Origin of the sequence: Nemorincola caseinilytica, assembly GCF_039540515.1 — a bacterium.
In the GTDB taxonomy this organism is placed as follows: Bacteria; Bacteroidota; Bacteroidia; order Chitinophagales; family Chitinophagaceae; genus Nemorincola; species Nemorincola caseinilytica.
Window position 1 is genome coordinate 1 of the sequence record NZ_BAABFA010000001.1, and the last position, 56,649, is coordinate 56,649.

At 50.8% G+C, this 56,649-nt stretch carries 57 protein-coding genes and 1 tRNA gene (1 of these 58 only partly in view); 20 read left to right on the plus strand and 38 right to left on the minus strand.

Features of this window, described 5'->3' with window-relative positions:
• The 5 genes from ABD843_RS00005 to ABD843_RS00025 all read right to left on the minus strand — a co-directional run.
• Positions 1-208 (minus strand): hypothetical protein (locus tag ABD843_RS00005; RefSeq protein ID WP_345076576.1); only part of this gene is annotated, 208 nt, incomplete at its 3' end.
• A gap of 2 nt (positions 209-210) precedes the next feature.
• The gene (rlmD, locus tag ABD843_RS00010; protein ID WP_345076579.1) at positions 211-1,632 is read right to left on the minus strand and encodes a 23S rRNA (uracil(1939)-C(5))-methyltransferase RlmD; all 1,422 of its coding nucleotides are present in this window, start codon (positions 1,630-1,632) and stop codon (positions 211-213) included.
• Between the two features lie 173 nt (positions 1,633-1,805).
• Complete coding sequence (locus ABD843_RS00015) at positions 1,806-2,516, minus strand: YebC/PmpR family DNA-binding transcriptional regulator (RefSeq protein ID WP_345076582.1); 711 nt, start codon at positions 2,514-2,516, stop codon at positions 1,806-1,808.
• A gap of 118 nt (positions 2,517-2,634) precedes the next feature.
• Positions 2,635-3,294 (minus strand): 16S rRNA (guanine(527)-N(7))-methyltransferase RsmG, encoded by a 660-nt coding sequence (gene rsmG / locus ABD843_RS00020; protein ID WP_345076586.1) that lies wholly within the window; start codon positions 3,292-3,294, stop codon positions 2,635-2,637.
• A complete protein-coding gene (locus tag ABD843_RS00025) occupies positions 3,267-4,379 on the minus strand; it encodes a glycosyltransferase (RefSeq protein ID WP_345076589.1) in 1,113 nt (370 codons plus the stop codon). Before ABD843_RS00025 ends, rsmG begins: the two co-directional genes overlap by 28 nt.
• A gap of 117 nt (positions 4,380-4,496) precedes the next feature.
• Here ABD843_RS00025 and ABD843_RS00030 point away from each other — a divergent pair, with 117 nt between their 5' ends.
• From ABD843_RS00030 to ABD843_RS00040, 3 genes are all read left to right on the plus strand, one after another.
• Positions 4,497-4,826 carry a GlsB/YeaQ/YmgE family stress response membrane protein gene (locus tag ABD843_RS00030; RefSeq protein ID WP_345076592.1) on the plus strand — a complete coding sequence of 110 codons (330 nt, stop codon included), beginning with the start codon at positions 4,497-4,499 and terminating at the stop codon, positions 4,824-4,826.
• 165 nt (positions 4,827-4,991) lie between these two features.
• Complete coding sequence (locus ABD843_RS00035; protein ID WP_345076595.1) at positions 4,992-5,882, plus strand: hypothetical protein; 891 nt, start codon at positions 4,992-4,994, stop codon at positions 5,880-5,882.
• A 145-nt stretch (positions 5,883-6,027) separates the two neighbouring features.
• A tRNA-Arg gene (locus tag ABD843_RS00040) sits at positions 6,028-6,101 on the plus strand.
• 89 nt (positions 6,102-6,190) lie between these two features.
• On the opposite strand, the gene ABD843_RS00045 is transcribed toward ABD843_RS00040, so the two are convergent.
• Both ABD843_RS00045 and ABD843_RS00050 read right to left on the minus strand, forming a co-directional pair.
• Positions 6,191-7,945 carry a hypothetical protein gene (locus ABD843_RS00045; RefSeq protein ID WP_345076598.1) on the minus strand — a complete coding sequence of 585 codons (1,755 nt, stop codon included), beginning with the start codon at positions 7,943-7,945 and terminating at the stop codon, positions 6,191-6,193.
• A gap of 289 nt (positions 7,946-8,234) precedes the next feature.
• Positions 8,235-8,996 (minus strand): LuxR C-terminal-related transcriptional regulator, encoded by a 762-nt coding sequence (locus tag ABD843_RS00050; RefSeq protein WP_345076601.1) that lies wholly within the window; start codon positions 8,994-8,996, stop codon positions 8,235-8,237.
• A gap of 124 nt (positions 8,997-9,120) precedes the next feature.
• Between ABD843_RS00050 and ABD843_RS00055 the strand changes: the two genes are divergently transcribed.
• Both ABD843_RS00055 and ABD843_RS00060 read left to right on the plus strand, forming a co-directional pair.
• Positions 9,121-9,966 carry a hypothetical protein gene (locus ABD843_RS00055; RefSeq protein WP_345076604.1) on the plus strand — a complete coding sequence of 282 codons (846 nt, stop codon included), beginning with the start codon at positions 9,121-9,123 and terminating at the stop codon, positions 9,964-9,966.
• 116 nt (positions 9,967-10,082) lie between these two features.
• Positions 10,083-10,844 carry a LuxR C-terminal-related transcriptional regulator gene (locus ABD843_RS00060; protein ID WP_345076607.1) on the plus strand — a complete coding sequence of 254 codons (762 nt, stop codon included), beginning with the start codon at positions 10,083-10,085 and terminating at the stop codon, positions 10,842-10,844.
• 130 nt (positions 10,845-10,974) lie between these two features.
• Here the strand turns inward: ABD843_RS00060 and ABD843_RS00065 are convergent, their stop codons facing one another.
• Together ABD843_RS00065 and ABD843_RS00070 are read right to left on the minus strand one after the other, a co-directional pair.
• Entirely contained in the window at positions 10,975-11,184 is a 210-nt protein-coding gene (locus ABD843_RS00065) for a hypothetical protein (RefSeq protein ID WP_345076610.1), read from the minus strand.
• A 370-nt stretch (positions 11,185-11,554) separates the two neighbouring features.
• The gene (locus ABD843_RS00070) at positions 11,555-11,965 is read right to left on the minus strand and encodes a hypothetical protein (protein ID WP_345076613.1); all 411 of its coding nucleotides are present in this window, start codon (positions 11,963-11,965) and stop codon (positions 11,555-11,557) included.
• Positions 11,966-12,122: 157 nt separating this feature from the next.
• Here ABD843_RS00070 and ABD843_RS00075 point away from each other — a divergent pair, with 157 nt between their 5' ends.
• Entirely contained in the window at positions 12,123-13,058 is a 936-nt protein-coding gene (locus tag ABD843_RS00075; RefSeq protein ID WP_345076616.1) for a LuxE/PaaK family acyltransferase, read from the plus strand.
• A gap of 65 nt (positions 13,059-13,123) precedes the next feature.
• Here the strand turns inward: ABD843_RS00075 and ABD843_RS00080 are convergent, their stop codons facing one another.
• Entirely contained in the window at positions 13,124-14,203 is a 1,080-nt protein-coding gene (locus ABD843_RS00080) for a DegT/DnrJ/EryC1/StrS family aminotransferase (protein ID WP_345076619.1), read from the minus strand.
• A gap of 168 nt (positions 14,204-14,371) precedes the next feature.
• Between ABD843_RS00080 and hxpB the strand changes: the two genes are divergently transcribed.
• A complete protein-coding gene (gene hxpB, locus ABD843_RS00085; protein ID WP_345076622.1) occupies positions 14,372-15,019 on the plus strand; it encodes a hexitol phosphatase HxpB in 648 nt (215 codons plus the stop codon).
• A 22-nt stretch (positions 15,020-15,041) separates the two neighbouring features.
• Here hxpB and ABD843_RS00090 read toward each other — a convergent pair whose 3' ends face one another.
• The gene (locus ABD843_RS00090; protein ID WP_345076625.1) at positions 15,042-15,392 is read right to left on the minus strand and encodes a hypothetical protein; all 351 of its coding nucleotides are present in this window, start codon (positions 15,390-15,392) and stop codon (positions 15,042-15,044) included.
• A gap of 27 nt (positions 15,393-15,419) precedes the next feature.
• Positions 15,420-16,787: a pyridoxal-phosphate dependent enzyme gene (locus ABD843_RS00095; RefSeq protein ID WP_345076628.1), complete on the minus strand. Its 1,368-nt coding sequence runs from the start codon at positions 16,785-16,787 to the stop codon at positions 15,420-15,422.
• 137 nt (positions 16,788-16,924) lie between these two features.
• Between ABD843_RS00095 and htpG the strand changes: the two genes are divergently transcribed.
• Positions 16,925-18,808 carry a molecular chaperone HtpG gene (gene htpG, locus ABD843_RS00100; protein WP_345076631.1) on the plus strand — a complete coding sequence of 628 codons (1,884 nt, stop codon included), beginning with the start codon at positions 16,925-16,927 and terminating at the stop codon, positions 18,806-18,808.
• Positions 18,809-18,947: 139 nt separating this feature from the next.
• Here htpG and ABD843_RS00105 read toward each other — a convergent pair whose 3' ends face one another.
• From ABD843_RS00105 to ABD843_RS00125, 5 genes are all read right to left on the minus strand, one after another.
• Positions 18,948-21,056, minus strand: a complete 2,109-nt coding sequence (locus ABD843_RS00105) for a M16 family metallopeptidase (protein WP_345076634.1) — start codon at positions 21,054-21,056, stop codon at positions 18,948-18,950.
• 32 nt (positions 21,057-21,088) lie between these two features.
• On the minus strand, positions 21,089-22,453 hold the full coding sequence (locus ABD843_RS00110; RefSeq protein ID WP_345076637.1) for a M16 family metallopeptidase: 1,365 nt from the start codon (positions 22,451-22,453) through the stop codon (positions 21,089-21,091).
• Between the two features lie 106 nt (positions 22,454-22,559).
• Positions 22,560-22,883 (minus strand): type II toxin-antitoxin system RelE/ParE family toxin, encoded by a 324-nt coding sequence (locus tag ABD843_RS00115; RefSeq protein WP_345076639.1) that lies wholly within the window; start codon positions 22,881-22,883, stop codon positions 22,560-22,562.
• Positions 22,873-23,100 (minus strand): hypothetical protein, encoded by a 228-nt coding sequence (locus tag ABD843_RS00120; protein ID WP_345076642.1) that lies wholly within the window; start codon positions 23,098-23,100, stop codon positions 22,873-22,875. Before ABD843_RS00120 ends, ABD843_RS00115 begins: the two co-directional genes overlap by 11 nt.
• A 43-nt stretch (positions 23,101-23,143) precedes the next feature.
• Complete coding sequence (locus tag ABD843_RS00125) at positions 23,144-23,788, minus strand: NADPH-dependent F420 reductase (protein ID WP_345076645.1); 645 nt, start codon at positions 23,786-23,788, stop codon at positions 23,144-23,146.
• A gap of 181 nt (positions 23,789-23,969) precedes the next feature.
• On the opposite strand from ABD843_RS00125, the gene ahcY reads away from it, so the two are divergent.
• Positions 23,970-25,298 carry an adenosylhomocysteinase gene (gene ahcY, locus ABD843_RS00130; protein WP_425575624.1) on the plus strand — a complete coding sequence of 443 codons (1,329 nt, stop codon included), beginning with the start codon at positions 23,970-23,972 and terminating at the stop codon, positions 25,296-25,298.
• Between the two features lie 101 nt (positions 25,299-25,399).
• Positions 25,400-25,648 (plus strand): hypothetical protein, encoded by a 249-nt coding sequence (locus tag ABD843_RS00135; protein ID WP_345076648.1) that lies wholly within the window; start codon positions 25,400-25,402, stop codon positions 25,646-25,648.
• On the opposite strand, the gene ABD843_RS00140 is transcribed toward ABD843_RS00135, so the two are convergent.
• The 3 genes from ABD843_RS00140 to tsaB all read right to left on the minus strand — a co-directional run bounded on the left by ABD843_RS00140 (position 25,622) and on the right by tsaB (position 28,614).
• Entirely contained in the window at positions 25,622-27,205 is a 1,584-nt protein-coding gene (locus tag ABD843_RS00140) for a rhomboid family intramembrane serine protease (protein ID WP_345076651.1), read from the minus strand. The genes ABD843_RS00135 and ABD843_RS00140 overlap by 27 nt on opposite strands.
• A gap of 184 nt (positions 27,206-27,389) precedes the next feature.
• Positions 27,390-27,689 carry an ArsR/SmtB family transcription factor gene (locus ABD843_RS00145; protein ID WP_345076654.1) on the minus strand — a complete coding sequence of 100 codons (300 nt, stop codon included), beginning with the start codon at positions 27,687-27,689 and terminating at the stop codon, positions 27,390-27,392.
• 259 nt (positions 27,690-27,948) lie between these two features.
• Entirely contained in the window at positions 27,949-28,614 is a 666-nt protein-coding gene (gene tsaB / locus ABD843_RS00150; protein WP_345076657.1) for a tRNA (adenosine(37)-N6)-threonylcarbamoyltransferase complex dimerization subunit type 1 TsaB, read from the minus strand.
• 42 nt (positions 28,615-28,656) lie between these two features.
• On the opposite strand from tsaB, the gene ABD843_RS00155 reads away from it, so the two are divergent.
• From ABD843_RS00155 to ABD843_RS00175, 5 genes are all read left to right on the plus strand, one after another.
• On the plus strand, positions 28,657-29,040 hold the full coding sequence (locus ABD843_RS00155; protein WP_345076660.1) for a RidA family protein: 384 nt from the start codon (positions 28,657-28,659) through the stop codon (positions 29,038-29,040).
• Between the two features lie 266 nt (positions 29,041-29,306).
• Positions 29,307-30,008 (plus strand): hypothetical protein, encoded by a 702-nt coding sequence (locus ABD843_RS00160; RefSeq protein WP_345076663.1) that lies wholly within the window; start codon positions 29,307-29,309, stop codon positions 30,006-30,008.
• Between the two features lie 166 nt (positions 30,009-30,174).
• Positions 30,175-31,404, plus strand: coding sequence for a DUF922 domain-containing protein (locus ABD843_RS00165; RefSeq protein ID WP_345076665.1), 1,230 nt, complete (start codon positions 30,175-30,177; stop codon positions 31,402-31,404).
• A gap of 5 nt (positions 31,405-31,409) precedes the next feature.
• Entirely contained in the window at positions 31,410-31,958 is a 549-nt protein-coding gene (locus ABD843_RS00170; protein ID WP_345076668.1) for a hypothetical protein, read from the plus strand.
• 60 nt (positions 31,959-32,018) lie between these two features.
• A complete protein-coding gene (locus ABD843_RS00175; protein ID WP_345076671.1) occupies positions 32,019-34,634 on the plus strand; it encodes a transglutaminase domain-containing protein in 2,616 nt (871 codons plus the stop codon).
• A 130-nt stretch (positions 34,635-34,764) separates the two neighbouring features.
• Here the strand turns inward: ABD843_RS00175 and ABD843_RS00180 are convergent, their stop codons facing one another.
• From ABD843_RS00180 to ABD843_RS00220, 9 genes are all read right to left on the minus strand, one after another.
• Entirely contained in the window at positions 34,765-35,040 is a 276-nt protein-coding gene (locus tag ABD843_RS00180; protein ID WP_345076674.1) for a hypothetical protein, read from the minus strand.
• Positions 35,041-35,104: 64 nt separating this feature from the next.
• On the minus strand, positions 35,105-35,692 hold the full coding sequence (locus ABD843_RS00185) for a Crp/Fnr family transcriptional regulator (RefSeq protein ID WP_345076676.1): 588 nt from the start codon (positions 35,690-35,692) through the stop codon (positions 35,105-35,107).
• A 168-nt stretch (positions 35,693-35,860) separates the two neighbouring features.
• Positions 35,861-36,340 (minus strand): heme-binding domain-containing protein, encoded by a 480-nt coding sequence (locus tag ABD843_RS00190; protein ID WP_345076679.1) that lies wholly within the window; start codon positions 36,338-36,340, stop codon positions 35,861-35,863.
• Positions 36,341-36,416: 76 nt separating this feature from the next.
• On the minus strand, positions 36,417-37,001 hold the full coding sequence (lptC, locus tag ABD843_RS00195) for an LPS export ABC transporter periplasmic protein LptC (RefSeq protein ID WP_345076682.1): 585 nt from the start codon (positions 36,999-37,001) through the stop codon (positions 36,417-36,419).
• A 34-nt stretch (positions 37,002-37,035) separates the two neighbouring features.
• Complete coding sequence (gene bamG, locus ABD843_RS00200; RefSeq protein ID WP_345076683.1) at positions 37,036-38,394, minus strand: BamG family beta-barrel-assembly machinery protein; 1,359 nt, start codon at positions 38,392-38,394, stop codon at positions 37,036-37,038.
• Positions 38,375-39,124 (minus strand): type III pantothenate kinase, encoded by a 750-nt coding sequence (locus ABD843_RS00205; RefSeq protein ID WP_345076686.1) that lies wholly within the window; start codon positions 39,122-39,124, stop codon positions 38,375-38,377. Before ABD843_RS00205 ends, bamG begins: the two co-directional genes overlap by 20 nt.
• 89 nt (positions 39,125-39,213) lie before the next feature.
• A complete protein-coding gene (locus ABD843_RS00210; RefSeq protein WP_345076689.1) occupies positions 39,214-40,395 on the minus strand; it encodes an aspartate aminotransferase family protein in 1,182 nt (393 codons plus the stop codon).
• 5 nt (positions 40,396-40,400) lie between these two features.
• A complete protein-coding gene (locus ABD843_RS00215; protein ID WP_345076692.1) occupies positions 40,401-40,910 on the minus strand; it encodes an O-acetyl-ADP-ribose deacetylase in 510 nt (169 codons plus the stop codon).
• Positions 40,907-42,328, minus strand: a complete 1,422-nt coding sequence (locus ABD843_RS00220) for a CCA tRNA nucleotidyltransferase (RefSeq protein ID WP_345076695.1) — start codon at positions 42,326-42,328, stop codon at positions 40,907-40,909. The genes ABD843_RS00215 and ABD843_RS00220 overlap by 4 nt, the downstream gene beginning before the upstream one ends.
• 429 nt (positions 42,329-42,757) lie before the next feature.
• On the opposite strand from ABD843_RS00220, the gene ABD843_RS00225 reads away from it, so the two are divergent.
• Both ABD843_RS00225 and ABD843_RS00230 read left to right on the plus strand, forming a co-directional pair.
• On the plus strand, positions 42,758-43,111 hold the full coding sequence (locus ABD843_RS00225) for a PadR family transcriptional regulator (protein WP_345076698.1): 354 nt from the start codon (positions 42,758-42,760) through the stop codon (positions 43,109-43,111).
• Complete coding sequence (locus tag ABD843_RS00230) at positions 43,095-43,706, plus strand: hypothetical protein (RefSeq protein ID WP_345076701.1); 612 nt, start codon at positions 43,095-43,097, stop codon at positions 43,704-43,706. The genes ABD843_RS00225 and ABD843_RS00230 overlap by 17 nt, the downstream gene beginning before the upstream one ends.
• 72 nt (positions 43,707-43,778) lie before the next feature.
• Here the strand turns inward: ABD843_RS00230 and ABD843_RS00235 are convergent, their stop codons facing one another.
• Positions 43,779-46,157: a T9SS-dependent choice-of-anchor J family protein gene (locus ABD843_RS00235; RefSeq protein WP_345076704.1), complete on the minus strand. Its 2,379-nt coding sequence runs from the start codon at positions 46,155-46,157 to the stop codon at positions 43,779-43,781.
• 257 nt (positions 46,158-46,414) lie between these two features.
• Here ABD843_RS00235 and ABD843_RS00240 point away from each other — a divergent pair, with 257 nt between their 5' ends.
• Together ABD843_RS00240 and ABD843_RS00245 are read left to right on the plus strand one after the other, a co-directional pair.
• The gene (locus ABD843_RS00240; protein ID WP_345076707.1) at positions 46,415-47,008 is read left to right on the plus strand and encodes an N-acetylmuramoyl-L-alanine amidase family protein; all 594 of its coding nucleotides are present in this window, start codon (positions 46,415-46,417) and stop codon (positions 47,006-47,008) included.
• Between the two features lie 37 nt (positions 47,009-47,045).
• Positions 47,046-47,609, plus strand: a complete 564-nt coding sequence (locus tag ABD843_RS00245; RefSeq protein WP_345076710.1) for a 2'-5' RNA ligase family protein — start codon at positions 47,046-47,048, stop codon at positions 47,607-47,609.
• Positions 47,610-47,681: 72 nt separating this feature from the next.
• On the opposite strand, the gene ABD843_RS00250 is transcribed toward ABD843_RS00245, so the two are convergent.
• The 3 genes from ABD843_RS00250 to ABD843_RS00260 form a co-directional block, all read right to left on the minus strand.
• Positions 47,682-48,356 (minus strand): YciE/YciF ferroxidase family protein, encoded by a 675-nt coding sequence (locus tag ABD843_RS00250; RefSeq protein ID WP_345076713.1) that lies wholly within the window; start codon positions 48,354-48,356, stop codon positions 47,682-47,684.
• A 102-nt stretch (positions 48,357-48,458) separates the two neighbouring features.
• Positions 48,459-49,361: a hypothetical protein gene (locus ABD843_RS00255; protein ID WP_345076716.1), complete on the minus strand. Its 903-nt coding sequence runs from the start codon at positions 49,359-49,361 to the stop codon at positions 48,459-48,461.
• 60 nt (positions 49,362-49,421) lie between these two features.
• Positions 49,422-49,631: a hypothetical protein gene (locus ABD843_RS00260; protein ID WP_345076719.1), complete on the minus strand. Its 210-nt coding sequence runs from the start codon at positions 49,629-49,631 to the stop codon at positions 49,422-49,424.
• A 394-nt stretch (positions 49,632-50,025) separates the two neighbouring features.
• Between ABD843_RS00260 and lpdA the strand changes: the two genes are divergently transcribed.
• Positions 50,026-51,432: a dihydrolipoyl dehydrogenase gene (gene lpdA, locus ABD843_RS00265; RefSeq protein ID WP_345076722.1), complete on the plus strand. Its 1,407-nt coding sequence runs from the start codon at positions 50,026-50,028 to the stop codon at positions 51,430-51,432.
• Positions 51,433-51,590: 158 nt separating this feature from the next.
• On the opposite strand, the gene ABD843_RS00270 is transcribed toward lpdA, so the two are convergent.
• From ABD843_RS00270 to ABD843_RS00290, 5 genes are all read right to left on the minus strand, one after another.
• Complete coding sequence (locus ABD843_RS00270; protein ID WP_345076725.1) at positions 51,591-52,196, minus strand: sugar transferase; 606 nt, start codon at positions 52,194-52,196, stop codon at positions 51,591-51,593.
• An 11-nt stretch (positions 52,197-52,207) separates the two neighbouring features.
• On the minus strand, positions 52,208-53,044 hold the full coding sequence (locus ABD843_RS00275; protein ID WP_345076728.1) for a CvfB family protein: 837 nt from the start codon (positions 53,042-53,044) through the stop codon (positions 52,208-52,210).
• A 50-nt stretch (positions 53,045-53,094) separates the two neighbouring features.
• Positions 53,095-53,871 (minus strand): Rossmann-like and DUF2520 domain-containing protein, encoded by a 777-nt coding sequence (locus ABD843_RS00280; RefSeq protein WP_345076731.1) that lies wholly within the window; start codon positions 53,869-53,871, stop codon positions 53,095-53,097.
• Positions 53,868-54,623 carry a lysophospholipid acyltransferase family protein gene (locus ABD843_RS00285; protein WP_345076734.1) on the minus strand — a complete coding sequence of 252 codons (756 nt, stop codon included), beginning with the start codon at positions 54,621-54,623 and terminating at the stop codon, positions 53,868-53,870. The genes ABD843_RS00280 and ABD843_RS00285 overlap by 4 nt, the downstream gene beginning before the upstream one ends.
• A 127-nt stretch (positions 54,624-54,750) precedes the next feature.
• Positions 54,751-56,649, minus strand: the 3' portion of a protein-coding gene (locus ABD843_RS00290; RefSeq protein ID WP_345076737.1) for a M12 family metallo-peptidase. It continues 402 nt past the right edge of the window; 1,899 of the gene's 2,301 nt are visible here — the last part of the coding sequence; its start codon lies off the right edge, out of view; its stop codon occupies positions 54,751-54,753.

Consider the following 56,649-nt stretch of genomic DNA (forward strand, 5'->3'; position numbering starts at 1 on the left):
ATGTGAGGCTCTTTGCTTTTATATATCTACCAGGCGCATGTACACAGGCATCATTGCTTATCTTTGAGCTGATCTGGGCCTTGACGTGTGTGAAGGCAAATATTGCCCTCATTTTGGGCATATGGAATATGCTGGGAACTTCCATGTTATAGGGGTTCCTTGTCGAGATGGTATCTAATGGGGAGAAAAATTCTTTTTTCTTCAGCAATATCAGTTATTCCTTAGTTCCAGCAGGGCCACATTCTCTATGTGGTGCGTATGGGGGAACATATCTACCGGTTGCAGGCGCACTATACGGTAGGCCTCATCCAGCAGTTGCAGGTCGCGGGCCTGTGTGGCCGGGTTACAGCTCACATATACCACGCGTGGCGCACGCATCTTTAGCAATTGCTGCACCAGCTTCTCGGTCATGCCGGCGCGTGGCGGATCGGTGATGATCACATCGGGCCTGCCATGCTCTGCAAAGAAAGCATCGGTGCATATCTTCTCGACATCGCCGGCATAGAACTGGCAGTGCGAGAGCCCGTTCATTGCGGCATTCTCATAAGCATCCTTCACGGCATCGGCCACTACTTCTATACCTATCACCTTTTTGGCCCCGGCCGAACAGAATATACCTATACTACCTGTACCGCAATACAGATCGTAGAGGGTCTCGGTACCTGTAAGCCCGGCAAATTCACGCGCTACACGGTACAGTGCCTCGGCCTGCCTAGTATTGGTCTGGAAGAACGATTTCGGTGATATTTTGAAGCTATAGTTCTCCAGTTTCTCCACTATATGGTTCTTGCCATACCAGCATATCACATCCTGGTCGTGAATGGTGTCGTTCATTTTGCCATTCAGCGTATAGTGCAGCGAGGTGATGCCCGGAATATTGTCCTTCATATGCTGCAGCAGGGCCTCGCGCTCCTCCTTGTCCTCGTGGTGCATCACCAGGTTTACCAGTACCTCGCCGGTAGTGGCCACCCGTATTATCACATTGCGCAGCCAGCCATACTGTGCCCTGAAGTCGTAATAGGGCAGGTTGCGTTCCTTGGTATAATTGCGCAGTACGGTAAGCAGGGTATCGGTGGGTTCGGGTTGCAGGTAGCACTGGTGTATCTCTACCACCTTATCGAACAATCCGGGTGCATGAAAGCCCAGTGCAGGCTCCTGCTCGAATTTCTCGCTGCGTGCCTCTATCTCTTCAAAAGTGCGGTAGCGCGCGATAGAGAAGGTGAATTCCAACTTGTTGCGATAGTAGCGGTCCTGCGCACTGCCTATTATGGGTTCTATGGCAGGCAATTCTACATTGCCAATGCGCGATAGCTGGTCTACTACCTGCTGCTGTTTGTATACCAGTTGCTGGGAGTAGGGTAACATCTGCCATTTACAGCCGCCGCATACGCCGAAGTGAGCGCAGAAAGCCTCTATCCGCTGTGGCGAGGGCTGTACCAGGCGTGTGGTGCGTGCCTGGGCCCAGCTTTTCTTGTCTTTTATTATCACGGCATCTATCACATCGCCGGGTATGGCATTATCTACAAAAAGTACCTTGCCGTCCTCCAGACGGGCTATGCTTTTACCCTCGGCCGCATATGCTTCTATGGTTATGCCCTGTAGCGGCGCGCTTTTTTTCTTTCTCTTTCCCAAACCTGTGATATTATAGTGCGCGAAGGTAGGCAAAAGGTATAAGATCTAAATGCCGGTGAGAGATAGTGATCTCATCACAAGCCTTGTATCCTTTGTGGTCAAAGAAGATATGCAAATAAAGAACGGCCGTACCTACCAGGTACGGCCGCATCTGAAATATGTAGTGTCCTATATTATGCCATGTTGTGGAACACATGCTGCACGTCATCGTCCTGCTCCAGTCGTTCTATCAGCTTAAAGACATCCTCGCACTGTGCTTCCGATATCTCTACTGTGTTCAGGGGTATCCACTCCAGCTCCGATGATATGGGAGTGATGCCCTTTTCTTCCAGCGCCTTCTGCATGTTGCCGAAGTCGGTGAAGCCGCAGCGGATGATGATGTTGCCCTCGCTGTCCTCGCCCACTTCTTCCAGGCCGAAGTCTATCAGTTCCAGCTCCATATCGTCCATGTTCACACCCTCGGGCTTCAGCTTGAAGACACCGCAATGCTTGAACAGGAAACCCACCGATCCGCTATTGCCCAGCGCACCGCCGCCCTTGTTGAAGTGCGAGCGTACATTGGCCACGGTACGGGTGGTGTTATCTGTAGCCGTTACTACCAGTAGGGCTATACCATGTGGCGCATAGCCTTCGTACAGCACCTCCTCATAGTTGCTCGTATCCTTGCCCAGTGCGTTCTTAATGGCAGCTTCCACCCTGTCCTTCGGCATGTTCACCGATTTGGCGTTCTGCATCACACGGCGCAGCATGGGGTTGTTATTGGCATCAGGGCCGCCCTTTTTCACTGCAATGGCTATTTCCTTGCCTATACGGCTGAACTGCTTCGCCATACGGTCGTATCGCGCGAACATGGCCGACTTACGAACTTCAAATATCCTACCCATAGTAGTTCTAGTATTGTATCAGTATGAATTGGCCGCAAAAGTAAGGAATGATGGTAAAATAATATCCATCAATTTGACCGTTCTTTTCCGTTTCTGCGATGTTGTAAGATCCCTTTCTTTAGGTGAGCTTCGGTACATACACAACGTATTTTTCTTCAAAGGACGGCTCGGGAAAGATATCATGCACGCTCCACGCCTGCACTATGCGTTTCATACCTGTATGTTCTATCTCCTCGCGCAGGTCGCCGCCTTTCAGGCACACCAGCCCATTGGGCAGCTCTTCGCCTTTCTGACCCTTGTTGATGAGCGGGGCACCCCAGCGCCAGAGGTCGGCCAGCGGTGCCACTGCACGCGATACTGCATAGTCGAAGGTGTAGCGCCCCTTCAGGTCTTCGGCGCGGGTGTGTATGGCCGTCACATTCTTCAGCCCTATGGCAGCGGCCACTTCCTGTACTACCTTTATCTTTTTGCCTATACTGTCGGCCAGCACCCATTCGCATTCGGGGTAGAAGATGGCCAGAGGTATACCGGGAAAACCACCACCTGTGCCTATGTCCAGTATACGCGCGCCCTTATCGAACGGGCATATCACCGATATGGCCAGCGAGTGCAGCACATGTTTTTCGTAGAGCGCCTCAATATCCTTGCGCGATATCACGTTTATCTTCTGGTTCCAGTCGTTATACAGCTCGTCCAGCATACCCAGCTGTTGCAGTTGTGTTTCCGAAAGGTCGTCGAAGTACTTATGTATTATTTCCAGCTTGTCTTGTTTTTCCATGTTATGTACGGCAGCAGCGCAAAGTTATACATCATCCACCCAATATCGCCCACCAGCCATGTCACGAAGTTCACATTCTGTCCCAGCCTCTTGTTCGTTCTGTCCCAGGCCGTATATGCCATCAGCATTCGCACTGTTATTACCGGCACGGCATATCCCCACCATCCTGCAACGAACAGCCATACAGCCCCCAGCCACATACCGGCATGAGTGGCCGCATAGCTGCCCAGCAGTAGTTTTATGTACCACTTATAGTACTTGCCTGTAGACATATGCCTTTGTTTCTGCCTTGCCCATTCGCCCCATGTGTTCTTTGCCGGTGTGTAGGTAAATGCATCGCGCTCGCATACCACGGCGGTATTGGTAGGCGTACCTGCCACGCGTACCAGCATATCATCATCGCCCGATGGCAGCCTCTGCCATATAGGGTGCTGCATGGCAGCCAGCAGTACCTGCCGCGTGCAGGCGAGGTTCCTGCCCACGCCCATATACGGCATACCTGCAGCCGCATATGCGGCATACTGCATATAGGTATGCGCGGTCTCCCACTGCACAAAGCTATTCAGTGCATTGTCCGTTGTCCTTTCGTATGCGCCATATCCTAGTGCTAACTCCCTGCCTGCGGCCAGTGGTGCTACCATCAGTGCCAGCCACTGCGGGCTTGCAGGCCTGCAGTCGGCATCTGTCAGCAGCAGCATATCATGTTGCGCAGCCGTTACGCCCATGCGTAGTGCATTTTTCTTGCCCCTTGCCTCATGCACGGGTATTGCCACATATTTCAGATGTGCATACTGTTCTCTCAGCTCTGCCAGCACACTTGCTGTATCATCGGTAGACCCATCATCTACCACCACCACTTCATAGTTGGGCCTGCCACTGGCATCGGTATATGCCTGTTGCAGTATGGCGGGCAGATAGGCCCTGAGCAGTGAGGCCTCATTGCGCGCACATATCACTACCGATACCGGCTGAGTAGGGTAGGCTACTGGCTCCCACCGGCGCAGGCTACCTATGCGGCCTGCAAAGAAGACCGCAAAACCGCATTGCACCGCTATGCATACAACAAAGAGAGCCACTATAGCCACGGGGTAAAGTTAGCGGTAAAGCCGTGCCTTTTATAGGTTGCGTTATTGGTTTGTAAATGGCCGCCTAAAGTTTTGCCTGCTTGTGGGGCTTCTATACTTTTATACAAACTACTTCTCATGCATACTACAATGTTCCTCCTCTTCTCCCTTCAGCAAGAACTGCACGACTGGCGCGGCCTGCTCATCACCCTTTTCATAGGCGCTATAGCGGGCTTCCTGGCACAGGTGCTCACACCCGGCAAGGGCTATGGTACTATCTTCACCGTTATCATAGGCATCATAGGCGGCTGGCTGGGCAAGATACTTTTCCGCAACTATCTTTCCTTTACCGGCAATGCCCTTATCAATACTATCATATGCGCTACGGCGGGTGCGTTCATATTGTCGCTCGTGCTCAACCTCATCATAGGTGGCACCGATGGCGATCGCACCAACTACCGCGCCTGATCTGTTCATGTATCATACTGTTCACTTCCCTCTCCAAAGGAGAGGCCTGCCTGCCGGTAGGCAGGGTCGGGGGAGAGGTTGCTCCGGCATTGCATTTTACTGTCATTCAACGTATCTTTAACAACTATTTTTGTACGTTAGGGCCAGCAAAATATCATCACTGAAATGAGCAGGATAAAATTCTTAGTACTATTCGTGTTCATGCTATGCATGGCTGCGCCAGCCGTGCATGCGCAGATAACCCCGCAGGATATGGAGCGCCTCAAAAAAATGGAGGACTCCCTGGTAGTGACCGTAGACTCTATGTACGAGGCCCTCATACCCGATACCCGCCTCGGCTATACCGAGCGTTTTGTGCGCCAACTGGTACGCACCCTGAGGATACCCAACTCATACCACTACGGTTTCGATACGCTGAAGAAGGTCATCAACATCATCTATGCTGAAGATGGAGCCTTCCGCATGTTCAACTGGGCCATAGAGCCCGGCAACCCTGTGCCCAAGCGCTACTATGCCGCCATACAGCTGCCCACGCCCGAGCTAAAACTGATAGGCCTGAACGACTATACCGACAAGCTGGACCAGGGGCTGGAAGATAGTGTGCTTACGGGTGGCAAATGGTTCGGCGCTATATACTACCGCATAATGCCGCAGGTGGTGGGCGGTAAGAAGATATATACTATGTTCGGGCTGAACAATGCCAGCCTGCTGACCAACCGCAAAGTGCTGGACCCTATGTACTTCAACGACAAGGGCGGCGTCACCTTTGGTGCGCAGATATTTGGCGTGGGCTCGCGCGCCAACCCCAAGGTAAAGGTGCAGCGCTTTGTGCTGGAATACAAGAAGAGCGTTGCCGCTACCATGAACTGGGACCCCGAACGGCAGATGATAGTGTATGACAAGCTGGAATCGATGTCGAACGATCCATCGCGCCGGTATACTCTTGTGCCCAGCGGCCAGTACGATGGCCTGGTATGGGCCGATGACCTCTGGCATGTACGCCACGGCATAATGCAGGTACAGATACTGCAGGACGGCCAGGCCCCTGATGAATAATGCCCATTGTTTTAGCTATTGCTCATTTCATCTTGTTCCCGATCTGGGAGAAGGAGGCTTTACGCTGTATTGTTATGAATGCTGAATGGTATAATGCTCATGCGAACATTTTTTGAACTATTTTTGCAGCCGCTTATCCAACACTGGTCCGGTAGCTCAGTTGGATAGAGCATCAGCCTTCTAAGCTGAGGGTCATTGGTTCGAATCCAATCCGGATCACACATACTATTAGTTACCAAAGGATGCTTCCCGTTACTAATAGTAGCTAAATGTCAAAAGGGCCGATTCATAGAATCGGCCCTTTTGACTTAGAATATGTTTCTAATCATCTGCTTAATTGTTCCGTTTTCTAGCTTTAATCCGAGTGGCTTCGAGATGTCTTGCCCTTCGGACAAGTGCAAAGATGTATTGTAGATTATCCCTAACAGAAAGTATGTCTCCGGAATATGAATATTGATTGATTGAGCAAAGTGAAGCTTATTTTTTGTCCCATTTATGCTTTCAATAAAATTTCGTTTATTATCTGGATCTTGAATTAAATCATAAACAAGTTTTTCTATTTGTATTCGTACACCAAAGCATATCGCAATCGGATCAACGATATCATCTTCCAATAAGTAACGTCTAACTTCTCTATATATTTTTTGGAAAAATTTGTCAGGTTTAGCCCAATCTACATTTAGTTTCAATGCCTTAAATTCACCAGTTAAGTCAATGGCAGAAATTGACGGGTAATAATGAAAGTAATACGCATCAACCGAGGCTTGAATGCTCGGCTCTCCACGCTTATAGATAAGTTTAAGTAGTTGTTGGTTTGATTTAATGTTGGTTTCTTTAAGATAATGTACTTTAATCTTAGTGTCATTAAAACAGAAATGATTAAAAAATAAAGGGTCTAAGTGTGTTAATAGTATAGGAAATATTCGACGCTTTTGTCTTTTCATTTCATCAATAAACGTTGAAATATAGTATTGAAATGTAATAAGATTTGCGTCGTCCATGTAGTCGAATATTTCATCTATCACAAGAATGCAGTCTTTCTTTTTGAAATTTCTTCTTGACTTTAGAAGCAGTGCAATGAAAGTTAAAATATCTCGTTGCCCGTTTGATATTTCATGTGCCTTAGGCCAGTTAACAACGAGACTATTGCCTTCGACTTTGGGTTTAATATCAAAGCGTTCTCTTACAGGATTAATTGACTCAATCGTTTTGGTACAATCTTCTTTCTCATCAAGGTAGTACAAATACTTGCAAGCCTTTTTGTACTCGGGTCCCATTTTTATTTTAACAGATAACAATTGCCATGCTGTAAGGTAGGCGTCGATTTCGTCTCTAACTTCGGGAAAACCAAATGAAGAGATTATATCAGCAAGCTTTTTAAATTCATTCAAAGTTTTAAACGTCGGTAAGATATTTACTTGAATCCAGCCTTTGATTGTATTTCCAGTTCCATTTTGCTTATTAATTTGATCAAGTGCAGCAACAAGTGTTATCTGATAGTTTTTTAGGTGAAATCTGGTAAAATCAACCTCTTTCTCAATTCTATTAAAAAGCTGACCGTAATTAAATAAGTTGGAAATATTATTTAGTAGTTTACCTCCATTTGTACCAAAATTGGATTTCATATCAGTTGAATTATAAGAAAATCCAACCTTTGCAGGTATTGTTGGAATTAAGACTGTTGTCACAATATCAAGTGAGGTTTTTGCAAAAGTTTTGCCACTGAATGATTGGACAATAGATTTTGGTTCAGTTTGATTATTTATGACGAAAACATCAAAAAGGTCATTAATTGTATTTTGATTATCATCTGCCAATAGCGTTTGTCCGGTCGTTAAAACGAGTGATAAAACAGGTCTGTTTTCCGTATTTTTTCGGAAATAGTGTTTGTCATCCAACTCTATTTTATTGCTCTTAAGTGAATCAAAAGCAATTGCAAAAGAACTTTTTCCAAAGCCATTTGGAGCAACTAAAATATTAGGTCTATTGGGTACTAGATCCAGTATGAATAATTTATGCTCAATTCCCTTGATATTAGTTATTTCGATAGTTTTTATGTTCATTCTTCAGTAGAATAGTGAGAGAAGAAATTAATAATTTGATGCACACCAAGATACTAATAAATTTTTATGAAATTAATATTAAAAAATACATAATGTTACAGAAGCTACAAGTTAATATCGATAATTGATTTTAATGGATAAATACTATAGCAAAAATCTTTGAATTGGTTCGATAAAATATCAACCGAGATTACTTTTACACAGTGGCATGCGGAGAGCGGCTCCGCTTTGTCTTTTTAAAAGGGCGTTGCGCCGTACCGCAGCAGTGCGTAGATAGTAGTTGTTAGCCTTATATCCACCCCTTTTTTATTGCGGCAGCAATAAGAGTAGCGGTATTGGTGCATCCTGTTTTCTTCAGCAGGTTCTTGCGGTGGGTGTCTACTGTGAGCTTGCTTATAAAGAGCGCCTCGCCAATATGCCTGCTATCCATGCCTTCTATCAGCAGGCGCAGCACTTCTTTCTCGCGCGGGCTCAGCATTTCGGGGGCTGGCGCCAGCAGGTTCTTAACGTCTACATCCACATAAGACGGCTCTCCATTCATCCCTATGAAAGACAGCACGGGCTTTCCCGTTCTTTTTATGTGGGTGATATCGGTATGTACCACCAGTGTACGTAGCACCTTGTTCTCTTCCTGCTGTATGGTCACGACCTGCTGCAGTACCCGTATGTAAGAACCATCTTTCTTTTTTATGCGGTAGTCGTAACGTACCTTGTAGTTGGGTGTCTGCGCCGGCGCGAGCGAATTGAAGAACTCTACCACTTTTTGCTCGAAAGTGAGGAACCAGGGCTGGTCCTCGGGATGAATATTGCTGAGAAAGAATGGCACATCCACATCTTCCGGCTCATAGCCCAGCACCTGTCTTATGCTTTCGCTCACCTTGTCGAACCGTGTGTCGTGCAGGTTGAAGATCATGTAGTAATAGTCGCCTACCTGGAAGATGTTGAGCAATTGTTTGTGTACCTCCAGCTCGAACTGCAGCTCTGCAAGACCGGCATCGCCTACCAGGCCACGCCATACTTTGTCTGCCATGGTGAATATGGGTACATTCATTTTGCGGGCATTTTTTTTGTTCAGGTAAAGTTAGGCATAGGACACATGTTTCAAAAATACCAATTTATAGGTATTGTCGCGCCCCGGCATGCTTTCTAGTTTTGATTTTCAAAATAAAGGAACTATGAAAAAGACATTGCTTTCCAATATCGCCTTCGTACTTCTGTGCTCTTTTATGCTCCTGGCCTGCACCAAGGAGAAAAATGAAGAGAACAAAAGCTATCGCAAGGATTCCAGCAGTTTCATCCCCACAGCAACGGCCGTTCTGGACGACCTGAAAAAGTATACGTTCGGCACAGGGAATTCTACCATTGCAGAGGCGGAGAAGATACTCAAATTCCTGGGTGAAGATGTGGAGATACACTACCTGCCCAACGCTCCGGGATATGTATGTGGCAAGTACAAGTCGGGCTGGCACCTCATGATAAGCCCCGGCCCCGACCCTAAAGATTATTTATGCAACTACGGCAATGATGACGCACATGAATTTGTGGATAGTCCCAACATTGCTAACATCTTCGGCATAAGGCCCAACATCAATACAGGCACCAACATAGGTAGTGGCGGTAGTGGTGGTTCAGGTGGTAGTGGCGGCTCAGGTGGTAGCGGTGGTTCTGGGGGCTCAGGTGGTTCCGGGGGCGGTAGCGGCGGAGGCTCCGGCACCAGCTATGCTATATTTTTTTATGGAAATGCAGCCAATGGCAGGGAGATACAGGTGACCCTCAATGGCACGCTTATACTGCTTTCTGCCGGTAATGCCAAGGTGCTCTATACCAATTGGGGTACCTCAAAACCTACCTGCAGCACAGAGGAGAAACAGAGCGGCTGGGATGCTTCACTGGTGAATGTGATAAGGGTTCCCATCACACAGTCTCACAATACCTGGACCGCTAAAGAGGCTACTACATCAAAGTCCTGGTCCGGCTCCTTCGACAAAAGCAGTAGCTGTAGTATCGTAGAGATCAAATAAGATCGACATTTCCTTATCCCTGTGACAAGACCATATGAGCTCCTCCGCAAAAGGGAGCTCATATGCGTTAGTATTGCCCCGTTCTATTACCTTCGACAGAGTAAAAGAGGAAACCTATGAAAAGCGCATCTATCTTTAAGAATGCCGACAGGATATGGAAGGGAATAGCTAAGGATACCGAGGAAGATGAACTGAATTTTGACCTTGAAGTACATAAGAAACTACTCAGCATCTTCCAGGTAGGCGACTATTACTACTACATATTCAACATCAGGCGGTCGGCCATAGAGTATATGAGCGATGGCATAGCCACCCTGCTGGGCCACGACCCCAAAGCAGTAGATGTGCCCTACCTGCTGACCATGATACATCCCGAGGACCAGCCATGGTTCCTCAACTTCGAGCATAAGGTGGGTGAGTTCTTCGCCACACTATCGCCCGATGAGGTGATGAACTACAAAGTGCGTTACGATTACCGCATACGCAGAGCGGATGGCACCTACATAAGAGTACTGCAGCAAGTGGTGACCATACAGCACGATGGGGTGAACCTGCTGCGCTCGCTGGGTGTACATACCGACATATCACATTTAAAGCCGGATGGCATACCTGTGCTTTCGTTCATAGGTATGAATGGCGCTCCATCTTATATAAACGTGGATGTGAAAAAGGTATTCGCTGCCGATACCACCCTTAGCGTGCGCGAACAGGAGATACTGAGGTTGCTCATAGAGGGAATGACAAGTGTGGAAATAGCCGCAGAATTTTCCATCAGCAAGCTCACAGTAGACACCCACCGCAAGAACCTGCTACGGAAGTACGGCTGCCGCAACACGGCCGAACTTATCTCTTATGCCATTACGAGCGGGCTGACCTGAACAGGCATACGATACATATATTTGTTTTCGAACCAACTTTTACTTTCGAACTGTGCCCGATCGGTATTTATAATTCCGCTACGACAGTACGATCGACACGGGGCTACCAGCGTACATTTGGATCCATATACTATCTTTTCTTCCTGATGAAAAAATATCTGTTGAACTGTTTTCTGCTCACCATACCCATAATGGTGTGGAACATACTTCTTACAGATAGTTTGCCACAACCCTTCTGCCCCGCCGTATTCTGGAAGGATATTCCCCTCGTTCTGTCTGCAGGCGAACAGGTCTCACGAATGGTCATTTTTGCCTGTACGCTGCTAATGCCATTATCCATTACGTCGGGTATACAGCGTAAAGGTCTTGTGCTTTATATCATCGGTACATTGTTGTATTTCGGCTCCTGGCTGCCTCTTATATGGTATCCACATAGCAGATGGAGCAGCAGCTATCCGGGGTTCCTGGCTCCGGCCTATACGCCTTTGTTATGGTTAATGGGCATCGCACTTATAGGTAGCAGGTTCTATTTCCATTTGCCATACAAAAGGTGGATGTTCATTATATTGTCGGTCGTATTCCTACTGTTTCATATTACGCACACAGCTATCATTTATGGCAGGGTCTATGGTTAGCCCGATCGGCTAGCTGATAAGGTATTGAGACCTCATCGATATTGGAATGGAGACCTGGCCAATGCCGGTCATCTGCTACAGCTTATTGAACATGTATAGCTTGGGGGTAAAGATGTGATTGCTGGCATTACCTGCCTTGTCCATCATATACATCTCGAACGATACTGTGTCCGTCATGTCGTGTGTGGGGCTATCTATGCGCGGGTTCAGTATATCTATCGTAAAGTAGAATTGTGCGGTGCCTTTCAGGCCTTTTGAGGGGTCTATGAGCGCCTCATTTATTTCGGGCAGCAGGTAACCAACGAATTGGTTCTTATCATCCCTCAGGTCTTTGATGTATACATCCCTGTATTGGCCGGCGGGATCATTGCCCAGGTCGGCATCACCGTCCTGGAAGGAGAAAAAGAAAACACAGGTATCCTGGCTCAGTACCCTTACCTGGTCGTTCGATACGCCCTGCGCCACTATTTCAGGTATCTTTGACATCGTATTCTCCTCGCACGAGGACAGTACTGCGCTTAGAAGGATACATGACAACAGACCATTACGGATACTCATACTATCAAAATTAATGAAAGGCCCTCACAAAACTGCGTTAATTGATACCCACCATATACTGAACGGCGATAGCTCCACATTTCGTATGAGGGCGCTGCAGGTTTTTCATTACCAGTATACCCATAACGAGCTTTACCGCCAATACTGCGATGCCCTGCATACCAATGTGGCCGCCGTGGCAGAGCTGTGGCAGATACCGGTTCTCCCTATTTCTTTCTTCAAGACCCACAATGTGCTCTGCGCCCCTGTCACGGCCTCCGATGCCGATCTTGTGTTCGAAAGCAGCGGTACCACGGGCACCGTCAATTCCCGTCATTATGTGTGGGATGGCCAGGTGTACGAAGACTCTCTGCTAATGGGCTTTGAGCAGTATTACGGCCACCCCGGGCAGTATGCCATACTGGCCCTGCTGCCATCTTACCTGGAGCGGGCCAATGCATCGCTGGTATACATGGCAAAAACACTGATGAAGATAGGTGGCCATCCGCAGAGCGGTTTTTACCTCAATGAATGGGAAAAGCTGCGCGATACGCTTTTGCAACTAGAGCAGCAGGGCACAAAGACCATACTGCTTGGTGTCACCTTTGCCCTGCTGGATCTTGCGGCCGCATACCCAATGCCGCTGCGCCATACCATAGTTATGGAAACGGGTGGTATGAAGGGGCGCCGCAAAGAAATGACGCGTGATGAGGTGCATGAGGAATTAAAGGCCGCCTTTGGCCTGGCGCACATCCATTCAGAATATGGTATGACAGAGCTGCTGTCGCAGGCCTATGCGCCGGGCGAGGGTATCTTCAGGCCTACGGCCACTATGCAGGCGCTGGTGCGCGATATCAACGATCCGCTCGATGTCTCTGCCACAGGTACGGGCGCACTCAATATCATAGACCTTGCCAATATACATTCCTGCGCATTCATAGCTACTGAAGATATAGGCTCTGTAGCTGCCGATGGCTCGTTCACCGTCCTCGGCCGTATGGACAACAGCGCCCTGCGTGGCTGCAGCCTTATGGCTGTGTAGCTTTAGCGCTACTATGATCTCATTCTCGTTTTCATAGCGCACGGCCCTCTCACTGGGAGAGGCCTCTAGTTGTTCTGAGCCCTTGCCAGTATGCGCACTATATAGTCCATATCCTCCGGCCTCAGTGTGTGGTACATCGGCAGGCACAGCACCCTGCGGCTTATGTCTTCCGATATGGGTACTTCCTGTTTGTCTACATAGGGCAGGGTAGAAAGGCTGGGGTAGAAGTAGCGGCGCGGATATATCCAGTGTTCGTTCAGCAGTTTTACACTTTTCAGCAGCAGCTCTTCCGACTCGAATATCACCGGGTAATAAGAGTAGTTCCACTCTGCGCCGGGCAATACCTGCGGGCGTGTCACCCTTATATGGCTCATTATCTTGTTGTAGTATTCCGACTGCATCTTGCGCGATGCCATTATCTTGTCTATCTGTTTCAGGTTCACCAGCCCCATAGCTGCGTGGAACTCCGAGTTCTTCCCATTCACACCACAAAGCTCGAACTGGTCATTACCTATATGGCCGAAGTTGCGCAGCAGCGACATGGTGCGCAGCAGGTTGGCATCGTTGGTGGTCACGGCACCACCCTCTATGGTATGGAACAGCTTGGTGGCATGAAAGCTGGTGGTCACCACATCGCCATAGTTGAATATGCTGCTGCCCTTGTACTTCACGCCAAAGGCATGTGCGCCATCGTATATCACCTTCAGGCCATGCTTTTTAGCTATGGCATCTACGGCCTCTACATCGCAGGGGTTGCCATACACATGGGTCAGCAGTATGCCGGTGGTCTTGGGGGTTATGCGTTCTTCTATCTTCGCAGGGTCTACGTTCAGTGTGCCGGGGTCTATATCGGCAAATATGGGTGTGCAGCCTTCCCACACTATGCTATTGGTGGTGGCCGCATAGCTGAATGGCGTGGTGATGATCTCGTCCCGCAGGCCCAGCGCCTTTATGGCTATCTGTATGGCTATGGTGCCATTGCCCAGGTACAGCAGGTGCTTCACATCCAGGTATTCCTTCAGCCGCAGCTCCAGGTCGTTCACAAGGGGTCCGTTATTGGTGAGCCATTCGCGGTCCCATATGCCTTCCAGGTAGCTGATATATTCCTGCAGGTCGGGCAGAAAAGGCTTGGTGATGTTTATCATGATACAGATGTTGGGCACACATTATCAACGGCATTTGCAGGCGTTCGGGGTATAATGTATGCTATGTCTATGTGAGTGGGACGAAGGTACAAAAATAGCTTATACACAGTTAGAGGCGCTGATGTATGTCATATCTTTGCGCCCTCTGCCTACAAGAGGTACGCAAAAATGATAGATACCGTAATATTCGATATGGATGGCCTGCTGCTCGATACCGAGCCGCTATGGGGTAAAAGCATGCTGCAGGTAGCTGCCAAACACAAGATACCCATCACCCGCGAGCGCTTCAAAGAGACCACCGGCCTGCGCATATACGAGGTCACCGATCACTGGGCCACACACTATCCGTGGGAGGGGAAAACATCTTACGAAGTGGCCGAAGAGATACTGGACGATATCATAGCCTCTTCAAAGAACCATGCCACCATACTCAGGGGCGTAGAGCAGACCCTGCACCTGCTGCGCCAGAACGGGTACAAGATAGGCCTCGCATCCTCATCGCCCAGGCGCATGATACACGAGCTGGTAGACCACTTCGGGCTCACAAAGCATTTCGATGTCATCACATCGGCCGATGTGGTGGAGCTAGGCAAGCCGCATCCCGCGGTGTTCCTGCATTGTGCGGCATCGCTGGGGTCGAAGCCCACCCGTTGCCTGGTGCTGGAAGATTCTGTGAATGGTATGATAGCCGGCAAGGCCGCCCGCATGCGGGTGATAGTGATACCGGATGATCTGCACTTCGATGACCCCCGCTTCACTGTGGCCGATGCCAAACTGCGCAGCATGGAAGACCTGACACTGGATATGCTGAAGTGATCGGAGAGAGGGGAGGAGTGACCTACTCGAACTTCTTAAAATACAGCACAAGGAAGAAGCTGAACAGTATATCTATCAGGAAAAGGTTGCTTACATACATGTCGCGGTCGTAGACATTCTTCAGGCCCACATACAACAGTGTGTTCGCTATGGTAAGGGCCAGGTAGCCATACACGCCCCAGCGGCGCAGGTCGCATGTGGCCAGCCAGCATATAGTATAGGCTACCAGCCATGCCACCTGTATGAGGCCGCCTGCCGAGTCTGTACCTATGGCCACCCATACCAGCCCGGCTATATGTGCCCCCGCCACAAATGGCAGCAGTATGGGCGGCTTGCGCACCAGGTCGGTCACGAATGTTTTGAAGCTGCGCACTGTTAGATAGAACTGTTATGCAGGCTATTATCCTTTGCTGAACGCGTTCAGTATATCGTATTTGGTAAGTATGGTGAACTGGCCGCTCTCATCCCTTGTCAGTACCGCGCCATTGTCCTTGTTTATGAAGTTGGTCAGGCGTTCCAGCGGTGTGTCCATGCTCACTACGGGCAGAGCCTTGTCCATCACATCGGCCACCAACTGATCTTTCACATCGGCCTGCTCTATGAACATTTTGAAGAGGCTTCCCTGCGATACGCAGCCTGCCATTTCCAGCCCGTTCATCACCGGCAGGTGCTCTATGTCGTATTTCTTCATCAGGGCCAGTGCATCGGCCACTTTTGCATCGTGGTCTATGGTCACCAGCCTGCGGCGGCCCAGGCCGTTTATCAGGTCGCGCACGGTGTCCACTTCCAGCCAGCCGCGGTCCAGCATCCACTCATCGTTGTATACCTTGCCTATGTAGCGGCTGCCATGGTCGTGAAATATCACTACCACCACATCATCCTTCTTTAGCCTGTCCTTTAGCTGGCGCAGACCTGCTATCACCGACCCGGCCGAGTAGCCTATGAAAATGCCCTCCTCCTTGGTGATGCGGCGTGCCATCACCGCGCCATCCTTATCGGTCACCTTCTCGAAGTGGTCTATCGCATTGCGGTCATAGTTCTCCGGCAGGAAATCCTCGCCGAAACCTTCCGATATATACGGATGTACCTCGCCCATATCCAGCTCTCCCGTCTCGAACCATTTTTTCAGCAGGCTGCCATAGGTATCTATGGCCCATACCTGTATGTTGGGGTTCTTCTCTTTCAGGTATTTGCCAGTACCTACTATGGTGCCGCCCGTGCCGGCAGCCACCACCAGGTGGGTCACCTTGCCCTCGGTCTGTTCCCATATCTCGGGGCCGGTCTGCTCGTAGTGGGCCAGGCGGTTGGCCAGGTTGTCGTACTGGTTCACATACCAGCTATTGGGTATCTCGGTCTGCAGGCGGCGGGCTACCTGGTAGTAGCTGCGCGGGTCTTCGGGCTCCACATTGGTGGGGCACACTATCACTTCTGCGCCGTGCGCCTTCAGTATATCTACTTTCTCCTTGCTCTGCTTGTCGGTAGTGGCAAAGATGCATTTATAGCCTTTTACTATGGCCGCCAGTGCCAGGCCCATACCGGTATTGCCGCTGGTGCCCTCTATTATGGTGCCGCCGGGCTTTATCTTACCTTCCTTTTCCGCCACTTCCAGCATTTTCAGCGCCATACGGTCTTTTATACTGTTGCCCGGGTTAGTGGTCTCTACCTTGGCATATACCTTACAGGGCAGGTCGGCCACTACACGGTTCAGGCGTACAAGCGGTGTATTTCCTATGGTCTGCAGTATGTTGTCATATACTCTTGCTGGCATTGTCGGTCATTTTGGTTTCGTGTGGCGAAGGTAATGAATTTTGTACGGCGTGTTCTTCCTTCTCCCGCTGACATTCTGTCACTAAAACAGGTTTGGAACATAAATTGTTACTGACTAAACAAAAATATCTATCATATATGCAGGAAAAAGGCAGCATCTCGATACATACCGAGAACATATTCCCCATCATTAAGAAATTCCTCTATTCCGACAACGAGATCTTTCTGCGCGAGCTGGTATCTAATGCCGTAGATGCCGTGCAGAAGATAAAGCGCCTCTCATCCCTTGGCCAGTACAATGGCGCCATAGGCGAGCCACTGGTAGAGGTGTCGTTCGATGAGGCGGCAAAGACCATCACCATATCGGACAACGGTATAGGTATGACGGCCGAGGAGATCAAAAAATACATCAACCAGATAGCCTTCTCAGGTGCAGAGGAGTTCGTAGAGAAATTCAAGGATGCCAAAGATGCCAACGAGCTGATAGGCAAGTTCGGCCTGGGTTTCTATTCGGCCTTTATGGTATCGGACAAGGTAGAGATACAGACCCTGAGCTACCAGGAGGGCGCACAGCCCGCCCGCTGGATATGCGATGGCAGCACCGAATTCGAGATAACCGAGGGCGACCGTACCACACGCGGCACCAGCATCATACTGCATGTAAATGCCGATTCGCAGGAGTTCCTGGACAAGTACAAGCTGCAGGGTATACTGGATAAATACTGTAAGTTCCTGCCCGTACCCATCAAGTTCGGTACTAAGAAGGAATATGACTATGACTCTGTAGCAGAAGATGCCGAGGACAAAAAGCCGAAGGAAAAAGAGGTGGATAACATAATAAACGATACCACCCCTATATGGACCAAAACACCATCGGAGCTGAAGGATGAGGACTACCTAAGGTTCTACCGCGAGTTGTACCCTATGAGCGAGGAACCCCTGTTCTGGATACACCTCAATGTGGACCATCCCTTCACCCTTACCGGCGTGCTATACTTCCCCAAGGTAAGGAACGATATGGAGTTCCAGCGCAACAAGATAAAGCTCTTCTCGCGCCAGGTATTCATCACCGACGAGGTAAAGGAGATAGTGCCCGATTTCCTGATGCTGCTGCATGGCGTCATAGATTCTCCCGATATCCCGCTCAATGTATCGCGCTCCTTCCTGCAGGCCGATGGTAATGTGAAGAAGATAAACAGCCACATCAGCAAGAAGGTGGCCGACAAGTTGGCAGAGCTTTTCCGCACTGACCGCAAGGCATACGAAAGCAAGTGGGCCGATATAGGCCTCTTCGTGAAATATGGCATGATAAGCGAGGACAAGTTCTACGACCGTGCTAAGGATTTCGCACTGCTGTCCAATACCAAAGAGGAGTACTATACCCTTGCCGAGTACAAGGATAAGATAGAGCCTTTGCAGAAGGATAAGGACGGCAAGCTGGTATACCTCTACACGAACGACCCTGCCAGGCAGGATGCCTTTATACAGAGCGCCGACCGCAAGGGCTATGATGTGCTGCTGATGAATTCGCCCATAGACAATCACTTCATACATACCCTGGAGCGCAAGTTGGACCAGACCACCATGAAACGCGTAGATGCCGATGTGGTGGACAAGCTGATAGCCAAGGACGAAAAGATAGAGTCTGTGCTCACAGAGAGCGAGACCACCAGCGTAAGGGAGATATTCGAGAAGGCCATCAGCAAGCCCAATATGACCGTGAAGGTAGAGGCGCTGGGCTCCGAGGAACTGCCTGTTACTGTGACCATGGACGAGTTCATGCGCCGCATGAAGGACATGGCTGCGATGGGTGGCGGCATGAGCTTCTATGGCTCTATGCCCGATAGCTACAATGTAAGCATCAACAGCAACCACAAGCTGGTGAGCCGCATACTGAAGGCCGATGGGACAGAGCAGGGCAGGCTGGCAAAACAGGCGTTCGACCTGGCCATGCTGTCGCAAGGCATGCTCACCGGCGCCGACCTCACAGAATTCGTGAACCGCAGCGTAAGCATGATATAAGCCCCACCCGGAGCTACGCTCATTCACTTGCGTTCACCCCCGAGGGAGGTTACCTTAATAGAAATGGCCGCTCTTGTGAGCGGCCATTTCTATTTTATGCGTGTACCCATCTCCTCCCCTCGGGGGAGGCCGGGTGGGGCTACTGGAACTCGGTATCAGGTATACCCTTGTTCACTTCTACGCTCTGCACCTTCAGGTTGAAGCTCATACCGCCACCGGCAGGTATGCTCATGAAGTAAGGCACTTTATAGCCGTTGGTACCGGGCACTTCGCGGTAGTCGCTCATGTCTGTGGTTCCGGCTACTTCATTGCCCTGTGGGTCTTTCTCTACCTTGGTCTGGCGCACCAGCAGGCCGCTCTTCTCGTCGTAGTATTCGGTCACCTTGTTGTTCTGGCCGTCCACTACTTCCAGTATGTAGGCCGTAGCGCCCTCTATGGTCTCTACGCCTTTCAGGGTGCGCTTTTTGCCATACTGGGCGTCATGCAGTTCTGCCTGCAGGTCGGCCTGTTCTTTGGTCTCGGCTATTTCGGCGGCATCCAGTTCCTTTTTCTGGCCCTGTGCTTCCTGGTAGCCCTTCGTTCCATCGAACACCTTCTTCTGGAAGGTCATCTTCTTGCCGCCCATGTTGGCATCTACCTGCTCGTGCAGCTTGTTGCCTGCCTTCTTGGCCACCGTCACGGTAAAGGCCATACCCTGTACCTCGCCTGTGCTCACTATTTTCAGGTCCTTCAGGCTGTTCAGGGCTTTTTCGCCGCCTATGGCAGTTACATACTTCTTGTATACGTCCTCGGCGGTAAGGCCCAGGGGTACTGCCTTTGTTTCAGTAGGTACTATTGGCTTGCCGGCATAGTCGTAGTAGTCTACTTTGCCGTCGGCAGAGAAACGGGCCAGCTTGTTGGCTACCTCTTCCTTGCTGCCCGCCACTACTATATTGGCATTCTCGGGACGAATGTACTTTTGCGCCACTGCCATCACATCGTCGGCCGTTACAGCGCTCAGATCCTTCAGGTAGTTCTTATAGTAGTCCTTAGGCATATTGTAACGCTCTATGTTGATGGCGAACTGCGCTATGCGTGCAGGATCTTCCAGCCCTATAGCAAAGTTGCCCGACATGAAGCTGATGGTATTGCGCAGCGTGGTATCGCTCACTTTTTCGTTGCGAATGATGCGCATTTCGTTCACCAGTGCTTCCAGTGCGCTATCGCTCACATTGTTCTTTGTTTTCAGCGTGGCCGCGAAGTTGCCGCATATGTTGTCTTCCTTTATGGCAGAGTAAGAGCCATAACCCCAGCCATGCTTCTCGCGTATGTTCTGGAACAGGCGCCCCTGCGAGCCGCCACCCAGTATGGTATTGGCCACTTTGGCCTTTATCACATCAGGCTGGCCGGGTTTTAGGTCGCTTATGGGGTAGGTAACGCTGAACACGCTCTGCACTGCGGCCGTGCGTGGTGCAAAGGCCAGCTTGGTAGTCTTGCCGCTGGCCACGGGCACAGGGTAGGAGGCTGCGGGCACATCGGCCTTCTGCCACTTGCCAAAGTACTTCTCTATCAGTGGCTTCACCTCGGCCATGGTCACATCGCCTACTATGGCCATATAGGCCACATTCGGGCGGAAGTAGGTCTTGTAGTATCTATTACAGGCCTCCAGGGTTATCTTCTTTACAGACTCCTGTGTGGCCACCTCGCCATATGGGTGGTTGGTGCCAAAGTTCACTACGGCGCTTACATTCCTCACCATGGCATCGGGTTCGTTCTTCTCTGTTTCCAGGCCCGATATCATTTTCTTCTTCGATTTGTCCAGCTCGTCCTGTGTTATCACGGCGTTCTGGGCTATATCGGCCATCAGCTCGAATATCTTTTCCTGGTATTTCTTCAGACCGCTGCCGCCTATCTCCTCACTGTTCACCTGTATGTCGGCGCCCATCTGGTCTATCTCGGCGTTCAGCTTGTCCTTGCTGCGTGTAGCGGTACCCGCCATCAGCAGTTCGGCCATCATATCCCTGTAGCCGGTCATTTCACCTTCCAGGGCAGGTTTTATATCCAGTTGTATGCTGCACTCTATGGTAGGCAGCTTGTGGTTCTCTACCACGAACACCTTCATGCCGTTAGGCAGGGTGAAGCTCTCTGTTTTGCCCAGCGATATCTCGGGCGCGGGACCCGGCTGAGGCCTTATGCTGCGGTTAACGGTTTGTCCCTGTACAGACAACGCAACTGCAAAAGCGAATATGGATAGTGTTACTTTTTTCATTTCTGTTCTGTGTCTTTTGTGCAGGTTAGCTATTATTTTTTACCGGGATCGTTTGCGCTCTCTTTGCTCTTGTTCTCTTCCGACTTTGGCAGGTAGTGTATCACCAGCCTGTTCTCCTTCGTGAAGTACTTGTTGGCCACACGTTTTATATCGTCCTTGCTTACTTTCTTATAGCGGTCCAGCTCTGTGTTTATCAGGTTGGCATCGCCCTGGAAGGTATAGTAAGTGGCCAGGTTGGTAGCTACACCCAGTACTTTCTGGTTCTGCTCTACAAAGTCGCTTTCGGCCTGGTTCTGCAGTTTTTTGTACTCTTCGTCGGTTATGCCGTCCTTTTTCAGGCGGTCTATCTCTGCCAGCAGCGACCTCTCCAGGTCGTCGGCGCTTACGCCCATGTTGGCTATACCCAGCATTATGGCCAGGCCCGGGGCCTCGTTGCCCAGGTCGAAGGCAGCTGTCTGTATGGCTTTTTCCTGCTTGTCCACTACTTCTTTCTCAAAGCGCGAGCTCTTACCCTTCGACATCAGTTGGGTCAGCATCTGCACAGCATAGTAGTCGTGTTCGCCCTGTTTGGGCATATGGTATGCCAGCACCACGCCGGGCAGCTGCACATTGTCGTAGAATTTCACACGCTTCTCGGCCTTTTGCACAGGCTCTACCTCGGTAGGGCGGGGTATGGCCTTGGTACCCTTGGGTATATCGCTGTAGTATTTGTTTATCAGTTCCTTGGTCTTGGCGGGGGTTATGTCACCGGCTATCACCATCACGGCATTGTTAGGCACATAGAAGGTCTTGTAGAACGACATGAACTCGTCCAGCGTGGCCTTATCTATATACTGTTCTTTACCTATGGGGCTCCATTTGTAGGGGTACACCGTATAGCCATTTTCGAATATCACGTTTATCAGCTGGCCGTAGGGAGTGTTGTCGTAGCGCTGCTTCTTCTCTTCCTTTACCACCTTGCGCTGTGTCTCTACGCCTATGTCATCTATTTTGGCTTGCAGCATACGCTCGCTTTCCATCCACAGGGCCAGCTCCAGCTGGTTCGATGGCAGTACCTCGAAATAGAACGTGCGGTCCTGCGTGGTGTTCGCGTTCAGCTGGCCGCCGGCCGACTGTACCAGTTTCATGAACTCGCCGCGCTTGATGTTCTCGCTACCCTCGAACAGCAGATGCTCGAAGAAGTGCGCAAAGCCTGTACGCTCGGGGTGTTCGTTCTTGGAGCCCACATGATACATTACAGACACCGCCACTATGGGTGTGGAGTGGTCTTCGTGCAGTATCACATGCAGGCCATTGGGCATGGTATACTCCGTGAATTCTATTTTGGCCTGTGCCAGCCTGGGTGCGGTCAGTATGGACGCACCAAGCATCAGGCTAAAAAATGCATTTCGCCTCATGATATAAGTTTGGTTTGTCGCAAAAATAGGTTTTGGGATGGAGATCTTAAGATTTTTGCAAAAATTCCCCCATTATTTCACTTTGGGTATGGAAGTGATACTAGCGTCAAAGGTCCTTTAGTCGCCTTACTATCTCAAGGTCAGAGATATTCTCCGCTTCAGATTTGTCGTATATCGAAAGTAAATAAATGAATTTTGCGGTGATCCTGATGTGAGTGATGACCCTGGCACCGCCCGACTTCCCTTTCCCTTTAGAAGTTATCGCCAGTCTTATTTTATAACAGTTGTTGCCAATGGGTATACCCATTGAAGGCTCTTTCAACAAGTCATCTACCAGGTCCGATATGTCGTTCTTAATGGACGGATACTTTTTCGCCAGTCTTTTTAATTCCTTTTCAAAGTCGGAAGTCGCAATGATGCTAAATGCCATCAAGTACCTGTTGTATTGTTTTCAGCTTTGTTTTTCCTTGCTTATGAAGTGTTACTTCATTGGCCGACCGTTCCAGCGCGGCCAGGATCTTTTTTTCTTTGGCAGTGAATTTCGGTGGTTCTGCTATCTCTACAAAGTCGAGATGCTTCAGCAATTCCTTCAATAAGGTCACCTTTTCTTTACTTCTTATATTGAGCACCAGTTGTTCCACTGCCATATTTGTTTTAACTCTGTTACAAAATTACGGTTTAAGATCCGCTCTACCCCCTCATCAGCCTAAATGCATGGTTCCATTTGCCGTCTTGCAGGCCGGGTATGCACCACAGCATACACAGGGGTTCTATGGCGCGGGCAGCGGGGGCCTTGCCCATATCCTCTACCTCCCATCCGAACTGTACCAATATATCGCTCACTTCCTTCCGCGATGCATCTTTATTGCCGCATATGAACATGGTAGGCTTTTCGGAAAATTTAGGGTCCACCATATAGCCATTTCCTACCGAGTTGAACGCCTTTACGAAGTGTACCTCGGGGAACCGGTGCTGCAACTGCTCCATCAGCGACTCGTTGATGCTGCTGAAATATTTCAGTACCCCGTTCTCGGGCGGGGCAGCCGCTATGGGGTTGGTGGTATCTATCACGGTCTTCCAGTGCAGGTTCTGCGGGCCTGCCAGGTCTATGGCATCGGCCGCGGCCGCGCCCTTTACGGCCAGCACCACCAGGTCGCCGAATTTTGCCGCCTGCTCAAAGGTGCCCGTCTGCGCATGTGCGCCGCTGCCGGCCTTCCATTCTGCCAGCTTCGAGGCATCGCGAGAGCCTATCATTACCTCGTAACCGTGTTTCAGGAAGCCGGTACCCAGTGTGCGGGCCACTATGCCCGAGCCGATGATGCCTACTTTTCTCATAGCCTTCTCTTTGAAGGCAAATTAGCATAAAAGCAGATACCTACCCCCATACCGGCCAGTAATTAACATACTGCTAAACACCCCCGATCGTGGCACTGGTATGACCAAATTATATAGCTGTTTATTAGGGTGGTAATACCTAACTTCATACCTTTGCAAAAAAAATTAATAAAAACAAGCTATGAGCACGATGACTCGTTCACAGATCGATTTCAAATTACCTTACAAAGTAAAGGATATTACCCTGGCCGAGTGGGGCCGCAAAGAGATAAGGCTGGCAGAAGCAGAAATGCCCGGCCTGATGGCAATTCGCGAAGAGTATGGTCCCAAACAACCCTTGAAAGGCGCTCGTATAGCTGGCTGTCTGCATATGACCATCCAGACCGCTGTACTCATAGAGACCCTCGTAGCCCTTGGCGCTGAGGTTCGCTGGAGCTCTTGCAACATATTCTCTACACAAGACCACGCTGCTGCTGCCATAGCTGCTGCCGGTATAGGCGTTTTCGCATGGAAAGGCCAGAGCCTGCAGGAGGCCGACTGGTGCATAGAGCAGACCCTGTTCTTCGGCAGCGAAGACCGCCCCCTGAACATGATACTGGACGACGGTGGCGACCTCACCAACATAGTGCTCGATAACTATACCGAACTCATACAGCACATAAAGGGCCTCAGCGAAGAGACCACTACTGGTGTACACCGCCTGTACGAAAGGATGCAGAAAGGCACCCTGCCTATGCCTGCCATCAACGTGAACGACTCTGTTACCAAGAGCAAGTTCGATAACAAGTATGGCTGTAAAGAGAGCCTGGTGGACGCTATACGCCGCGCTACAGACGTGATGATGGCCGGTAAAGTGGCCGTTGTAGGTGGTTATGGCGATGTAGGTAAAGGTTCTGCAGAGTCGCTGCGTGGCGCAGGCGCCCGCGTTATCGTTACCGAAATAGACCCTATCTGCGCACTGCAGGCGGCTATGGACGGTTTCGAAGTGAAGCGCATGATAGATGCCGTAAAAGAGGCCGACATCATCGTTACAGCTTCTGGCTGCCGCGATCTCATCGCCGAGCCGCACTTCCGTGCTATGAAGGACAAGGCCATTGTGTGCAACATAGGCCACTTCGATATAGAGATAGATATGGCATGGCTCAATGGCGCTTATGGTAGCACCAAAGATACCATCAAACCACAGGTAGACCTGTATAGCATAGATGGTAAAGAAGTGATAGTACTGGCAGAAGGCCGCCTGGTGAACCTGGGCTGCGCTACCGGTCACCCCAGCTTTGTAATGAGCAATTCGTTCAGCAACCAGACACTGGCCCAGATAGAACTGTGGAACAACCACAGCAGCTACGAGAACAAGGTGTATGTACTGCCTAAGCACCTGGATGAGAAGGTAGCCCGCCTGCACCTTGCCAAGGTGGGCGCCCAGCTGGAAGAGCTTACCGATGCACAGGCCGAATACCTGGGCATACCCAAGTACGGTCCGTACAAGCCCGAAATGTACAGGTACTAGTAGTTACCTGCCGCACATATACCAGAGAGGCCGCACTCGTTGCGGCCTCTCTGCTTTTATGGCTATATGAATGGCGCGTATTCTTTACTATATTTGAGGCCATGATAGGGAAAAAGACATATTGCCTCGTAGCCGCTGCCGTGCTTACCCTGGCATACGCTTCTTGCAAAAAAGACAGTAATTGCGAATGTACCATTCGCCGCTACGACCCCTATACCAATACCACCACTGTGCAGAAGGTGAGCGAGAATATCTATACAGGCAAGGCCAGCGCCCCCGAGAAATGCGCTGCGAAGGCCCCGGCCATAGATACGTCCGACTATCTATATGTCACCTGTATCATCAATTAGGTCCCGTTGCTTTTCGTGTTCCATACGCTCTTTTTCTGCCTTTAGGGTAGGGTAGAAGAGCAGCCCTGCTAGTATACCGCTTATCAGCCCGCCTATGTGGGCGGCATTGTCGGTATTGCCTGCCATGCCCATCAGCAGGTTGTACCCTACAAAGATGCCTGCGCTTATCAGTAGTCCTTTGCTGGCCGCAGTGGGGAAAATGCCTTTTACCAGCAGTATGAGCAGTGCCCCATATATACCGAATATAGCGCCCGATGCGCCTACGCTCACCACGGCCACATGCCACCACATGCTGGTGACGCTGGCCAGTATGCCCGTTACAAGGTATATGATGGTGAACCTGCGGCTGCCTATTATAGGCTCCAGGAACATACCCGCGAATAGCAGGCCATACATATTGGCCACCAAGTGCATGATGCCGCTATGCAGAAAGGCGGACGACAGCAGCCGCCACCATTGCCCACCCATGGTGGCAGGCCCATAGTTGGCGCCCCAGTACAGCAGGTCGTCGGCATGGAAGGAAACAAAGCCCAGCCCCTTCACCACCATGCACAGGAATACAATGATGTTCAGATCCATGATGATGGGCGTGGCGGCATACCCCTTTGCCAGTACGAACAGCGAAAAGAACTCCTTTGCGCTCATGTCGCTATCGTCCTTCACTGCCGTATCGCTCATTTTGGGCCTTATCAGCATTACCAGCAGCAGCAGCATGCATATGGCGTACGACCTGAACACCCATCCCAGCTTCTCCCCATTCCGGGCTTCAAAGGGTTCTGTCTCTGCCCGCAGCACCATATTGCTGGCCGATGTATAGCGTGGTGTACGGGCTATCGCCTTGTTGTACTTGTCGTGGTCATTGGTATTGCCCTCGTTCTCCAGGTAGGCAAATTCGGTAAGGTCCGCCTCGTTCAGTTCCTTTTCGCTTCGTGTTGCAAATTCCTCCCACTTCTTGTCTTTTTCGGCATCGCTCTGGTCGTTGCTTATGGTCTCGTGGTATTTTTTGCCCAGCCATGCGGCGCACTCAGTACCGGCAGTATCATCGGCCGATGCGAATATGGGCAGCGCTATATGCAGGTATAGGTCCAGGTCCTCATTGTATCGCCCACTCACTTCCGTTGAGCCATATACACAGGCATAGGAGCGGTCTATGTACAGGTCCTTTACCTTGTAGTACCGTGTTGCGGGACTCTTGTTTATCGTATTTATATTGTCCAGCACGGTAAGCTTGCCCGTGGCCGTCTGCAGGTAGAACTGGGCTACTATAGTAGGTATGGCCATCGCGAACCACACCACACCATAGTACATGCTGGCCCAGCTACCACCACGTTTTGTGGCCAGTTGCAGTTGCTTTATCCTGGGGCTTATCCATACCAGTATGATGATCCACGGCAGGCCCATCGGCAGCCAGAACTGCACCAGGTCTTCCTTTGGCGAGAATAGCTTCAGGTCTATCACCAGGTACCAGTGCAGCAGGGTATACAACACTACGAACAGCACAGAGGCAATGAGTACCGGTATATAGATATGCCTTAGTTTATCAATAAAATGTTTCATAAAGTGGCGATGCGATAAAAGATATCGCTCTCCTAAATATATGGATCTTTCGTTCACATACTGCGGGTGGGTACAAAAAACAGACCTGCGGACAAGAGGAGGCGGTCAGTGGCAGTAAAAAAGTATATGCATTAAAAAAGCCCCTTTGCAGGGGCTTCTTGTTTTGGAGATATTTTCAAGGATATTAGTTGCTGGCTTCTTCTGAGTTCACCAGTTCGTTCACGAACTTGGCAACTGCTGCTATGCGGGCATGATTCAGCGCATAGTGGATGAATTTACCATCACGCTCGGTGATAACGATGTTTGCACGGCGGAGGATAGCAAGATGCTGTGAAGCTACAGACTGTTCCAGGCGCAGTTTCACATAGATATCGGTAACATTCATGCGTTTGTTCTCTTCCAGCAGCTTTACTATCTGCTGACGGAGCTTGTGATTGATGGCCCTCAGTGTCATAGCTGCGTTCTTCACAGCTACATAATCCAACTTGATCTGTTCGTTCGAACCTTTGATTACCAGAGTGTTTGCTGATACCGTCGTTTCCATTAAACTTAAAATTTTACGATGATTAAAATGATAAAAAAAACCTTTCTAAAATATTCAGGTACGTTGAGTGTTGTGAATATGTTGCAAACATACTTAATTAAAGCGATATGAAATGCAAAAGATGAAATAAAAAAGTTAACATTGAGTTAAAGTGTAGATGAAAAAAATGTATGTTTAACTACAAGTCTATGAAATACAATTATTTATGAGTATAAACACTTTTAAGGTATAAGGGAATAGCATTTGCGATATTTACATTTCCATTACGATCGTACTGTTCATATGCATATTCTGCCCATGCTCCATTGTCTAATATTATATTCTGACCAAATGAACAAAATTTAACTTTTAGTTTAAAAAAAAGTTCTTCTGCCGCATTGGTCGTTATATGTAAATTTTCGCGGTTCTGTAGCATTTCCGCCATATCTTCCTCCATCATATGCACCGGCGCCAGTATGGTATCGAACTTATTATCGTGTATACTTATGAAATATTCTTTATCGCGCGCTACCAGTATACTGGCTATATACCCGGCCGTAGGGTGCTGCTGTATGGCCGCCAGCGCCAGCAGCGATAGCCTGTCCTGCAGCAGCAGGGGTATATCCATGGCATAGCATATACCCTTGGCGGTGGCCATGGCTATACGCAGGCCTGTATACGAGCCCGGTCCGCTGCATACAGCTATGGCCGCCAGTTGTGCCATAGCTATGCCGGCGCTTGCCAGCGCGGCGCTTATCATATTATTTATGGCCGTAGCATGGTCGCGCAGTGTGCTATTGGTCTCGGTGCATACAGGCTTGCCATCGGCACATACCATTACGCTGCTCGTATCGGCCGATGTATCTATGTGTAATATGTATACCATAATATTGCGCACAAATGTACGGCGCGTATTACATTTGCAGCTATGGAAAAGAAGATAGTGAACACCCCCAGCGCACCTGCCCCCATCGGCCCTTACAACCAGTCGGTGAAGTACGGCAATATGCTCTTCATATCGGGCCAGATAGCCCTGGACCCCGCTACCGGCAACCTTGTAGAAGGCGACATACAGGCAGAGACCCGGCAGGTGATGACCAACCTGCAGGCAATACTGAAGGAAGCGGGTATGAGCTTTGGCAACGTCATAAAGACATCCATCTTCCTTATGGATATGGGCCAGTTCGCGCAGGTGAACGAGGTATACGGCAGCTACTTCGATAGCAGCAATGCTCCCGCCCGCGAGACCGTACAGGTAGCAGGCCTGCCCAGGGGCGTAAGGGTAGAGATAAGCATGATAGCCGGGGAGTAGGTGTCGGGAATTAGGAATTGGGAATTAGGAATTGGGAATTAGGAATTGGGAATTAGGAATAGGGAATTAGGAATTAGGACCGGGTCGGAATTGGGATCTGAATTTTGGAATTTGGAATTTGGGAATTGGGATCTAGAATTTTGGAACTTGGAATTTGAATTTTGTTATTTGGAATTTGGGATATGGAATTTGTCCCCTGTAATTTGTTATTTGGAATTTGTTATTTGGAATAGTAGTTTTATCCTTCAAACTCGTTGGTATATAGTATGAGATATTTCCTCTTTATCCTTTCGGTAATGGTCATCATAGCCGCATGTAACCCTCAGCCCGAAGTTACCCCCAGCAAAGAGAACATGCTTCGCTCTAAGAAATGGCGGATAACAGGTGGTACCATTACGGTAAAGAAGCCCAATGGCGTGGATACCAATCTGAAATACCTGGACTATATAGATACCTGCTATTCGGACGACTACCTGAAGTTCGACTCTATGTACTTCGGAAAGTCATATACCGGCTCGCAGAAGTGTAATGCTGCCGATCCCGAGTTCCAGAACTTCAAATGGAGGCTCTTCAACAACGATAAGAGCATAGACCTGTACGATGGCTTCAATATGATATTCGCCGTTACTACATCTATAGAGCCTTACCGCTTCGAAACACTGGCTACATCGCCCGAGATAAAATTAGATACCATCGTCGGCAGGCTCGATACCATTCCCGGTTTCATAAAGCAGTTCATAGTGCTCGATACCATACGCGAGCTCAGGTACAAGCGTTACCCCATACCCAATTTCGACCTCTATGGCGCCGAGATAACAGAGTTCAGCCAGTTGCTCTTCAAGGTGAAATTCTCCTTCAAGACCACCAGGATCGACTCTACGGGCTTCCATGCAGGTGCGCCCAACAACTTTGAGCCCATACTGGTGAACGACACCGCCGATTACTTCCTTACTTTCAGCTCGTTCTAAGCAGGGTAGGCAGGTATAGGTGTACCGTATTTTCACATTTCCTATGTGCAGGTCTTTTGGCTATATGGATAGCAGGGGGTAATTTTATGCTTTCCCATCATATACCCATATGCGTTCCCTGTTCATTGCTTTAGTTCTGTTTACGGCTACCGTCCTTTGCCCGTATATGGCCGGCGCCCAGTACGAGGATTGGCAAGATATGGCCCCCGAAGGGAAGATCATCAACTATCGCACCCTTACCTGGAACGATTTTCAGCACCTGCAAATGAGGCATGTGGCCGAGGAACTGTCGCAGCATGGCCTGCAGGCGCAGGCCTATGTCATACCCACCATTTACTTTGAGCCCATAGATGCCGAACGACTGGATAATGGCAGGCTCAAATTCAAATTCAAGGTGAAATGTGCCTTCCAGAGCCATGCCTATGTGCGGGACGATGTGAAGAAAGCACACACCAATTATGTGCTGTACCACGAGCAGGGGCACTATGACATAGCGCTCAATTTTGCCAATATCATGCAGGAAGAGCTATGCAGCAAAGATTTTAGCCCTAATGGCTATGATAAAGAGATAGGCGCGATTATAGAAAAACTGTATACGCGATACCATGAGCTGCAAGAGCGATACGATGCAGAAGTGAACCCCCATGGCACCGACGATGTACCCATGCAGACCCTGTGGGATATGCGTATAAAGAAGGCGCTGGAGAACAACTCTATAGAATATTATACAAGCCCGGAAAGTGTAGCCGCAACAGTAAAAGGCCTGGGCCTGGGGCAAACAGTGAAACGCCTGCCCACAGACGATGTAAGGCGGTTCGCAGTGCGGGCGCGCCCGCTCTACTCCGAATTCACCGACGAAACGGCCGCCATGACCAAAGAGCTATCTGTATGGAACATGGAGAAAGTGGTACTGGCTTTTTATCAGCAGCGGTATTTTGTAGGGGAAGAGGGCAAACCTGTTAAGGATTGTTCGCGCTTGCTGGGCTATCTCTTTGTGCCTAATGGCAAGGACACCTACAAGCGCATATTCATAGACACCTTTGTGCGCGACGACCTGTCGCCCAAGGTAAACGCATCTTTCTTTGCCAATGCCGATACCGATGCTGTAAAAGAACTGGTGATACAGACCGTACAGACGCGTAAGGATAATGAGGCTACGGGTGTACAGTATACCACCAGGGTATATGACAACACCTTCCGGGCATTGCCCGGCAAGCTGCGCAAGCTGAACGATGTGGCCGAAAAGCTGGAGAACAGTGTGGACGGCACCGTGAACGGTAAGCCGCAGAAGGCAAAGTACAAGACTGAAAAAGACCTGCGCGATGCCCTGCAGAAACTAGGCTATGCAGAAGAAACACCCGCTGCCGCACCACCTAAAAAGACGATATACCGATGATAGGAATGTGGATAGCGATCACCTGTAGTGCGGGGCTTATATTTGTGCTAACGATAATACTGGGTATAGTGCGCCAGAAGGTATGGCTGGTAATGGTGGCCGTGGTAGCCCTCTTTGCTACTACGGTAGCGGGCTACATCACTTTTGCCCAGATAACGGCCACTGTTGTAAAGACGGTAACAAAGACCGGGGCGGAGCGTACTGCCGAAGAGGTATTCGCTGCCGAATTCGACCGGCCACAAACACCCTGTATACAGGTGGTAGACTACTACGATCCCTCTGTATCGGTACTGAACGATAAGCTGTCCATATGCTTTTCTTCCTGCCCCGCAGAAACGAGGAGGATACTCGGCCGCCGCCGTTACGACGTTGCGCAGCGCATCACTACCGATGTCATGGCCGCCATGACCGAGAGATGCTGCCGCAATTTCGTTACCCCCGAGCGCTTTGGCAGTACCGTGCTGGAATGCCTGGCATCAGAAGGTAAGGATGCCTATACCATGTATATATCTGCAGATAGTACAAGGGTATACTACACACGGCAAATGAAATAGGTCTATTTTAACGATCCCTGTGGTATTTTTTCCACTACATTTATAGCAGAGAACGAAAGTATGAGGATACAACGTGCCGCTCCCGCAAATGAGCTGCTGGCAAAGCTGATATTCCTGGCGCTGCCCACGGCAGTGGTAGGCTATTTCCTGCTGCGCCAGGTGAACGAGTATTACTCTATCCTCCACAACGATGCCCTGCGCCAGGCGCTCTATTTTGCCGCAGGCATGGGTATATCGGCTGTTTTCTACGCCTTTCGTTTCCGTTTCCTGCCCACCTTTGCGCTGCTTATAGCCGCCATGTACACCCTGTACCTGGGGCTGGACAAATACGAGACCGGCGAGTTCGATGCCTTCTTCATAGCGCGGCAATACCAGGTGGCGGCCATACTCTTTGGTACAGGCTGGCTAATGGGGTGGGGCTGGCTGCGTATACGCTACTGGGCGGTGATGGTGGCCACCATCACACTGTGTAGCTGCGTACTGGTGATAGCCAAGGGCAATGTAGAGACCGTGCGCGGCCTGCTCATGGCCTTTGCACCTGCACTGGTATATGGCGTATACGTTGTCTTCACCGCAGAGCAGATATACAATTACAAAGACAAATCCGCCCGCTTCTGGTGGTTCCTTACGCGCAGGCTGGCTTTGTTCCTCATTATATCCTGCGGTTTCCTGGGTGGTATCATCTACTGGCGCCGGGCCGAGATACAGGCCACTGTAGATAACTATGGCGGCAGCGGCAAGGAAGGCCAGAACAGCATGCTGAAGAAGAACAAGGACAACTCCTTCGACCTCCGCGACTATTCGCGCCTCAGTGGCGCCCTTGGCCGCAGCAACGACCTACTCTTCTGTGCCCACATCAACAATTATTTCCCCAATACCGACCTGCCCAATCCTCTATACCTTACAGCATTCTACTTCACCAAGTTCGATACCGCCACCGAGACCTTTGAGCGCGATGCCAAAATACCTTTCAACGACCTCTTCGAGCCCGATCCCTCCAAGATACCCCTCTTCAATACAAAGCAGGATTCATCTGTCATTCGCAACAGCCTGGGCAGTAAGCTGCGCCAGGTGGTAGAGGTTGAGATATACAGCAAGACCCTTTCGCCCAATACTTATCTTGCCCCCAATGTGGGCTTCTTCGTACAGCCCATTACCATAGAGAAGGACTTCCGCGACCAGTTCCGTTCGGCATACCGTACCAAGAGCTATGTATCGGCCCTCAACAGCGCCTACTTCGTATATAATGTCCCTAATCCCGAGATAAAGAAGTTCCAGGAGATGCGCTTCGAGGTACTGCGCGAGGTAAAGGGCTATGAGGGGGTGGATGAGGAGTTCATGAGGTATTACACCTACATGCCCTCCAACCCCAAGTTCGGCACCATAAGCGAGCTTGCTCGCCGTGTCACCGACACCGCCCATACACCTGTAGACAAGGTATTGGCCATACGCAATTACTTCCTCTCTAAGGACGAGCATGGCGAGCGCCTCTACCAGTATACCGACAATCCCGGCATCCCCGACCTGCCCAATGCCTCCAAGCTCATGTACTTCCTCAACGACAATCATAAGGGGTATTGTGCTTACTTTGCCGGGGCTACGCTCTTCATGCTGCGCTCGCTGGGCATACCGTCGCGCATAGCCGTGGGCTTCCTTACCGAAGACCGCAGCGACAAGAACAAGGGCTGGTACTGGTACTATGCCAACCAGGCCCATGCATGGGTACAGGTATACTTCCCCGGCTATGGCTGGCTCGATTTCGATACCACAGTGGGCAACGATGCCGAGAACCGTACTACGCCCCAGCCCGATGGTACACCACCAATGCAGCCGCCAAAGGCATGGCTGGCCGCCGAGGGTGTGATAATGGATGTGGACACCCTGAAGAAGACCGTAAGGATGTCGGTGAAACAATTCGTCTTTCACGACAAGGAATACAAGACCGCACCGCCCACCGAAATGACCTTGGATATGAAGGTGGCCGTGGTATACCGCGATAGTATAGCCATACCACTGGCGCGGGTGCAGAAGGGCGATGAGGGTACGGCGGTATCCTACTCAGAGGCTATGAAGAAACTGGAGCCCGCACAGGGCGAAAGCGCCACGGCCCTGCTAAAGCGTTTCCCCGCCGCCGTCCCTATCGACGAAGTATACCTCAAGCGCAAAGACCTGGCCACCGAGAAGGAAAAACCACCCGTTACCGAGAAGGAGAAAGAAACACCTATAAGCGAGATACTTTATACTGCCCTGGGCATACTGGCCGGTATACTTTTATTCTTCCTCCTGCTGCCCAGGCTGGTACTGTGGTACTACCTGCTGCGCCACCGTTCATCCAAGGCAGGCGGCAGCAAGCCCTATTGGGCATACCGTACCGCCTGCTACTACCTGCATATGTGCGGCATACCACGCGGCACCCTTACCCCCATGCAGTATGCCCGCCAGGTGGTAGACCCGCAGTTGGGCACATCCCTTACAGCCTTCATGAACATATACCTTAAGAAGAAGTACGCCAAACAACCCCTCACCCCCGCCGAAGAGCAAAAGGTAGATACCTTCCTGCGCCCATTCCTGGCACAGGCGCGCAAGGGCATAAAGTTCTCCTCAAGGGTATTCGGCCTGATGAACCCCATACGCTGCGCCTCTTTCTTTGTGATGCCCGAAGAGGAGAATGGGTAGGGGAGATATTAAAGATACAAAGAACAAGACCCGCTCATAAAGCGGGTCTTCTCGTTTCGACCGGAGGTAGGTTCGAGGGCAAATGCAGTTCTTTTCAGGGTAATGCGTGTTAGCACATTACCATCATATGCTATGCTATCTTGTTGAAGTATTTTATATCGAATCCGCCTATCACACCGGCCCGTTTTTGTGCTGCCTCCCATTCAGGGCTTGCCACTACCGCTTTTGCCATTTCCAGGCTCGGGTATTCCGATATCAGCGATATGCTATTCGCATCATCCGCACTCTGGTAGATGCCCGTCACCTTTATGCCCAGCTTTTCTCTCATAGGTACAGCCTCGTCAAAGGCCATTTTCCATTTAGCCATATCTTCCACTTTAATAGATACGATCAGTGTAGTTGCCATAAGTTGTTTTGTTTTTGTTCAAGGCAAAACTACGCTCACTGTTCACAGCATATTTTGACCCAGGTCAAGATATGCTCCGTGCTATTTTTTTTCTTACACGGCTTATCGTTTCCGTTCTTATGCCCAGGTAGTTGGCTATATGGTGTTGCGGCACACGCAGTATCAATGATGGGCGGCTCTTCAGCAATCTCAGGTATAGGCTTTCCGGCGTATCGCTCTTTAATCTCGTCGCCTCTTGTATTATCCTGTTATGGGTTAATGGGTACGTTATATCGAACCAGCGCTTATAGGCAGGTATATTGTTCAGCCCCCATTCCGCATTTTCCAGCGTTATGCCCAGTATCTCGCAATCCTCCAGCGCCTGCAGGTACATTTCGGTTCTCGTACCTGTTCGCATACATTGCAACTCACCGGCAAACCAGCCCTCTTCGGCAAAGAAAACTATATGTTCCTCCCCCTCATCATTGATAAAGTACTTCCTCATACATCCCTTAGCAATGAAAGGGCTATACCGCGGCACCTCTCCCGCCCGGTAAAAATGATCGCCCTTCTTCACACTGAAATGCTTAAAGAGCGCAAGGAATTTCGCAGCATCATCCCCCGAAATATCAGAGACCTTTCTTATCTCCTCCAGCAGAATATCTGTATTCAAGAGTTGGGGCATATTCAAATGTGCTAATTTAAAAACTCCATTGGCGTAGTCTCCGACTACCCATCTGGTCAAAGTTCTCGCTTCGTCCTTGTATAATGCAAGGTCCCGCTTGCTTTCCCCTATAAAAAATATTCTCTCCCCAAATGTACCCGCCGGGACGGCGGTGTTCTACTCTTGCGCACCCGGTTCCAGGCTTATTTTCTGGGCAAGACCCTTTGCCCATTCTATCACCAGTTGCTTGTCGGCAGGAGAGAGTACTGCCTCCTTATGTATCCATGTATAGCTGGAGAGGGGCATAGCGCCTTCTTCCACTTCTTCCACTATTTCCTTCAGCTTTTTCAGCTTGCGGCGTGTCTTATAGTTGCCAAATTCAGAGAAGTTCAGCTCGTCCTTGCCCTCCTCTATATGGTCGGCCAGCCATATGCCCACGGGCTGTACATTGCTGTACCATGGGTAGTGGGTATTGTTGCTATGGCAGTCGTAGCAGGCACGGTGCAGCACATCGGCCACATTCGCAGGTACGGCATATGCGGTCACTATATCGCTCGGTGGGGTTTGGGCACTCACATTCTTCTCGGGTCTCCATACCTGCAATACCGCTAGTACTACCAGCAGGCCTATGCCCAGTACCTTAAATGCTTTCTTCATATGTATAATGATGTACCGCAAAGTAAAGAACCTTTGCGACATACTACCCTCAAAAACGGAAATAAACAGGAAATGACTACTGCGGCACCTCGCCCTTATCTACCTCTACCGATCCCTTGGGGCGTAGTATACGGTACCAGGTAAAGTCGCGGTTGGCCTCCATACCATCGCCATACAGCACCTCTGTGGCCGTGGTTATGGTCACGGGCTTTTCGGTGAAGAACTTTTGGGCCTGCTCGTTCCATATCAGCTCATCGGTGTTCAGGCGTTCGCCCTTACGGCTCACTATCTGCACACTGTCCCACACTATAAAGTCCTGCTGCACCTCGTAGTACCGCGATGAATCGGCGGTGAGCACATCGGCCACCCGCCCGCTATCGTCGAAGAACTCCATCTTCAGGCCTCTGTTCATATCTATGTATGGGCGCTTACCATTGGGGCTCCGCACAAATTCTTTGGCAAAAACGCGCATGGATACTTTGCCTTCCTGACTGTAGAGAAAAGTAACGCCATAGGCCTTATCCTCCTGCATACTATGCTCGCCGGTAAGGGCGCGTATGGTCTCGGGGTCGTTCTTGCAGGATGGCAGCAGGCAGCACAGCACAGCAGGCAGCAGTATGCGCGCTATAGCTATGCCGGTATGCCTGCGTTGGTATGTCATTATCGGGAATGCAAAGATAGCCTACCGGCAAATGTTACTGGTATTTCTTCCTGTCGAACCACCTGGCGGTCATAGATGCACCGAGGGTGAACCTGAGATAATTCTGCCTCATCAGCCCGGCATCGGTAGTACCCAGTATGCCATACTCTATGGCTGCATGCAGGTAAGATACCTGGGTCTGGTAGCGCTTGAAGGGCAGAGACATACCAGCAGTGATGCCATAATAGCTGATGTCGTTACCGTTCAGCCTCAGGTATTCGGTGCCATAGTATGCACCCAGGCGGTAAGTACTGCGCGATAGTACATGCTTTATATCAGTAGCATCGGGCGTGTACTCGCTGCCCAGGGCCAGCCGGTACGAACTGGCCGCAATGCCGGAGTTCATAGTTTTATTGAGCTCGCTTTTGAAATTGCTCCACTGCGTAGCGGTATAGTCAACACCTACACCCCATTTACCCGCATGCGTCAGCATGATGCCGGCGCTGTATGAGAGCGGCAGGGTCATGGTACTACGGGTCTCGGGCAGGTAGTAGGCCGTATCGCGTACTACGGTATCGCCAAAGTTGTAGCCGGCTATATTATACTCCAGGTAGTGTTGTTTCACCCGCTGGTCCATAGTGATGGTGCCACCTATACGCAGCGTATAGAAAGAATCCAGTTTTGCCTCGTACAGCAGGCCGCCCTTCCAGTATATGCCGCCGGTGCGGGTCTGGTTGCTGTATTCGGATATGTAAGACCGTGTGCCATTGGAAACGTCGTAAGGATTGAGCTGGGTGCTCACGAACTGTGAACCGAAGAGGTAGCCGAAGTTGAACCCGACGCTAAGACCCTTGTACTTGGCAGAGCCACCTATAAAGGCATAGTTCAGCGAGCCCTCTCCTTTGTATATGGTCTCGGCACTATCGAGCGGCGAGGGTGGGTTGGTGGTCTTTGATAAGGTATCTCTGAGCGAGTAATAAGTACGCGAATATGGGCGGAAGCCTATACAAAAGCCACTGTTGCGGCTTACCGGTACTGCCAGTGTCATATAAGACAGGGTGGCGGTACCTGTACGGTAGTTGGTCTCGGCGCCATTGACGGTGCCATGCGTAGTACGAGTTTGCCCGGTGCCACCTACCTCGAACACCGCTCTTTGCACATCCATAAAGGAGTATGTGGCGGGGTTGTCGGTATTGACGGAATAGGTATTGGAATATGTGGACGTAAGGTTGGCAATACCCCTTACGGCAGCATTGTTACGGTTCACTAACTCTCCTATGCCGAATTTGGAATAAGGATTATTGTCTCGCCCGTTCCTGGGGTTACTGAGGGATGAGGTGGTCTGAGCGTGCAGCTGCAGACCCGATGCACTAACTAACAGGAACGCGAGGTACTTATTGCGGCAAGGGAACATTATGGTCAAGGATTAGATCGCACCCCTTCATCAACAGGTCAGGGTCGGCAAATATCTTATTTTTAAGCCTGCCTGCAAAATGCGGTGCATCGCCGCCAGTTAAGATGGCGTTAAAATCGGTATAGCGCTCGGCATACATGCTTATCATGCCGTCTATCTCTGCTATCATGCCGTTCACCACGCCGCTTTGTATACAGGTCTCGGTATCATAGCCCAGCAGCAGTGCATCATCCACATCGTACTTCTTCACTTCAGGCAGCATGCTTGTAAAGGCGTTCATGGCCTTGAAACGCATTTGCAGGCCCGGCGATATAGCACCACCGCGAAATGTTCTGTTGTTCTGTAAGAGATTGTAGGTGATACAAGTGCCTATGGAAATGACCAGGTTGTTCTTGCCGGGATAAGAGGCGTGTGCGCCACATACCAGTGCCAGCCTGTCGGCGCCAAGTGTATCGGCAGATAGGTAGGCGTTATTGATGGGTACATTGGTATTGCCGGTAAGTATCACTGCACCTTTTATTTTCGACCTCAGCATCATTTCCAGCTCTACGCTATGCTGCGATACCGAACATAGAATGGCCTTATCGGGCTTGTGCGACTCTATGATACCCGTCACCTGCTCCAGGATGGATTCCTCGGAAACGATAACAGGACGTTGCAATTTGCCATTGGCGGCCAATGCCACTTTTATATTGGTATTCCCCCAATCTATACAGAGATTCAACGACATCTGAAAGTGTGTTTTATAATGTGCAAGGTTGCCAAAATAGTAAAAATTCGCGCCAATGCCGCATAGGGAATGTATTTTTTTATCGCTAACTATTGCCGCTCAAGGCATTGCAACAGAGTAGCGCAGGCATGGTCTATCTCCTCGTAGGTGATGGTGAGCGGGGGCGCTATGCGTATGCAATGCGGAGCGAACAAGAACCAGTCGGAGAAGAGGCCATTGGCCAAACATCTGCTTAAAGTGTTCATTACATGTTGCTGGTCATCAAGCTCTACTGCCATGAGCAGGCCTTTGCTGCGTACCGCCTTTATAGCGGGATGCACTAACAGTTTGCGAAAGCGTTCGCCCTTTGCGGCCACGGCATCTATCATATGCTCGTCCAGTAGCGCACCCATACCGGCCATACCGGCCGCACAGCATACCGGGTGACCGCCAAATGTAGTGATGTGGCCAAGAACAGGATCGGCCATAAGGGATGACATGATACCGGAAGATGAAATGAAAGCCCCCAATGGCATACCGCCACCCAGCGCCTTGCCCAGCAGCAGTATATCGGGTACTATGCCATAATGCTCAAAGCCCCATAGCCTGCCTGTGCGGCCAAAACCACATTGTATCTCGTCCAGTATCAGCAGGGTGCCGGTACGGTCGCATTTATCGCGTATCTGCTGCAGCCAGCCGGGCGCGGGTTCTATCACTCCGGCCTCGGCCTGTATGGTCTCCAGTATCACGCAGGCGGTATGCTCGTTTATGGCATCTATGAGCGCGCTGCTGTTGTATGCGTGGTGCCATACCCCCGGCAGCAACGGGCGGAATGCATTGCGCCAGTATTCATCGCCCATTACACTGAGTGCTCCCATAGTACTGCCATGGTAACTGTTGTGGCAGCATACCACATCTGTACGCCCTGTATACCGGCGGGCCAGCTTCAGTGCGCCTTCTGTGGCCTCGGTACCCGAATTAGTGAAGTAGATATTTTGAAGTCCCTGGGGCAAGTGTGCTGCCAGCAGCTGTGCGTACCGTACCTGCGGGCTCTGTACCAGCTCGCCATATACCATTACATGCAGGTAGGCATCTGTCTGGTCTTTGATAGCCTTTACCACGCCAGGGTGGCGATGGCCGATGTTGCATACGCTGATACCGCCTATCAGGTCCAGGTAGCGTTTGCCGTCGGTGTCATAGAGATAGCTGCCCTCTGCACCGGCTATATCCAGCGCCACGGGTGCAGGAGATGTCTGCGCTACATGCTGCAAAAACAGTTGGCGGCCGTTCATACTTTTCATTGTGCAAGAATGTGCTGGTAAATATCGTAGTTCTCCTCATCGAAGCAGACGAAGAAGACCTTATCTATCTTGGTATGGTGTTGTGTGATAAAGTCCCTGATGGCCGCGACAGCTATTGCAGCCGCCTCTGCCTTAGGGAAATGGTACACACCTGTGCTGATGTTGGGGAATGCGATGGTGCGTATGCCGTTCTGCACGGCCAGCAGCATACTATTGTAGTAGGCATTGTGCAGCAACTGACGCTCATTACTGTCGCCACCATGCCATACAGGGCCCACGGCATGTATCACATATTTCGTCCTCAGGTCGTAGCCCTGCGTGATCTTTGCCTCCCCGGTCTTACAGCCGTTCAGGAACACACATTCTTCCCGCAGGTGTGGGCCTGCCGCGCGGTGTATGGCGCCATCTACACCACCGCCACCCAGCAGAGACGAGTTGGCGGCGTTCACTATGGCATCTACATCCATTGTAGTGATGTCTCCCTTATGTAGTAGCAGTTCCGTCATTTGCCCAGGGGTGAGAGGTTCATTTCTTTTGCTTTGCCCAGCAGCAGCTCGTAGGCTGCCGCATGGTCGTTGGGGATGATGCCGTCCAGTATGGCCTCGCGTATGGTGGTCTTCAGTATACCCACCTCGCGCGAAGGGCCTATGCCGAAGATACGCATTATATCGTCGCCGCTGATGGGTGGCTGCCAGCTGCGTATGCGGTCTTTTTCCTCTACCTCGCGCAGGCGTATCTTCACCAGCTCAAAGTTCTCCAGGTAGCGTTTTACCTTTTGCCTGTTCTTCGATGTGATGTCGCTTTCGCACAGTATCATCAGGTCTTCCAGGTCTTCGCCCGCATCGAAAAGGAGGCGGCGCATGGCAGAGTCGGTAATGTCTTCCTTGGTGAGGCTGATGGGGCGCAGGTGCAGCGCCACCAGCTTGGCCACATACTTCATCTTCTCGTTCTGTGGCAGCTTCAACTGGCGAAAGATCTTGGGCGTCATACGTTCGCCCACTACTTCATGCCCATGAAAGGTCCAGCCATGGCCTTCCTCGAATTTTTTGGTGGCGGGTTTGCCTATATCGTGCAGCAGGGCGGCCCAGCGCAGCCATAGGTCATCGCTTTTGGCGGCGGTATTGTCTATTACCTGCAGGGTGTGGTAGAAATTATCCTTATGGCCCTTGCCTTCTACTATCTCTACCCCGGACAGCGCTACCATTTGCGGGAAGAACTCCTGCAGCAGGCCGCTGCGGTACAGCAGATCCAGGCCTATGGATGGGGTAGGTGTGGCCATTATCTTGTTGAGCTCGTCGGTGATGCGCTCCTGCGATACGATCTTTAGCCGCGACCTGTTGCGCCGTATAGACTCGAATACCTCGGGCACTATAGCGAAGCCGAGCTGTGCGGCAAAGCGGATGGCGCGCATCATTCGCAGCGGATCGTCGGAGAAGGTGGTGTCGGGCTCCAGGGGGGTACGGATGATCTTGCGTTCTATATCGCCCAAGCCGTCGAAGGGGTCTATGAGTCTGCCATAATTGTTGCTGTTAAGGCTGATGGCAAGGGCATTTATGGTAAGGTCTCTGCGGCGTTGGTCGTCCTCTATGGTGCCCTCTGTGACCTCGGGCTTGCGCGAGTGGGCGGCGTATGATTCTTTGCGCGCGCCTACGAACTCTACATCTATGCCATTGTACCTGAAATGAGCAGTACCGAAATTCTTGAAAAAGCTCACATGCGGGCGATGGGGAAATGTGGCCGCTACCGCATGTGCAAGGGCTATGCCATCGCCGGTACATACTATATCTACGTCTTTGGTAGGGCGGCCCATTATCTTATCGCGTACAAAACCGCCTATGAGGTAGCATTCCAGGCCCATGCGGCCTGCCATGGCACCTATAGTGCTGAACAGCTTTTCTTCTTCGGCGGTGCAAACGATATCCATACAGGCGCAAAGCTATAGCAGTAGCGGCTAAAAACGAATAGAAGGGTAGCGATAGTTAATGCTTTGGACATTGAAGCGGTACGATATACGATCTATCTCTTCCGAATGCCACCGTGTACCTGCAAGTTCTTATTTCATAATGTGTTCGCCCCGGAGAGGCTAAAGGTTTGTAGTAACGATACGAGTATATGATACATGTGCCCCGTAGGGGCTTACCTTATAAAATGCCGGTAGCTCCTGGCGGAGCAAACACCTGATCAGGGGATATTTCCTACAAACCCTTTTGCTCCTACGGAGCATTATGACGGAACTTATATGAAGGCATGGTAGCCCGATGCGGAGAATGCGAGCATAAAATGACAACATTTTTTTGTTTTCAAAAAAATACATAGATTTGTGATGCATTTAGTAACGATACAACACAAAGCTATGAATCAGACAGAATTATTGAAGGGTACACTGAGCACGATGATACTGAAGCTGCTGGAGCAGAAAGGAAAGATGTACGGCTATGAGATAACACAAATGATAAGGTCGATGTCGGATGACAAGATACTGGTAAAGGAAGGTTCGCTATACCCGGCGCTGCACAAGCTGGAGGCCGATGGCCTGGTGACCACAGAGGAGGTATATATAGGCAAGCGCGTGCGCAAGTACTATGCGCTGACGGCGCCGGGCAAGAGCGCTACGAAGGAATCGGTAGATGAGCTGCTGGAGTTCCTGAATACCATTCATACCATCATCACATCAAAACCACTGGCAACATATGGCGCAGCTTACTGATGAACAGGTAGACCTGATACAACTGCGCATAGAGGCAGAGGTATGGGACAGGGACCTGCGCAACGGCCTGCTGGACCACTACTGCTGCTATATAGAAGAGCAGATAGATAGCGGCGCCGACTTTGAGGCCGCATACAATACCGCATTCAGGGCCATAACGCCCAACGGGATGCAGGAGATACAAGAAGAACTTTTTTTTCTGATAAACTTTAAAAAACAAACGAACATGAAACGGATGATCTATGGCCTGGGATTCACGGCCGCGTTTATGATCTCTACGGGCATTATGTTCCGTAGTATGCACTGGCCGGGAGCGGCAGTGATACTGGTATGGGGTTTTGCCACACTGCTGCTGACGGTATGCCTGATGATGGCGACATCGCTAAAGCAGATGGCAAAACAAAGCAGAACGTACAACCTGAGGATATTCTCGGGGCTGATAGCGGGCGTGCTTATCGCATCGGGCAATCTCTTCAAGCTGCATTCATTCCCCACTGCCAATATGCAGATGGTGGCAGGGATGTTCATCCTGAACTTTGCCTTCCTGCCCATGCTTTTCTTCCAGCTCTATAAAAGGGCTATAGGGCAGCAATGAGCCGGTAAGCACTGAAAGCAAGAGGGCCATCTTTTGAAGATGGCCCTCTTGCTTATTATACGGTCGGTTCCCTTAGCGTATGCTGAAGTGCATAGACCTTGTACCCGATACCGAATGGACACTTAGTATATACACGCCTGCAGGCATATTGCTCAGGTCTATCGTTTCTTCCATCATGTGCCCTGTTGTCTTTACCTCCCTGCTGTACACCATCTGGCCTATCAGGTTGGTCACCTTTATAGTAGCGGCATTATCGGTCATTGAGCCCTGCAGAGAGAACACGCCATTATTAGGATTGGGTATGATAGCCATATTGGTATTGCCATCTATATTGGCCACACCTGCGCCGGTGGTGTTTATCACTATCGATTTCAGTGTAAAGTTAGCGCATGGGTCGGTGTTGGTCACTTTGCAGGTCACTATGTCGCCATTTACAAAGCTATTGCTGTTGTAGGTATTGTTGGTAGCGCCCGGTATCTGCGTACCGTTCACATGCCATTGGTAGGTCACGGCGCTGGTGCCGCCGGTCTTGCTGGCTACCAGGGTCACCATCGTACCGGGGTCCACCATTGTGCCCGGTGTAGCAGCTATGCTCACTACCGGCAGCGATGCCGATGGTATAGTGGTCATAGTGATATCGGTGCTCAGTGCAGTATCTATGCTGCGGCATATATAGTTGCTGGTTATCATACAGTACACAACATCGCCATTGGCAGGTGTATAGGTATATGTAGGGCCTGTGGCCACATTGATGCCGTTCTTGGTCCAGCGATAGCCGGGGGCAGTACCGCCCAGTACCGGTACTGCAGAGAATGTCACCGGCCTGCCTTCGCAAGATGGGTTGCCCGGCGCTACAGATATGTTCACACCGGGTGTGCCCAATGGGGTCACTGCCATGGTCATGGTAGTAGTGGCCGTATCCGGCACAGCACATATGCCACCGGGGTATAGGGTCACACGCACTACATCGGCATCGGTGGGCACATACGAATATGTGGTGCCTGTACCTACCAGTGTGCCGTTCACATACCAGTTATAGGCAGGAGAGGTGCCTTCGTTCACGGGGTCGGCAGTGAAGGTGACGCCTGTGCCCGAGCAGAGCGTACCTGTAACAGACGATATTATATCTACATCGGGTGTTACAGGTGGTGCCACTGTCACTACAGCGCTGCCGGCCATATTGCGGGTACATGTGGTAGCAGGGTTGGTGGCTGTGGCAGTATATGTGCCGCCTGTAGTGAAGGTGCCGAACGATATGGGACCGCCCGGGGAACTGGATACGCTGCCTACCAGTGTAGCACCATTGTACAGGTTGTGATCCATACCTGCGGTGGAATTGTCAAGGCCTATAGATACTCCCGATCCGCTGGCGCAGAAGCTGCCGCCACCGGTCACATTGAACACTGCCGGCAGTGGGTTCACGGTCACGGTAGATATAGCCCTGCAAGACGGCTGGAACATGTATGTGATATTGGCGGTACCCGCTGTCAGTGCATTCACGGTTCCGCTGGTAACGGTGGCTACTGCAGTGTTAGATGAAGACCATGTGCCGCCTGCAGGTGTACTTGTAAGTACTGTGGTACTGCCCGCGCATGCGCTGAGGGTGCCTGACAGTGCAGTAGGTATGGGGTTCACTGTTACAGTGGCCGTTACGGTACATGTGCCGCCTATATGTGTAATGGTGGCAGTGCCTGCAGTGGTGCCGCCGTTTACAGTGGCCGATGTCACCGTGCTGCCGCCTATGGCCGCTATACTGGTATTGCTGCTGCTCCATGTGCCGCCCGCTACGTTATTGGTAGTGTTCAGGGTCACGCTGCCCGATGTGCACATTACCATAGTACCGGTAATGGCAGGGCAGTAGTACATGGCCACGCTGTCTATGGCAGGTATGCCTATGGGTGCAGTACCATTGTTCACATAGGTGTACGCCAGGCGTATGGTAGTACCTGCATAAGCAGTAAGGTCTATAGGCCCTACCTGTACATAGCCGGGATAGGCGGTAGATGTATTGTTGTATATACGCGTATACAATGGGCTTACAGTAGATCCTGCTACCGGTGCCGGTGCCGCATTGGGTGATACCGACACTATCAGCGAGTCTCCCATAGGGTCTACCACAGGCTGCCTGTAGCGGAATGAGAGCATCACATTGGTAGCGCCTGCGGGTATCACCAGGCCACCTCCTATACGGTAAAAGTGATTGATGGAGGCATTGTTGGTGCCTGTATACATGGTGGTGGTACCTATATAGGCGCCGCGCATACCGATATTGACACTGCCATTGCCTACTACCCATGGGTTGAAGCCTCCGTTCGCCTCTTGCCAATTGCTGGCCGCGAACGTAGGACCATTCTCAAAGCCACCGCTGTTGGTAGGTGTCATCAATGCTACTTGTGCGTGCCCGCAAAATGCGGCCATGCAGCTAAGAAGAGTAAAGTATAGCTTTTTCATCCTGCTTGTATTGACTATGTGTAATGGATAAGTAGTTAAATAGTTGCGTTAAAATAATAGAGATGTAGCCCGGTCACGGGAGCGGCTATAAAAATAACAATATTTTATCGACATTTTATTACCTATTTTCCCGGCGGCTGCAATTTGTTTGTCATGTTCACTCATATGCATACTATAACACATCATTCTCCGTTTAAAAATATATTATGCATATATCCCTTTACCTTTTGCGATACTTGACCATAATATTGCTTTGTATGCCTTTTGTTGCATGCCACAAGAGCGATGGCAATAATATAGAACGCGCACGCTACCATACGCTTGTAATGCTGGATGCAGCGCATGGTGGCGCAGATACAGGCACCACGAATGCCGACGGCAAGCAGGAAAAAGCCATGGTACTTGCCCTTTGTAAAGAAATGGCCGCTATGGCGCCGTTATACAATATAGAAGTACTGCAGACCCGGAATGATGATACGGATCCGCCTTTGGGAACGAGGATAGGTGTGACCATTGCAGCAACTCCCGATGTTTTCTTATCCCTTCACATAAACAAAGCGCCCGCCGGTACGCCCGCCAGGATATATGAGATATTCTTAGCGCCCGATGAGCCCTTCTTCGCCGAAAACAGCATACTCACAACTGCCATTCTTTCCCGCCTTGCAGTGGCCGGAAAGGATACCGTTCGCACCTACAAGAACGCCCTGATACTACGGGGGCATACCCAGCCGGCTCTTGCTGTAGAGTGTGGCGATATAGGTAAGCCCGATGATGTGGCCACTATGGAAGACCGCGAGCAACTGTGCCGCTACCTGCTGGAAAGCATAGTGACCTACAGCAATGCACGGTAGGGTGCGGAGAACGGCTATTTTTGCCTATATTTAAGGTATGCAGCTATACATGTTCGCCATAATGCCGCTTGCCGGTCTGGAGCAGCGTATAAGTGAGGAAAGGAAGGCATTTGCCGAGCGGTACAATTGTGTGAAGGCCCTGAAGCCGCCCGTACACATCACCCTATACGAGCCTTTCAAAGAAGATCCTGCCATTGAGCAGAAATTACAGGGGCTTGCCCCATGGGTGGCACAGCAGGCGCCTGTATCCATAGAGCTGAACGACTTCAATTACTTCAACAACCGCAAAAGCCCGGTGGTATACATAGATGTGGTAAAGAACGAGCGCCTGAGGGAGCTGAGGAAGGGCTTTGTACAGCAGTTACGAAAATATATACCTGTAGCGCCGCAGGAGCAAGAGTACAGGCCGCACTTTACCATAGGCTACAGAGATGTACCGCCGGGGCTGATGCCGCAGATAATAGCCGATCACAGTATGCGCCGCTTCAAGGGCTCTTTTGTGGCAGACAAGATATACCTGTGGCGGCACGATGGCGCCAACTGGCAGATACTGCACGAGTTTCCCATGCTGGGCATCAATGCAGCCCCCACATTGTTCTGATACGCCTGCACTAAAAAAGAGAAAGGACACCTATGACCGGTGTCCTTTCTCTTTTTTTCTGTGAGGAATAGGCTATGCCTCCTCCATTTCTTCTTCTTCTTCGGCGCCCTCATCCTCTGTTTCCTGGTCGGCCAGTGGGTTCACATCGCTTTCTGCTATCATGGTCAGGTGGCGGTCTGTGTCCTCTTCCTCGTTCAGGGTCTTTTCCAGCAGGCGGGCGGCCTCGTTATGTCCCAGTGTCAGGGCCACCTGCACCAGGCTGCCATAGCTGGCTATCTCATAATGTTCTACCTTCTGGGCAGCTATTATCAGTGCTGCATCGCGTGTCATAGAGCCTTCTTCTGTCTCTTTTATCATCTCTTCGGCCTCGTTCACCAGTCCTTCCATGGCTGCGCATTTTTTGCCCTGGACAGGTGCGCCCAGCAGGCCGAATACGCGCTCCAGGCGGCTTGCATGTTTCTTTGTCACATACAGGTGGTCGTCAAAGGCATCCTGCAATTGCTCTGTAGTGGCCGCTTTGCTCATTTTTTCCAGGGCTTTCACCAGGTGTTGCTCGGCCCAGTACATGTCCTTCAGCATGTCCATGAACAGTTTTTCAAAAGGGGTCTCTTCTTTTTCCTCCTTCTGCTGCTGTTCTTTCTTACTGCTTTTTGTAGCAGATGCCGGATTGGCTTTTTTGCCAGAGCCACCTGCATTTGCTGTGGTCTTGCCGGCTGCTCCGTTCTTTTGGCTGGTCGCTGTTCTCATAAGAATGTGGTCTTTAGTGTTGTTCGTGCTTTAGGTTTTTGAAGTTAGGCTTCCGGTAAAATGTTACCGGAAGCCTTTGATAGTATGCAGATGAATAAAAGATCACATTATATTGTTATCGCGCTCATCGTTGCGGGTACGCGAAGACCTGTTGCCACTGTCAGACCACTGCTGCTGGTCGCGGCCTGCGCTGCCGAACCCCCTGCGCTGTGATCCGGAGTTGCGCGAGCTGCCGTACGAAGACGAGTTGCGGTCGCTGCCATAGCTGCTGCGGCCATAGCGGTCGCCGCCGTTCTGGTCGTTGTAAGAGTTGTAGTTGTTGCGGCCGCCCTGGCCATATTCGCCCTGTCCGCTGCGGCTACCATAGTTGCTGCCATAGCTACCGTTGTCGCTACCATAGTTGCGGTTGCGGCCCTCATTGCCCCAGCCACCCTGTGAGCCACTGTTGCGCTGTGAACCGTAATTGCCTTGCGAGCCCTGCGAACCATAGTTGCGCTGTGAGCCGTAGTTACCTTGCGAACCATAGTTGCCACGGTTGCCATAGCGCTGGTCCTGGTCGTTGTTGTAGCCACGGTTGCCACCGTTGCGCGAGTATTCGTTCAATCCCTGGCGGCCATATTCCGAAGAAGAGTTGCCACGGCCATCGTTGTAAGACGAGCGTCCGCTGCCGAAGGGAGAATAACCGCCCCTTTCTGTGCTACGGTTCACATCTTCGTTGTAGCCCCTGTTGTTGCTGCCATTGCGACCATTGCCATAGTTCTCGTTGCGGCCGTTGGTGCCGTAGTAATTAGCGCTATTGCTCTCGTATTCGCTGCCGTAGTTCTCGTAGTCATCATCATCGAACGCGGCCGAGCCGGTGTACTGGTCATCATCATCGCTATCGTTGTAGCTGCTGCCATACCTGCTGCTATTGTCGTTATAGCCGCCCCTTGTTTCCCTGTCCGTTGTGTTGTAGTTGTTCCTGTTGTTCTGATCGAAGTTGCGATCGTTCCTTCTTTGTGTCATAGTTCTGGTTTTTAATAGTGAATGAATGTTCAGATGGTTTATTTTTAAAAAGAACTTCTCTTATTTCTTGCCATTGGTACGCATGGTGTCGTGCGGCCATTTCGGCGGCTGGTTCTGAGGCCAGCCTGCAGTATCTCTGCCTATTATGGGCGATCGGCTTTGCGACCGCGCCTTTTTCGGCACGCGTTTGCTCTTCCGGCTGGTATCGGTCTGTGCATGGGTATGCGTAGCAAATAATAGCACGCATACCGATAGTATGATATATCTCATATGCCCTGTGTTGTAGTAGATGTAATTCCTATCCTTCGCAGATGTATTGTCTTACCCTCAGTGGAACACAAAATTACCACGCCCTGCAGCCCTATACATTACACTGTTCTGTGCCGGATCTATATATTTCCCACAGGTGCAAAAAGGAAATATAAAATGCCATGAAACACAATATGGGCGCATATTTTCGCCCATTGGCAGGGTGCTGTCCCCATTATTTTGTTCTGTACCGTATCTCCATATGGCACACTTCCTTTACCGCAAGGGTAGGGGAAGTACAAAATACACGGCATCAACTTATTTTGACATTCCCCCATAGATGCATCTGTCTGCTTTTTTATTACATTTGCCCCGCATAATTCAAACATTTACTTACCTAAACAATAAAAGCATTATGGCATACGACGTGATCGTAGTAGGAAGCGGACCGGGCGGCTATGTGGCAGCTATACGCGCCTCCCAGCTCGGGTACAAGACAGCGATAGTAGAAAAGGAGAACCTCGGCGGTATATGCCTCAACTGGGGCTGTATCCCTACCAAGGCGCTCCTCAAATCTGCCAGTGTGTATGAGAACTTTACGCACGCTGCCGATTATGGTATTGTCGCTACCGATTTCAAAGCCGATTTCGGTGCGGTCATCAAACGCAGCCGTGGTGTGGCCGACAAGATGAGCAAGGGCATCCAGTTCCTGATGAGGAAGAACAAGATAGATGTTCTCGCAGGCATGGGTAAGCTCAATGGCAAGAAGGAAGTGGAAGTGACCGGCGCCGATGGCAAGACCACCGCGCACCAGGCTCGCCACATCATACTGGCCACAGGTGCGCGCAGCCGCCAGCTACCCAACCTGCCCATAGATGGCAAGAAGGTGATAGGCTACCGCGAGGCCATGGCCCTGCCGCAGCAGCCCAAAAGCATGATAGTGGTAGGCTCCGGCGCCATAGGTGTAGAGTTCGCCTACTTCTACAACAGTATAGGTACCAAGGTGACCATCGTAGAGTTCCTGCCACGCATAGTGCCCGTAGAGGACGAGGACGTATCGAAGGAGCTGGAGAAGATATTCAAGAAGAAGGGTATCAACGTGATGACCAATGCATCGGTAGAAAAGGTAGATGGCGCTAGCGAAGGCGTGAAAGCTACCGTGAAAACAGCCAATGGCGACATGGTGCTGGAGGCCGATGTGGTACTGAGCGCCGTAGGTATCAGCGCCAATATAGAGAACATAGGTCTCGAGGCCCTGAACATAAAGACCGACAAGGGCAGGGTAACGGTAGACAAGCATTACAAGACCAATGTAGATGGTGTATACGCCATAGGCGACATAACCCCCGGCCAGGCGCTGGCGCATGTGGCATCTAAAGAAGCCATCATATGCGTAGAGGCCTTTGCCAACAAGGAAGGTAAATACCACCATGTACCCGAGGCGCTCGATTATGGCAATGTACCGGGCTGTACCTACTGCTCGCCCGAGATAGCCAGTGTAGGCCTTACCGAAAAGCAGGCACGCGAGGCCGGTTACGAGGTGAAGGTGGGCAAGTTCCCCTTCTCGGCATCGGGCAAGGCCACTGCAGCAGGCGCACAGGAAGGCTTCGTAAAAGTGATATTCGATGCCAAATACGGCGAATGGCTGGGTACGCACATGATAGGCTACAACGTAACAGAAATGATAGCCGAAACAGTGGTGGCCCGCAAGCTGGAGACCACATGGCAGGAAGTGCTGGACAGCATACATCCGCATCCTACCATGAGCGAAGGTATAAAGGACGCCGTAGAGGTAGCGCTTGGCGAAGCCATACACCTGTAACAGGCACACAGAACTATATAACAGAAAGGCCGGGCAAATGCCCGGCCTTCTTCATTTATCTTCCTGCGTTCGGAGGTCTTTTATAATTCGTCATACTCAGTACCGGATAACACTCCCTCTTCTTTAGAGAGGGTCGGGGTGAGGCTTAAAGGGAATGCCTACCTCGTACCCGTGAATTTCTCCATAGTGGCCGATGTTGCAGAGCTTATCCCTTCCGACCTCACCACATTGCGTATCGTCATGAATATGATGCGTATATCCAGTGCAGGGCCCAGGTTATCTACATACCACACATCGTAGGCGAATTTCTGCTCCCAGCTTATGGCGTTACGCCCGTTCACCTGCGCCCAGCCGGTAATGCCGGGGCGCACCTCGTGGCGGCGTTTCTGGGTCTCGTTGTATAGTGGCAGGTACTCTACCAGCAGCGGGCGTGGCCCTATCAGGCTCATGTCGCCCTTTATCACGTTCAGCAGTTGCGGTATCTCGTCCAGCGATGTCTTGCGCACAAAGCTGCCTATAGGTGTCAGCCGTTCGGCATCAGAGAGCAGTTCGCCGTTCGCGTCCTTGCGGTCGTTCATCGTTTTGAACTTTATGACCCTGAACACCCGCCCATGCCTGCCCGGCCGTGGCTGTGTAAAGAATGGCTTGCCACCGTTGGCAATGGCCAGCAGTATTACTACTGTGAGGAACACCGGGAAAAGCACAATGAAAGCCACAAGCGCTATCAGCACATCGGCAAGTGGTTTGATGAGGTTCCTGTACATCTTTAGTGCTGTTACTCCGGATCGGCCAGTTTGGTGCCCGTTTGTGTAAATACTATCAGCCGCTTCTTGTATAGCGCCCCCAGTGTCATTTTGAACGACTTCTTGCTCACCCCGAAGTAGGTGTATATATCGTCCGGGTCAGACTTGTCGTTGTATGGCAGGTAGCCGCCATTGTTCCGCAGCATTTCCAGCATGCGTTCTTCCTCATCCCTTACCTTGGCATACCCCTTCACGCCCGGCGAAACATCTATTTTGTTGCCCGGCCTTATGGTCTTTATATAGCCGCGCATGCGTTCGCCTATCTCCGGCTCGCGAAACAGCTCGTTATAGTGCAGTACGCCCAGGTGCTTGTTGTTGATGATCACCTTATAGCCAATATCTGTCTGCTGAAAGATAACGATGTCCACTTCGTCGTTCTCCTTTACGGTCAGTTCATAGTTGCTCAGGTGCTTGTCTATCTTCTCGGTGGCGGTCACGCGGCCTGTACGCTCGTCTATGAACAGCTTCACCAGCCGCTTTTCGCCGGGGCGCATCTTGCGTTCCTGCAGCGATATAGGTATGAACACATCCTTCATAATGCCCCATTTCAGGAAGGCGCCATGTGTGTTCACCTCATTCACTTCCATACGGGCTATATCGCCCACTACGGCCACAGGCCTATCGGTAGTGGCTATCAGGCGGCCCTCATTGTCGTGGTATATAAAGACGTCTATGTCGTCTCCCTCCTTCAGTCCCTTGGGCACATATCTTTTGGGCAGCAGTATCTCATCGGTACCTCCGTCCAGGTACATCCCGAAATCCACCTCCTTTATCACCCGCAATGTATTGTAATTACCTACCTGTACCATTCTGCCCGAAAGATACGCTTATGTGCACTATCGTCAAAATGCGGGCTTTGCTATCCCTTCTCGGGGTGGGTCTTCTGTATAGACTCTGTAATGGCCGTATATATCTTTTGCCAGTCCTCGTGGCCGGCCAGTAGTTCGGTCTGCTCGGTTATGGTCTTTACATCTCCCCTTATGGCAGGGCCTGTCTGCACTGTAGATGGCGCCGCCTGCCTGAAGCGCGAGAAGGTCTGCTCTATTATAGGCTCCAGCGCAGAGAAGGGTAGGGCGTTCTCGGCACATATGCGCTCACATATGGTCATCAGATGGTTGGTGAAATTATTGCTTATTACTGCCGACAGGTGCAGCCACTTGCGCTGGTCGTACTTGGCCTCGAAGAGGATATCGGTTATCACATGCCCCAGCGACAGTGCATATTTCTCGGCCTTGGGCGAAGATGCCTCCCACGCTATGGGTATATTGCGGTGCGATGGCGGGTTGCTCCCCGATATGGAATATACCGGCCACAGTATGGCGCTGTCGGGCGCGGCGTTCTGCAGCACATCCAGTTGCACGGCGCCTGCGGTATGTACCAGTACGGTCTTTTTATAGTTCAGTTTAGCGGCCACTTCTGCTATGGCATCATCGGTCACGGCTATGAAGCACACATCGGCCTCGGTATCCCGCGCAGCGGCAAGGTCGCCATGTTTATTGCTCAGCAGGCCTTCAGACAGTCGCTTCACGGCCGCCTCGTTCCTGCCGAAGACCCCCTTGCATAAATGGCGTGCGGCCACAAGTCTTGTGCCTATGAACCATGCCATATTGCCTGTGCCTATGATAGTGAATGTCATGAAAGTTCGTTTTTATGAGTGATATAGTAGGTCTCCATCATTGTATACACCTTTTCTTTCAGCGCCGCCACATCGTTCAGTGTCAGGCCCGCTGTCGGTACCGGCTCCAGGAAGTGTATGTGCAGCCGCTTGGGGCGTGCCCATCCCTTGCTGTCGTGCGGCAGTACCGTGCCCGTATTGAAGAGCACTCCCGGCATCACGGGTTTCTGTGCGCGTATGGCCGTTACGAATGCGCCATCATAGAACGGCTGAATGGGCTTTTCTGTTTTATTGCGCGTACCCTCCGGGTAAAGACAGAGGTGAATACCCTGTTTCAGCGTATCGTCCATCAGCCCGAAGCTCTCGCGGCGGCTGCTTTCCTTTTTCCTGTCCACCAGTATCGAGCCCGCCTTGTAGATAACACCGAACAGTGGTATGCGCGACATCTCTATCTTGGCCAGTGTCTTGTTCGGCCCCGGTATCCATGGCGATGACACAGGTATATCCATCAGCGAATTGTGGTTGATCACCACCACATAGTTCTCTCCCTTCCTGAAATGTTGTTTACCCCTTCGGCTCACCGGGCAAAAGATAAGCGGCATGTATACCCCCATCCATATACGGAACGCCCTATGTACCAGCCTGGCCCTTGTGGGCTCGCTGTACCGGGCTATCACCCATACCGGTACGAACACCACCAGTAGCGTAGCCACAAAAAGCAAAAGCGCATACACTGCATATACATATCCTGCTATGTTGCGTATCACTTTCATATAGTAGCGGCAAATGTAAGGCCGGGAGCCAGAAAGAACCACATTTTGCAGGGCCGAGTTATGCACATTCATAGCACAAAAAAGGAGCGCAATTGCGCTCCTTTTAATATTTCTCTATTATTTATTATTAGTTCTTGATGAGTGTACCTGTCGATACATTGCTGCCGTTTATCACGCGGTAGAAGTACATGCCGGCGGGCAGTTTGGCGCCGCTCACTGTATTGAGGGTGCCTGGCTGCAGCAGTTGCGAATGTATTATGCGGCCTTCTGCAGTGTACAGCATCAGGTTGGCATCTACCAGCATATCATCGGGAAGGGTAAAGAACCATTCGCTGTTGGTAGGATTAGGATATACGCTTATGCCATTGTGTGTGCCCAGTGTGCCTACATCGCTGGTAGAAGAGCCATTTACATAGAACGCACCACCACCATGCAGTGTGGTCGTCAGGAAATAGGCCAGCAGTGTGCTGCTGCCCGATACATCGCGTGTCCACTTGGTAGTGCTGGGAGTAGTACTGTAAGTATGCACGGCTATATCAGCAGCGGTAGCACCGGTGAAAGCACCCGATGGATCGGCACTGATAGTAGGTTTCTTTACAGAGTATAGCTTGAAGTTGTTGAACGGAGCGGTAGCACCTGGGGCGCTGCCATTCACGTCGGTAGTATCGCTGCCCGTAAGTGGGAACCATACTTCTACTGCTGTAGGAAGCACTGTAGCGCCGGTATGTGTAATGGTCCAGAACCTGCGTGCGCCATAGTTGTTGCCTGTGCTGCCCACGCCCGATGTACCCGTAGGGAAGGTAATGCTCTGTGCAGTACCGCCACCCCAGCCGGTGAGCGTTGTGGCCGATACAGCAAAACCGGTGCTATTCAGGTTGCCTATGTTGTTACCGTTCTTACGCACCATCAGTACCAGTGTGTCATTGTCGGTGTTCAGCGTATTGCTGTTGGCATAGTAGTATGTTACACCACTTGTCACATCGGTACACTCCCTGTTGGCTGTTATGGTCCTTGCTGCTTTCTGTAGGCCTATATTGGGTTTCAGCAGTTCGCCGCAACCGGGAGATGTATGGGCTATCGCATACCTGATGGTATCGCCGGGTTGCTGGCCGAAGCCATTGGTAAAGTTGATGCCTATGATAGAACAAGATGTGCCGCTGGCCAGGTGGCAGTAGCTCATTATCGTTCCCTTTGTAGCACAGGCGGGCTTGCCGGGGTTGGCGCAGCTACCTTCCAGTGTATAGCAGCCATCTATGGCCGTGGTGCGCGTAGGGCCCCAGGCGCAGGCATGTGTATGCTGCGAGCCCAGATTGTGGCCCATTTCATGCGTAGTGGCCGATACGTCCCAGCTATATGTGGGGAAGGGAGTAGTAGTAGTGCTCGTAGAGTTGTCTATGTTACAGAAACCATAGGGGCCTGCATGCTGTGGTGCGCCACCATAAGGCTGGCATATCACATCCAGCCATGCTACACCACCCATGCTGCCACCTTTGGTAGTGAGCAGCATAGCCAGATCACAGCCGTGCATCACGTTCATTGTTGTCTGACCGAACTTAGTAAGCCATGTGCTTGAAGATGTGGTAGGCAGTGTTGCGTATGCGTCAGAAGCATTGTTCACCTGCACATACTTTGAAAGAATGGGTACACCCTCGTTCATGTAGAGCGCCGCATTGTTGTTCACCAGCGATGTGATATAGTTGGTGCAGTTGGTCACACTGCTGCCCTTCCTCTGGTACATACCATAGTCGGCCACATGGAACCACTTCATCTGCTTGCAGCTATTGTATACCTTGTTGTTCAGGGTAGTAGTGGTCTTGTTGGCCCTTCTTTTCGGAACGTTGCCGGGTATCTTATCGGCCTCGCAAGAAAAGTTGTTCGCGAAAAGGATGTCCGCATCATTATATACTATGTAGTGCTGGTTATGGTCATATTCCTTACCCACCATGGTGTTCGGGGTCACAACGAAGTTGCCCACCTCGGGTATAGAGAAAATACCATAGATCTCGTTATTGAAGAACGAGAACGC

What these genes read in the sequence shown, in the direction of transcription:
- ABD843_RS00015 (WP_345076582.1), bottom strand. Translation starts at nt 2,516, where the DNA reads ATGGGTAGGATATTTGAAGTTCGTAAGTCGGCCATGTTCGCGCGATAC.
- rsmG (WP_345076586.1), bottom strand. Translation starts at nt 3,294, where the DNA reads ATGGAAAAACAAGACAAGCTGGAAATAATACATAAGTACTTCGACGAC.
- ABD843_RS00030 (WP_345076592.1), top strand. Translation starts at nt 4,497, where the DNA reads ATGCATACTACAATGTTCCTCCTCTTCTCCCTTCAGCAAGAACTGCAC.
- ABD843_RS00035 (WP_345076595.1), top strand. Translation starts at nt 4,992, where the DNA reads ATGAGCAGGATAAAATTCTTAGTACTATTCGTGTTCATGCTATGCATG.
- ABD843_RS00045 (WP_345076598.1), bottom strand. Translation starts at nt 7,945, where the DNA reads ATGAACATAAAAACTATCGAAATAACTAATATCAAGGGAATTGAGCAT.
- ABD843_RS00050 (WP_345076601.1), bottom strand. Translation starts at nt 8,996, where the DNA reads ATGAATGTACCCATATTCACCATGGCAGACAAAGTATGGCGTGGCCTG.
- ABD843_RS00055 (WP_345076604.1), top strand. Translation starts at nt 9,121, where the DNA reads ATGAAAAAGACATTGCTTTCCAATATCGCCTTCGTACTTCTGTGCTCT.
- ABD843_RS00060 (WP_345076607.1), top strand. Translation starts at nt 10,083, where the DNA reads ATGAAAAGCGCATCTATCTTTAAGAATGCCGACAGGATATGGAAGGGA.
- ABD843_RS00065 (WP_345076610.1), bottom strand. Translation starts at nt 11,184, where the DNA reads ATGGATAATGGCATTAGCAGCGTACAGGCAAAAATGACCATTCGTGAG.
- ABD843_RS00070 (WP_345076613.1), bottom strand. Translation starts at nt 11,965, where the DNA reads ATGTCAAAGATACCTGAAATAGTGGCGCAGGGCGTATCGAACGACCAG.
- ABD843_RS00075 (WP_345076616.1), top strand. Translation starts at nt 12,123, where the DNA reads ATGAGGGCGCTGCAGGTTTTTCATTACCAGTATACCCATAACGAGCTT.
- ABD843_RS00080 (WP_345076619.1), bottom strand. Translation starts at nt 14,203, where the DNA reads ATGATAAACATCACCAAGCCTTTTCTGCCCGACCTGCAGGAATATATC.
- hxpB (WP_345076622.1), top strand. Translation starts at nt 14,372, where the DNA reads ATGATAGATACCGTAATATTCGATATGGATGGCCTGCTGCTCGATACC.
- ABD843_RS00095 (WP_345076628.1), bottom strand. Translation starts at nt 16,787, where the DNA reads ATGCCAGCAAGAGTATATGACAACATACTGCAGACCATAGGAAATACA.
- htpG (WP_345076631.1), top strand. Translation starts at nt 16,925, where the DNA reads ATGCAGGAAAAAGGCAGCATCTCGATACATACCGAGAACATATTCCCC.
- ABD843_RS00105 (WP_345076634.1), bottom strand. Translation starts at nt 21,056, where the DNA reads ATGAAAAAAGTAACACTATCCATATTCGCTTTTGCAGTTGCGTTGTCT.
- ABD843_RS00110 (WP_345076637.1), bottom strand. Translation starts at nt 22,453, where the DNA reads ATGAGGCGAAATGCATTTTTTAGCCTGATGCTTGGTGCGTCCATACTG.
- ABD843_RS00115 (WP_345076639.1), bottom strand. Translation starts at nt 22,883, where the DNA reads ATGGCATTTAGCATCATTGCGACTTCCGACTTTGAAAAGGAATTAAAA.
- ABD843_RS00120 (WP_345076642.1), bottom strand. Translation starts at nt 23,100, where the DNA reads ATGGCAGTGGAACAACTGGTGCTCAATATAAGAAGTAAAGAAAAGGTG.
- ABD843_RS00125 (WP_345076645.1), bottom strand. Translation starts at nt 23,788, where the DNA reads ATGAGAAAAGTAGGCATCATCGGCTCGGGCATAGTGGCCCGCACACTG.
- ahcY (WP_425575624.1), top strand. Translation starts at nt 23,970, where the DNA reads ATGAGCACGATGACTCGTTCACAGATCGATTTCAAATTACCTTACAAA.
- ABD843_RS00135 (WP_345076648.1), top strand. Translation starts at nt 25,400, where the DNA reads ATGATAGGGAAAAAGACATATTGCCTCGTAGCCGCTGCCGTGCTTACC.
- ABD843_RS00140 (WP_345076651.1), bottom strand. Translation starts at nt 27,205, where the DNA reads ATGAAACATTTTATTGATAAACTAAGGCATATCTATATACCGGTACTC.
- tsaB (WP_345076657.1), bottom strand. Translation starts at nt 28,614, where the DNA reads ATGGTATACATATTACACATAGATACATCGGCCGATACGAGCAGCGTA.
- ABD843_RS00155 (WP_345076660.1), top strand. Translation starts at nt 28,657, where the DNA reads ATGGAAAAGAAGATAGTGAACACCCCCAGCGCACCTGCCCCCATCGGC.
- ABD843_RS00160 (WP_345076663.1), top strand. Translation starts at nt 29,307, where the DNA reads ATGAGATATTTCCTCTTTATCCTTTCGGTAATGGTCATCATAGCCGCA.
- ABD843_RS00165 (WP_345076665.1), top strand. Translation starts at nt 30,175, where the DNA reads ATGGCCGGCGCCCAGTACGAGGATTGGCAAGATATGGCCCCCGAAGGG.
- ABD843_RS00170 (WP_345076668.1), top strand. Translation starts at nt 31,410, where the DNA reads ATGTGGATAGCGATCACCTGTAGTGCGGGGCTTATATTTGTGCTAACG.
- ABD843_RS00175 (WP_345076671.1), top strand. Translation starts at nt 32,019, where the DNA reads ATGAGGATACAACGTGCCGCTCCCGCAAATGAGCTGCTGGCAAAGCTG.
- ABD843_RS00180 (WP_345076674.1), bottom strand. Translation starts at nt 35,040, where the DNA reads ATGGCAACTACACTGATCGTATCTATTAAAGTGGAAGATATGGCTAAA.
- ABD843_RS00190 (WP_345076679.1), bottom strand. Translation starts at nt 36,340, where the DNA reads ATGAAGAAAGCATTTAAGGTACTGGGCATAGGCCTGCTGGTAGTACTA.
- lptC (WP_345076682.1), bottom strand. Translation starts at nt 37,001, where the DNA reads ATGACATACCAACGCAGGCATACCGGCATAGCTATAGCGCGCATACTG.
- bamG (WP_345076683.1), bottom strand. Translation starts at nt 38,394, where the DNA reads ATGTTCCCTTGCCGCAATAAGTACCTCGCGTTCCTGTTAGTTAGTGCA.
- ABD843_RS00205 (WP_345076686.1), bottom strand. Translation starts at nt 39,124, where the DNA reads ATGTCGTTGAATCTCTGTATAGATTGGGGGAATACCAATATAAAAGTG.
- ABD843_RS00210 (WP_345076689.1), bottom strand. Translation starts at nt 40,395, where the DNA reads ATGAACGGCCGCCAACTGTTTTTGCAGCATGTAGCGCAGACATCTCCT.
- ABD843_RS00215 (WP_345076692.1), bottom strand. Translation starts at nt 40,910, where the DNA reads ATGACGGAACTGCTACTACATAAGGGAGACATCACTACAATGGATGTA.
- ABD843_RS00220 (WP_345076695.1), bottom strand. Translation starts at nt 42,328, where the DNA reads ATGGATATCGTTTGCACCGCCGAAGAAGAAAAGCTGTTCAGCACTATA.
- ABD843_RS00225 (WP_345076698.1), top strand. Translation starts at nt 42,758, where the DNA reads ATGAATCAGACAGAATTATTGAAGGGTACACTGAGCACGATGATACTG.
- ABD843_RS00230 (WP_345076701.1), top strand. Translation starts at nt 43,095, where the DNA reads ATGGCGCAGCTTACTGATGAACAGGTAGACCTGATACAACTGCGCATA.
- ABD843_RS00235 (WP_345076704.1), bottom strand. Translation starts at nt 46,157, where the DNA reads ATGAAAAAGCTATACTTTACTCTTCTTAGCTGCATGGCCGCATTTTGC.
- ABD843_RS00240 (WP_345076707.1), top strand. Translation starts at nt 46,415, where the DNA reads ATGCCTTTTGTTGCATGCCACAAGAGCGATGGCAATAATATAGAACGC.
- ABD843_RS00245 (WP_345076710.1), top strand. Translation starts at nt 47,046, where the DNA reads ATGCAGCTATACATGTTCGCCATAATGCCGCTTGCCGGTCTGGAGCAG.
- ABD843_RS00250 (WP_345076713.1), bottom strand. Translation starts at nt 48,356, where the DNA reads ATGAGAACAGCGACCAGCCAAAAGAACGGAGCAGCCGGCAAGACCACA.
- ABD843_RS00255 (WP_345076716.1), bottom strand. Translation starts at nt 49,361, where the DNA reads ATGACACAAAGAAGGAACGATCGCAACTTCGATCAGAACAACAGGAAC.
- ABD843_RS00260 (WP_345076719.1), bottom strand. Translation starts at nt 49,631, where the DNA reads ATGAGATATATCATACTATCGGTATGCGTGCTATTATTTGCTACGCAT.
- lpdA (WP_345076722.1), top strand. Translation starts at nt 50,026, where the DNA reads ATGGCATACGACGTGATCGTAGTAGGAAGCGGACCGGGCGGCTATGTG.
- ABD843_RS00270 (WP_345076725.1), bottom strand. Translation starts at nt 52,196, where the DNA reads ATGTACAGGAACCTCATCAAACCACTTGCCGATGTGCTGATAGCGCTT.
- ABD843_RS00275 (WP_345076728.1), bottom strand. Translation starts at nt 53,044, where the DNA reads ATGGTACAGGTAGGTAATTACAATACATTGCGGGTGATAAAGGAGGTG.
- ABD843_RS00280 (WP_345076731.1), bottom strand. Translation starts at nt 53,871, where the DNA reads ATGACATTCACTATCATAGGCACAGGCAATATGGCATGGTTCATAGGC.
- ABD843_RS00285 (WP_345076734.1), bottom strand. Translation starts at nt 54,623, where the DNA reads ATGAAAGTGATACGCAACATAGCAGGATATGTATATGCAGTGTATGCG.